The following is a 54,668-nucleotide window of genomic DNA, read 5'->3' on the forward strand; positions in this document are numbered from 1 at the left end:
CTCGGCCGATCGCAAGACCGAGGTACGGGCCGACGATCACCTGAATATCGGCCAGAACCGGCATATGCGACTCGGCCACGGTTATCTGCTCCAGGCCGCCGAGGAGATCCACCTCAAAAGTGGTGCCCGGGTGGTAGTCGAGGCCGGTAGCGAACTGACCCTCAAGGTCGGCGGCAGCTTTATCAGGATTGATGGCAGCGGCATCACCCTGAGCCCGGAACCGAACGCTGATGCCGGGGCGGTGCCGGGTGTCGGCACTCGGGTTGCCACCTTGCTGCCCGGTCTGTTCCAGGCCATTGACCGCCCTCTCCCCACGGCGCCTTTGTCCATGGCGCAACTGACCACCCTGCTGCGTGGCGCGGCGTTCTGCGAAGAGTGCGAGAAGTGCAAGGCAGGTGTCTGTGAGCTCTGACCTCCTGACACCCGAGCGCTGGCTGGCCCAGGTCCCGCTTACCCCTCACGAACGGCTCTATCTGATACTCGGCGACGCCAGCGAGGCCAAGCCGCTGGCGGCCTTGCGCAAGATCGGCAGCCCGCTGGCCCCCCTGCCGGTCTGGAGGGACACACCTTATGCCGATTGGTTTGAGGTGATGCCTTATGTCCTCGAACTCACGGCGCAAAGCCCGTTTCTGTCGTGGATAGCCGACACCGGCTACCAGGATTGGGGCTGGCTTGCGGTGTCGTCGAATACCCCGGAACAGCTCGTGGCGCACCTGCGCGGGCTGACCCAGGTGAAGCTGCCGACGGGCAACCCGGTGTTCTTCCGCTTCTGGGACGGCCGCCAATGGTTGCCGACCCTCGACTTTCTCGGCGCCGAGGCCGGTGAGCTGCTGCCGGGCGTGAGTCGCTATCTCATCAACGGCCAGGCGCGAACGCTCGCCACCGCGGTCAGGCGCGAAGCCAGGACCTTTCCCTGGTGGGAGGTTCCGCCGTTGCTGCTGGAACACCTGTCCGGGGCGAGCCCCGAAACCCTGATCGACAACAGCCTGCAGTGGCTGAGCGAAGACCATCCGGCGCTGTATGACGCCGCGCCCATCCCCCACCTGCGACACAAGATCGCCCGTTTCCTGGAGCGTTCGGCGCCCGGCCCGAACCGGCAGGACGCCCTGCTCGCCTACCTCACCCGGGAACTGGCGACCGGAGGGTTTCTGGCCAGGGAGGCCAACCGATGAACCGCATCGACTACATCGAAACACAACTCGACGATTTCAAGGACAGTCTGACGCTCTATCACCAGCAGACCCACAGTTGGTACGCCCAAGCACTGGATCAAGTCAGCCATGCCGCGGATTTACCGTCACTGCTGGGCATGGACCGGGTCATCCGCTTCGGCGACAGCCGCAAGGTCGTCGATCTTCAGGACCGCGATTTCCTGTCCAACGTTGCGCAGTGCCCCGCCAGCGGCGTGCTGAACATCGAAAGTCTGTTCGAGTCGGTCCACGAGATTCCACTGGGCGATCTGCTAGTCGACGTCATCCCCGTCGACGGTGGTCCTGCGACCCCGATCCTGCTTGATGCCCAGGGCAAAGGCAGCTTCCAGGGCCAGCCGGGTCAGTTTTATCGGGTACGGGTGCAAGGCGGCGTCACGTCCGAGCAGGTCGACGCCCTGTTCGCCGCCTACGCGGACCTGACCCGGGACCTGGAAGCCTGGTTGCGCCGCGAATGGAGCGGCTTCAAACCGCAATGGTCGTCACAGACCGCCTCGACGGCACTGCTGGCCGTCGGTGAAGGCCTGGCCAGCGGCAGTTGGGAAGCGATCAAGGGGGTATGGGAAGGGCTCGAGCTGGTGCTCGACATCCTCAAGGATCCCCTCGCCTATGTTGATCGCCTGGGCAGTGGTGCCCAGGAGCTGGCCGACCTCGCTCGACGGGCACCCGCCGTGATGGAGAAGGCCCTGTTGCTGGCCAGCGATGAAGCCGCGCTCTTTCTGTTGTTGCGCACCGCCGCGATCTGGCTGGCGTCGCTGCCGCCAAGCCAGCTCGCCGGAGACACCGCGCATGTTGTGGCGAGCACCCTGGTCTCCGTGCTGATCGACTTGCTTCTGGGGTTGGTGCTCACCGTCGCGGCGGCGGGAGCCGGTGTCGCCTATCTGGCCCTGCGCCTGAAGAAGTACGGCAGCCAGATGGTGGAAGCCGGCACCCGTTTTATCCAGGGCCTGTTCAACCTGCTCGATGGATTCATGGGTTATGTCGGTCGTTACAAGGCCGTGGCGGCTCGGGGTGTCGCGGGCGCACAAAAAAAGGGTGTCCTGCAGATGCGCTGGGACGGGCGCAAGAACGCCACGCTGCGCCAGACCGAACACCTCGACGACGTTCCGCGACAAGCCGGCAATCCCAACGGCCACAGCGCCGAGCGCGCGGACAAGACCCAGACCCAGGGTTGCCCGGTGTCGATGGTTACCGGGGAGGAACTGCTGACCCTGGTCGACGGCGAGCTGGACGGCCCCTTGCCGTTTTCCTGGAGCCGACTGTATCGCACCAGTGCCGTTGAAACCCGCCAGGGCCTCGGTCCGGGCTGGAGCCATGGACTGGCCCACAGCCTGAGGTTCGACGGCGACGAGGTTATCTGGACCGACCAGGAAAACCGCTCCATCCACTTCCCTCGTCCCAGTACCCAACGGCCGGCCATCCACAACAGCCTGAGCGAAGCGGCGATCTACCTGGGCGATACGCCCGATGAACTGATCCTGACCCAGGCCGGTAGCACGCTCTGGTTCTATCACTTCAAGTGCGACCGGTACGGCGCCCGACTGTTTTCCCTGAGTGACCGGCATGGCAATCGACTGAGTATCAGCCATGACCTCGAGGGCCGCATCCAACGCCTGGACAACGGCCTCGGACGCGCCCTGCTGTTGCGTTACGACCGTAGCCGTATCGTCGCGGTCGAGTATCAGCAGGAACAGCCCGGCGCTTATCTCTCCGAGGGCTGGCAGACCTTGCGCACGCTGGTGCGCTATCGCTACGACGACCAGGGCCGCCTGATCGAAGCCGCCAATGCCGTCGACGAGTGCGAGCGCTACGCCTATGACGAACATCACGTCATTCGTGAGCGCCAGTTGGCCGGCGGTGCCGCGTTCTACTGGGAGTGGCAAGGCGTGGGCAAGCGGGCCCGCTGCGTACGCCACTGGGCCAGTTTTGCGCAGATGGACAGCCGCTACATCTGGGACGACGACGGCAGCGTTACCGCCCTGCATCTCGACGGCAGCGAAGAAGTCTTTGTCCACGATGAGCGGGCGCGGCTGATCCGCAAGGTCGATGCCGATGGCGCCGAGCAACACAAGGACTACGACGCCCAAGGCCGGCTGATTGCCGAAAAGGATGCCCTGGGCGCCATTACCGAATACCGCTACAGCGAAGCCGGCCGGCTGCTGGCCGTTATTCCGCCGGAAGACGAACCGACCTTCTACGAGTATCACAACGGCCATCTGTGCAGCGTGCAACGTGGCCAGGCACGCTGGAAATATGCCCGTAACCCACAGGGTGATATCACCCGCACGACCGACCCCGCGGGCCAGGTCACCGAGTATGAATACGAACGCCGGGGCCTGCTGAGCGAGATCCGTCATCCGGATGGCAGCCGGCACAGCCTCAGTTGGGACCGACTCGGGCATCTCTTGGAAGAACGCCTCCCCGACGGCAGCCTGCTGAAATACGGCTACGACGAACAAGGTCGGCAAACCAGCCGACAGGCAGCGGACGGGGCCGTCACCCGCTACACGTGGGACGCCATTGGCCGCCTGACCCAGGTTGAAATGCCCGGCGGGGCCAAGCGCCGCTTCAGCTACAACGCCTACGGCAAGATCACCGCCGAAACCGATGAACTGGGGCGGGTGACCCGTTATGAATACGCGGACGACTTGCACCAGGTCAGTCGTCGCCACAACCCCGACGGCAGCCAGCTGCGCTATCGCTACGACAACGCCCGGCTGCTGCTCAGCGAAATCGAGAACGAATGTGGCGAGCATTACCGCCTCGACTATTACCCCAACGGCCTGATCCGCGAGGAAACCGGCTTCGATGGCCGGCGCACAGCCTACGCCTACGACCTCAACGGCCATCTGCTGGAGAAAAAGGAGTTCGGCGACGATGGCAGCGAGCTCGTCACCGGCTACCAACGCGACAGTACTGGACGCTTGCGGCTCAAGAGCCTCGCCGATGGCCAGAAGATCCACTATCACTACGATGGGCTGGGCCGTCTGGTCAGCGTCGATGACGGGCACTGGCCGCTGACCTATGGCTATGACAACCAGGATCGCCTGACCAGCGAGCACCAGGGCTGGGCCACCCAGCGTTATCGCTACGATGCCGTGGGACAGTTGATTCACTGCCGTTTGCCGGACGGCAACCTGATCGATTATCGCTACCTGCCGGGCGGGAGACTGATCGGTGTCGACCTCAACGGCCGGCACCTGACCCGCCACCGCTTCGAGGCCGGACGCGAGCGCCTGCGCCAACAGGGTCAGTTGCTCAGCCATTACCGTTACGACGAACAAGGTCGGCTGCTGAAACACCGCCTCAGCCAGGACAATAGCGGGTGTTACCAGCGTTTCTACGCCTATGAAGCCAACGGCAATCTGGCGAGTATCGACGACAGCCGCCACGGACTGCGCCGTTACCAGTACGACCCGCTGGATCGACTGAGTGAAGTCCGTGGCGATCCCTGCGAACGTTTTGTCCACGATCCCGCCGGCAACCTGCTGGGCGACAGTCCACGCATGGCGCGAACCCGCGGCAACCGTCTGCTGTTCCGTGGTCATAGCCATTTCGACTATGACGCCTTTGGCAATCTGGTCCGTGAACGCAATGGGAGCGAGCCACAGCTCGTTACCGAATACCGCTATGACTGCCAGCACCGACTGACCGGCGTCAGCCTGCCGGATGGCAGCACGGTCAGCTACCGCTACGACGCCTTTGGCCGCCGTATTGCCAAGACCTGCGCGGGCCGGACCACCGAATACCTCTGGCAAGGCGACCGGCTGATTGCCGAAAGCGGCCCGGCACATTACCGCAGTTACCTGTACGAGCCGGACAGTTTCCGGCCCCTGGCCCTGCTCAACGGCGAGGGACCGGAGCAGGTCGAAGCCTTTCATTACCAACTCGACCACCTGGGTACACCGCAGGAACTGACGGACGAAGCCGGCAATATTCGCTGGGCGGCGCGCTACTACGCCTATGGCCGGGTAGCCCACCTCGACCGCGCGGATATCGACAACCCGCTGCGTTTCCAGGGCCAGTATTTCGATACAGAAACCGGCTTACACTACAACCGGCATCGCTACTACAATCCCGAAACCGGCCGCTACCTCACTCCCGACCCGATCAAACTGGCCGGCGGGCTGAACAGCTACCAGTACGCGCCCAACCCTACGGGGTGGGTGGATCCGTTGGGGTTGAGCCGGAATTGTCCGGGGAATAAGGCAACCCAGGACACAGGTAAAAAATGTGAACCTGACCCGCCTGAGGTGTCTCGGAACGGGGCTTTTCGAGAGGCTAAATCTGATGCTGGAATTCCGAGAAGCCAACATCCAAACCAAACATACGACCCCGAAACAGGTCAATATGCACAATACAAATATAAAAGAATGACTGACTCAGCAAACAACCCAATCCTGGACGACAAAGGAAAACCAATAATGTCTAGAGAATATGAGTTTACGCGCGCTGACGGGTCTAAAATTATAATCCAAGACCACTCTGCGGGGCATAATTTTGGCGCGCCAGATGGGGTAGGAGATCAAAAAGCACATCTGAATGTCCGCCCATACGAGTTCAGCAGAACAGGAAAAGTCGAAGGAACAAAACCTCACTACAACTTCAAGGCCAAAAAATGAAATACTGGAACGATTTAGACGGAAGCACATTCTTCAACAAAGTCTTCAATACAAAAATACAAATCGGAAGCATCTCTCTTTATTCATTACGCATAGACAATGACAGACCAGAAATTACATTTGGCTTTGATATAGATGAGTTACCAGACACACCACCTGAAAAGTGGAAAAAAACCGAATTCAATACATGCCGACTGGGACTAAATTGCGGATCACCAGCCGACCTGATAATAAAAAATATACCGACAGCAGAAAAATTATATCTCACAATAGAAAACCATGACGATTACTACTTAATACGAGCAAAATCTGAGCACTCACTAATCGAATTCAAAACAAAATGGCCTTTACTCTGCGGCCCGACGGTATATTTAAATGACCCAGACTCAGCCTATTCCTAAAATTCAATCAGCCCGACAAAAAATCAATTTTCTTTTCGAGTTCCCCGACGAGATCTTATTTTTCAGTCACGAAAACAGAAAAATAACTGCTAATTTTTTACCAGGAAAACCTCCTTCGCAAAAAAACCGATGCCTGCCTGCATCTGGTCTCTCGTGACTTCGGCACCCAGGTGGCCAATACCATGGCCCGGCGACTGGTGATGTCGCCTCAACGCACAGGTGGCCAGGCGCAATTTATTCCGGCACCGGTCGGTCGTACGCCACACAATGATCTGTCACGGGTCATGCAATAGGCCCGGGAACGCCTGCATGAACCGCTGGAAGTCCGCCAGCTCGCCAGCCAGGCCGCGATGAGCGAGCGAACCTTCCTGCGACGCTTCAGCGAGGCAATCGGCATCACGCCCAAAGCCTGGCTGCAGCACGAACGACTGGCCAGAGCCCGAGAATTACTGGAAAGTGGCAATGAAAGCAGCGACCGTATCGCCGAACAATGCGGCTATCGCTCCGTCGAAAGCTTCGGGGTTGCGTTTCGCAGCCTGGTCGGTTTGCCACCTTCGGTTTATCGCGAACGCTTCGGACAGGCACAACGAGATTAAACAACACTGAGGCACGTACCCCATGGATACCCAGAACCTGATGTATGCCGGTCCCTTGATCTCCCTCGCCCTTCTCTGGGCTGTTGCCGTAGTCACGCCAGGCCCCAATTTCTTCACCACCGCCCAGCTCGCCGCCGGTAATTCGCGCAAGCATGGTGTGGTCTGCGCACTGGGTGTCGCCACGGGTACCATCCTCTGGGGCCTGGCCGGTGGGCTGGGGATCAAGTCGCTGTTCACCGCCGCGCCATCGCTGTACCTGGTGCTGAAGATTGCCGGTGGCGCTTACCTGATCTACCTCGGCATCAAGCTGTTCCTGCGCAAACAACCCGCCAATCCCGGCCAGCAACCCACGCTCCACGAACCCAAACGCAGCCTGCTCTCCGCCTATAGCCGGGGTTTGCTGGGCAATATGACCAATCCCAAGTCGGCGCTGTTCGTCGCGACCATCTTCGCCACCACCATGCCCAGCTCCCCGCCCGCGCCGCTGCTGGCCATGGCCGTCGCGATCATGAGCAGCCTGTCCTTCTGCTGGTACTCCAGCGTGGCCCTGTTGTTTGCCAGTACGCGGATGTCAGCCTTCTACAGCCGCTGCCGCAAAGGCCTGGATCGTTTCGCCGGGACTTGCTACCTGCTGTTCGGCGCCCATCTGATGGCCAGCCGCTGAGTCAGGGCCGCAGAATCTCACCATCCACCGCGTCGCCGATTTTCAGGAAATGCCCGCCGGCGACGTGGTGCAAGGTACGCAACGCGTCATGCCCCTCAAAATGCCAGCGCCCCTCGCTGAACACCCGCGAATCAGCCTGGGCTGAAATCACTTCGGCCAGGAACAGGTCGTACTGTTCGTGGTTGCGCGGCTCCGGCAGCAAGCGGCACTCCAGCCAGGCGACACAGCCCTCCAGCATCGGCGCATCGATCTTCTCAGCCTTGAAGGTTTCCAGGCCGTAGGCATCGAACTTGTCGCGGCTATGACTCTGGGTCAGCTCCAGGCCGGAAGTCGTACCGACGGTTTGCACGACATCGGCTTGGGCAACGCACGGCACGTTGATCACAAAAGTCCCCGAGGCCTCCAGCAGACGCCGCGTCCAGGTGGACTTGTCGATCACCACCGCGACCTTCGGTGGCTCGAAGTCCAACGGCATGGCCCAGGCGGCCGCCATGATATTGCGCTGGCCATCGTGGGCAGCGCTGACCAGCACCGTAGGACCGTGATTGAGCAGGCGATAGGCTTTGGACAAAGGCACGGCGAGACGATGATGGGCGGACATGAGCAATGTTTCCTGGCAAAAATACAGAATGGACATCCTAGGGGAGCACGCCAGGGAAACACAGCCCCTCTAGGGCAAAGAAACTGCATCGTTCCATGTCTGCCGCTACCCGGAAAATTCAACCGCAAGAGTCGGAGTGTTTGGCCCCAGCGGCCTTTCTAGACTGCAAGCCTCACCGGATTTGCCCCGAGGCAAGCTCATGCACACCCGAATACAATCACTGGATTGGCCGGCGATCCGCCGCGACCTGGACCAGCAAGGCAACGCCCTGTTGCCCAACCTCCTCAGCCCCGAAGAATGTCTGGAACTGGCCGCCCTGTACCCGCGCAAAGAGACTTTCCGCTCCCGGGTCGTCATGGCCCGCCACGGTTTTGGCCAGGGCGAATACCAATACTTCGCCTACCCGCTTCCGCCACTGGTCCAGCAGCTTCGCACCACGCTCTACCCGCCTCTGGCAACGATTGCCAATGACTGGAACGAACGCATGCAAATAGCCGGATCGTTTCCCGAAACACACCAGGCCCTGCTCCAACGTTGTCATGACGCCGGCCAGCAACGCCCCACCCCATTACTGCTGCAATATGCAGCCGGAGACTACAACTGCCTGCACCAGGACCTCTACGGCGAACAGGTGTTTCCGCTGCAAGTCGCCATTCTGCTGTCCCAACCGGAAGAAGATTTTACCGGCGGCGAGTTCGTCCTCACCGAGCAGCGCCCACGCATGCAGAGCCGTCCCCAGGTGGTCCCGCTGAAACAGGGCGACGCCGTGATCTTTGCCGTGTCCCAGCGCCCGGTTCACGGCACGCGGGGGTTCTATCGCGTAAATATGCGCCATGGCGTCAGCCGCGTGAATGCAGGCCAGCGGCATACCCTGGGCATCATCTTTCACGACGCAACCTGACATCCCGCTCGCAGTCGGTAGAATTCAACCGCAAGACTCGGAGTTTTCCTGTCTCGCAGCGCCCCTAAGCTGAGCGAGAACTGAATCTTCCGACAGGAGAACACCATGAATACCTCGACCCAAGGAAACTCCATGGAACAGGATCCGCGCTGGCAAGCGGTACTGACACGGGACGCCAGCGCCGACGGCAGCTTCGTCTACGGCGTCAGAACCACGGGCGTGTATTGCCGCCCGAGCAGTGGCGCGCGTCGGCCCAATCCGGAAAATGTCGAGTTCTTCGATACCCCCGAGCAGGCCGAAGCTGCCGGCTACCGGCCAAGCCGGCGTGCCGCCGCCGACCAGACGTCGATCAACGAGCAACACGTGGCCCTGGTGACCCGGGCCTGCCAACTCATTGAAACGTCCGACACCCCGCCCTCACTCAATCCCCTGGCCGAACAGCTGGGCCTGAGCCCTTTTCACTTCCATCGGGTCTTCAAGTCGGTCACCGGCCTGACACCCAAGGCCTACGCCACCGCTCATCGCGCCGGCAAACTACGGGCACAGTTGGCCCGGGGCGGCTCGGTCACCGAGGCCTTGTACGAAGCCGGCTTCAACGCCAGCAGCCGGTTCTACGAATCGTCCAATGGCGTGCTGGGCATGAAACCCAGCGACTATCGCGCTGGCGGTGCCAACACCGATATTCGTTTTGCCATCGGCGAGTGTTCGCTTGGGGCAATCCTGGTGGCACAGAGTGATCGAGGTGTCTGCGCGATCCTCCTCGGTGACGATCCGGATGCGCTGGCCAAGGACTTGCAGGACAAGTTCCCGCAGGCGCATTTCATTGGCGGCGACGCCGCCTTCGAGCAACTGATCGCCAAGGTGGTGGGCTTTATCGAAGCACCGGCCATTGGCCTGGATCTACCCCTGGACCTGCGTGGTACAGCTTTTCAGGAACGGGTCTGGCAGGCACTGCGCAACATTCCAGTGGGCAGTACCGCAAGTTATGCCGAGATCGCACAGATGATCGGTGCGCCGAAATCCTTCCGCGCCGTGGCCCAGGCCTGTGGCGCCAACAGCCTGGCCGTGGCGATTCCCTGCCATCGGGTGGTGCGCAGCGACGGCAACCTGTCCGGTTATCGCTGGGGCGTGGAACGCAAACGGCAGTTGCTGGATCGGGAAGCGCAATAGGTGCCACAACACAGGGTGTGCGGCGCACCAACGCCGCCTCACCCAGGCAGCGAATCCCTCGCCCCGAGAATAAAGATTGCAGGCTAACGATCTCCGCCTTTACCCTTCCCCACCCGCCTACCACCAAGGCTTCAGCTTCAATAATGTCCTCCGTACTAAGCGTCCTGCTGCCCATCTTTGCCCTGATCCTGGTCGGCTTCATCTGCCGTCGAACCAATCGCCTGGGGCCCAACGCGGCTTCCGAGATCAACCGCATGGTGGTCTGGCTGTGCCTGCCGGCGCTGCTATTCAAGGCCACGGCGACCGCGACCTGGGAACAGATCTGGCACCCGGGATTTGTCCTGGCGTTTACCCTCAGTACCTTGGCGATGTTTGTCCTGACCTTGTTGCTACGCTGGCGCAAGTCCGGGCATTTTGCCGACGCGAGCATCGATGCCCTCAGCGCGTCCTACGCCAATACCGGGTATATCGGGATTCCACTGTGCGTGATGGTGCTCGGCCAGAACGGCCTGGAGCCGGCGTTGATCGCCTCTTTGCTGGTGGTCTGCGTGCTCTTCGGACTGGCCCTGGTGTGTATCGAGATCGGCTTGCAGACCGAACGCCAGGTGCACCGGATCGTCTTCAAGGTGCTGCTGGCCCTGGCGAAAAATCCGCTGGTGGTTTCACCCTTGCTCGGCGCACTCTGGGCCTGGGGTGGAGCACCGTTGCCGGCGCCTTTCGAGAAGTTTCTCAGCCTGCTGGGCGCCGCAACCATTCCTTGCGCGCTGATCTCCCTGGGGCTGTTCCTCGCCCACAAGCAACAAGGCCCACGCCAGGGCGCGACAATGCTGGTGCTGATCAAGCTGATCGCCCACCCGCTGCTGACCTGGTTCCTGGCCTTCAAGGTATTTCATCTGCCGCCGCTTTGGGCCAATTCGGCGCTGCTCTTGAGCGCACTGCCCACCGGCACCGGACCTTTTATGCTGGCGGAGTACTACAAGCGCGAAGCCTCGGTGGTGTCGAGCACCATCCTGATTTCCACCCTGGGATCACTGGTGACACTGTCGATCTGTCTGTATGTGATCGGCAACTGAGGTCCTAAGCCTCAGACGCCACCTCTTGCGTCAGTAACCACTCCCGCGTGTCGCTGAGCACCTGGTCGGCCAACTGCGGGTCATCACAGACCCGCGCCAACACCATGGCGCCGACCATCGCGGCCCAGCTTCCAGTAGCGGCACGGCGTTTTTCCTCGACCGTGGCACCCGCCATGGCCTGGCTCAAACTCTCGATCTGACGGCGAATACTCCCGGTCATCTGCGCCCGCGCCTCGGGGGCCTGACGGCTGGTCTCCGATGCCAGCCCGGCCATCGGACAGCCACCGGCACAGTCCTTCAAATGTGCGGAACTCAAATACTGCGTGACATAACCCGCCACGTCAGCGCCCGCCGGCACCGCCGTCGAAAACACATGGGCCAGGGACTGGGCCACCAGATCGTCCTTCGAGGCGAAATACCCGTAGAAACCGCCATGGGTCAGCCCCGCCGCCTTCATCACCTCCGACACGGTGACCGCCTCATAACCCTTGGCGCGAAACAGCCGACTGGCGGCTTCGAGGATATTGCGCCGGTTCTCTGCCACCTGCTCGCGACTGACCTTCATTGGAAACCTCCGGTAATAGGCTTGACAGTATACATGACAGCCATCATATTTACTAAACATGACAATGGTCATGAATAAATCAACCCGCTGAGGATTACCGTCATGACAGTCAAACCCGCCGTTCTGATCACCGGCGCTTCCACCGGTATCGGTGCCGTGTATGCCGACCGCTTTGCCAAGCGCGGCCACGACCTGGTGCTGGTGGCTCGGGACAAGGCCCGCATGGACAGCCTGGCCGAGCGGCTGCGGCAGGAAACCGGAGTTTCGGTGGATGTGGTCCAGGCCGACCTGACCGATGCCGGCGATCTGGCCCGTATCGAAGCTCGGGTTCGCGACGACGCCAAGATAGGCATTCTGATCAATAACGCCGGGATGGCCGGAGCCGGGACTTTCCTGGAGCAGGCGCCTGATGCGGTGAGCCAGGTCATCAACCTCAACATCACCGCCCTCGCCCGCCTGACCAGTGCAATCACCCCGCGCCTGGTCCAGGCCGGCACGGGGTCGATCATCAACGTCGCGTCGGTGGTCGGCCTGGCGCCGGAACTGCAGATGACGGTCTATGGGGCGACCAAGGCCTTTGTACTGTTCTTCAGCCAGGGGCTGAATATCGAACTCGGTGGCAAGGGCTTGTATGTGCAGGCCGTCCTGCCGGCCGCCACCCGCACCGAAATCTGGGAACGCTCGGGCAAGCGGATCGAGGACCTGTCGGCGGTCATGGAAGTCGATGATCTGGTGGATGCGGCGCTGGTGGGCTTTGATCGCCGTGAAACCGTGACCATTCCACCGCTGCCCGATGAAGGCCAGTGGCAAGCCCTGGAAGCCGCTCGGCTGGCGATGCTGCCAAACTTCCTGCAGGTCCTGCCGGCGGCGCGTTATCGCAATGGCGCCTGAGGCCAACGTTTCGGCGCAATAGAAAGCGTTCTGACCCTGGACTCAGCACTGCGGTCAGCGCAATACCTGTAGGAGCCGGCTTGCTGGCGATGACGTCCGCAAGATCAATGCAAGGCTTGCTGGCCTCATCGCCAGCAAGCCGGCTCCCACAAAATCCGCAGCCTGTGACCGACGGCTTCTACCCCCTCAGCGCACAAGCACCCGCTTGAAGCCGAGCGTCCAGCCCTGTTGCATCCCCGCCGCCGCCAGCAGAATGGCAATCACCCCGACCCACTGCACCAGCACCAACTGGTGACCGAAAGCGAACCAGTCGACGAAGATCGCCGCAATCGGGTAGATAAAGGACAACGCCCCGGTCATGGCCGTCGGCAACTTCTGGATCGCGCCATACAACAGCACATACATCACGCCCGTGTGCACCACCCCCAGGGTCAGCAAGCTGCCCCAGGCACTTGCCTGCTGCGGGAACGCCGAAATATGCGCCCAGGGCGCCAGCAACAGTACCCCGGTGCAGACCTGGACCAGCGCGATCAGGTGCGGTGGTGTCCCCTTCAAACGCTTGATGATCAGCGCCGCAATGGCATACAACAGCGCCGCCGCCAACGCCAGGCCGATGCCCAGCAGATACTCGCCACCGCTCTCTCCCGGCTGCCCGTGGGCACTGACAATCGCCAGCATCCCGACAAAAGCCAAACCCAGCCAGAACAATTTCTGTGCGGTGATCTTCTCACCGAGAAACAACGCCGCCAGGCCCACCAGCATAAACGGCTGGACGTTGTAGACGGCCGTGCCGATGGCAATCGAGGCCCGGGAATAGGAGGCGAACAGCAGCACCCAGTTACCGACGATCGCCACGCCGCTGAGTACCGCCAGCAGGAAGGTAGTGCGGGTCAGGATGCCCGGACGCAGAAAACCCATCACGGCGCAGATCACCAGTAAGGTCAGTGCACCGAACAGGCAGCGCCAGAACACCACGTCCAGCACCGGCTGGCCGGACACCAGCACGAACCAGCCGATGGTCCCCGAGATCAACATGGCCGCGACCATTTCCAGCGAGCCACGATGCAGTGATGTGTTCATGAATGAGTTCCTCTGAGTCAGCCTTGGACAGATGGCAAAAGTATGCCGATTCCTCCAGCCGCTTCTCCAGCGCCAGAAATAGGCTAGACTTTGCTTCTGCCTTTCTTATCAAGGCATTTTTAGCGATTGACCTAACGAGGCCGCCATGACTGACGAAATCGACCACTTATTGATCAGCGCCCTGATGAGCGACTCACGGCGTTCGCTCAAGGCTCTTGCGCAGGTCAGCGGGCTGTCCTCGCCCAGCGTCGCGGAACGCTTGCGCCGGTTGGAAGAACGCGGCGTGATCAAGGGCTACACCGTCGATGTGGAACCCAAATCCTTCGGCTACCTGTTGCAGGCCATCGTGCGTATTCGCCCCCTGCCCGGCCAGTTGCAGGAAGTGGAACGACAGATCCAGGCGATTCCCCAGTTCACCGAATGCGACAAGGTCACCGGCGACGATTGTTTTATCGCCCGTTTACATGTCCGCGATATGGAGCAGCTCGATACGCTGCTGGACCGACTCAACCATCATGCCGAAACCAATACCGCCATCGTCAAGAAGACACCGATCAAGCGCCGCTTGCCGCCGATGACCTGAGATAATCCGTTCAACCCCGCGCCTCTGCGCAAAAACACAACGCGTCGTCGGGAAATACGCCATCAAACAGGTCGCCATACGGACTTGAAATGGCGGAGGTACACACTCGGCACGCTATAAGAAATCGCCCACGCCCCGATAGGCCGAAACCTTCAACACACGTGGGGGCCCAACGGCTGGCGAAGGCCCACCGCTGGGTTATCATTCACCCATCACCCCTTATCCATCGGATACCCTCCCATGCCCACTCTTACCCAAGCCGCCCCCGCCCGAGGCTGGTCGCTCTGGTGGAAACCATTGCTGTTTCTCGCCGTCGCCGCCATCGGCCTGTACTACGTCAAATGGTCGCCCTATTACGCCAAGGCCTTCGTCGCCGCCGACAGCCACAGCATCGGCGCCTCGATCATCAACGACAACCCGGCCTCGCCGGTCGCCGCCGCGCTGGCCTACGCCCAGGTGTACTTCCTGGCGATCTGGAAAGCCGCGGTACTGGCAGTGATCCTCGGCTCGCTGCTGCAAGTGCTGATTCCCCGCGACTGGCTGTTGCGCCTGTTCGGGCGCGCCGGTTTCGCTTCGACCCTGCGCGGCGGGCTGTTCGCCCTGCCCGGCATGATGTGTTCGTGCTGCGCGGCACCGGTAGCGGCCGGGATGCGTCGACAGAACGTCTCGGTGGGCGCGGCGCTGGCGTTCTGGATCGCCAACCCGGTGCTCAACCCGGCGACCCTGGTGTTCATGGGCTTCGTGCTGGGCTGGGGCTTTACCGCGATTCGCCTGGTGGCGGGCCTGGTGCTGGTACTGGGGGTTTCGCTGGTGGCACAACGGGTCGCCCGTCCGGAAACCTTGCCGGAAGCGGCGGTGGAAGCCGTGGTCGATGCCAGCAGCCCGGACCAGAGCAGCTTTATGGCACGCTGGGGCAAGACCCTGTGGCAACTGTTCTGGACCACCATCCCGATCTATATCCTGGCGGTGCTGTTGCTCGGTGCGGCGCGGGTCTGGCTGTTTCCCCATGTGGATGGCGCCATGGGCAACAGCCTGCTGTGGCTGGTACCGCTGGCGATTATCGGAACCTTGTTCGTGATCCCGACGGCGGCCGAGATTCCCATCGTGCAGACCATGATGACCCTGGGCCTGGGCACCGCGCCGGCCGTGGCACTGCTGCTGACCCTGCCGAGCATCAGCCTGCCGTCGCTGCTGATGCTGCGCAAGGAGTTCGACGCCAAGGTGCTGGTGACCGTGGCGGTGCTGACGATGCTGGTGGGTGTGGTCAGCGGGCTGGTGGCCATGCTGGTCTTGTAAGACGCACTACCCACTCAACGCCTTTGGCGGCGGTTCCTGAGATACTCCAGCACCGCCGCCTGCTCCCCGGCAAACTCGATCCGCTCGCCTTTGCTTTCACGCTGGAAGGCGTACATCGGGTCGTAATATTCGTTCAGCAAACCTTCGATCCAGCCCCGGTGCAGCTCCACCGCACCGCTGCGTTCCTGCTCCTCCAGCGCAGCCTGCATCAAGGCCTTCATCCGCTGGTGTCGCTCGCCACCAAGGCGCTTGTGGATGTTGTCCAGACTGCCCAGCAGTCGCTCGGCAAACAACCGGAACCCCTGATCGGCATACACCGCGACGAATTCCGCGCAGAGATCAACCACATAGTCCCGCATGATGCGCTCGACCCGGCTCTCCAGGCTGTCTTCAAGCCAGACCATGGGAAACCGTTGCATCCCCTGGAACAGCGTCAGTGGCAAGGCACAACGCCCGACCATGCGGCTCTCATCCTCCAGCACGAAGGATTCGATGCCCCGGTCCTGCTTCTTCAGCAGGTCCACGGCCAGACGGTTTTCAAAGTCGATATTCGACGGCTGGCCGGTAGCGCGCTTGCCGAAGCTGGAACCGCGATGGTTGGCGTGCCCCTCCAGGTCCAGGCTGTTTTCCAGTTGAACGATCACATCGGTCTTGCCGGTGCCCGTCATGCCCCCCAGCAAGACAAAGTCCGCCTGGGCCACGGCCAGCTCAACGGTCTGCATCAGAAAGCTGCGCATCGCCTTGTAGCCACCAGCGACGCGCGGAAAGTCGATCCCCGCGTCGCGAAGCCACTGCTGGACAATCTGCGAACGCAGCCCGCCACGAAAGCAATACAGCACGCCGTCGGGATGGGCGCGGGTGAAATCGGCCCAGGCCTGGAGCCGGGCCGCCTTGACCTCGCCGCCCACCAGTTGGTGACCGAGGACAATCGCGGCCTGCTGGCCGTGCTGCTTGTAACAGGTGCCCACTCGTTGCCGCTCGAGGTCGGTCATCAACGGCAGGTTGACCACCCCGGGAAAGGCGCCCTTGTTGAATTCGACAGGCGCCCGGGTATCCATCATCGGTGTGTCATTGAGAAACAAACTGCGGTAGTCGGTGATATCACGGGACATCAATACACCTCTACCGCGTGGCTCTGTCGCTCCACCAGTTGGCCGATGGGCTCAAGCTCCAGGCCCAGTTCGGCAGCCACGGCGAGGAACTCGGCCTCGCCTTCGGTGGTGACCGCCACCAGCAGTCCACCGCTGGTCTGCGGGTCGCAGAGCACGCGCTTGTGCAATTCGCGCAGAGGCCCGACCTTGCTGGCGTAGCTGTCGTAATTGCGCAGGGTACCGCCGGGCACGCAGCCCTGATCCAGGTAATACTCGACGGCCGGCAGGCGCGGCACCTGCTCATACACGATACGCGCGGTCAGGCCGCTGCCATCGGCCATTTCCACCAGGTGACCCAGCAGGCCGAAGCCGGTGACGTCGGTCATCGCGGTAACCCCCGCCAGCTTGCCGAAGCGACTGCCGGGTTTGTTCAGGGTACACATCCAGTCCCGGGCCACGCCGACGTCTTCGCTGCGCAACTTGCCTTTCTTTTCCGCGGTGGTCAGCACGCCGATCCCCAGGGGTTTGGTCAGGTACAGTTTGCAGTTGGCCGTCGCGGTGTCGTTGCGCTTCATATGGCGCTTTTCCAGCAGACCGGTCACCGCCAGGCCGAAAATCGGCTCGGGGGCGTCGATCGAGTGGCCGCCGGCCAACGGGATACCCGCCGCGTCGCACACCGCGCGCCCTCCACGAATCACTTCACGGGCGATTTCCGGGGCCAGCAGGTTCACCGGCCAGCCAAGAATGGCGATGGCCATGATCGGATCGCCACCCATGGCGTAGATGTCACTGATGGCGTTGGTGGCGGCAATCCGACCGAAATCGAAGGGATCGTCGACGATCGGCATGAAAAAGTCGGTGGTGGAGACCACGCCACGCTCTTCATCGATGGCATACACCGCGGCATCGTCACGCGAGGCATTGCCGACCCAGAGTTTCGGGTCGAGGTTCTGCGCGCCACTGCCGGCCAGGATCACTTCCAGCACCTGGGGCGAGATCTTGCAGCCACAGCCGGCGCCGTGGCTGTACTGGGTCAGACGAATCGCTTCGCTCATCGGTACACCTCAATCCGTTTCAAATTCCACCGAGTTTAACAGAGCCATCGACACCGGGCCCGGATCAGACATGGCCCAATCGTGAGCTTGCCCGGCCCGATTGGCGCTCATGCCCGGGGATTTGCGGCTCAACATCGAGCTGCCCCACCGGCGAGCCATTGCCCGCCTCCCCGGCCCCTGTATCGACCTCCAACAAAAACGGGAACCCTCCTACCATGAACAAGGCAAAACTGAGCCTCGCCTGGCAGATCGTCATCGGTCTGCTGCTGGGCATCGCCGTCGGCGCGCTCCTCAACCACTCCAGCGCGGACAAGGCCTGGTGGATCGGCACCGTCCTGCAACCGGCGGGCGATCTGTTTATCCGACTGATCAAGATGATCGTTATCCCGATCGTGATTTCCTCGTTGATCGTCGGTATCGCCGGGGTCGGCGACGGCAAGAAACTCGGACGCATCGGTTTCAAGACCTTGCTGTACTTCGAGATCATCACCACCGTGGCAATTATTGTCGGTCTGGTCCTGGCGAACCTGTTCCAGCCCGGCCATGGCATCGACATGAGCCTGCTGGGCACCACGGACATCTCCCAGTACGAGAAAACCACCAACGAGGTGCAGGCCAACCACGCCTTTATCACCACCCTGCTGAACCTGGTGCCGTCGAATATCTTCGCCGCCCTCGTACGCGGCGACATGCTGCCGATCATCTTCTTCTCGGTGATGTTCGGCCTCGGTCTGTCGAGCCTCAAGGACGAACTGCGCCTGCCCCTGGTCGGGGTGCTGGAGGGCGTCTCACAAAGCATGTTCAAGGTCACCCATATGATCATGCGCTACGCCCCGCTCGGGGTTTTCGCCCTGATTTCGGTGACTGTAGCCAACTTCGGCTTCGCCTCGCTGTGGCCGCTGGCGCGCCTGGTGACCCTGGTGTACGCCGCCATCGTGTTTTTCGGCGTGGTGGTGTTCGGGCTGGTGGCGCGGATCTGCGGCTTCTCGGTGTTCCGATTGATCCGTATCCTCAAGGCCGAACTGATCCTCGGTTTCTCCACCGCCAGTTCGGAAACCGTGCTGCCACGGATCATCGAAAAGATGGAGGCCTTCGGCGCGCCACGGGCCATCAGCCGTTTTGTGGTGCCCACCGGCTATTCCTTCAACCTCGACGGCTCGACCCTGTACCAGAGCATTGCGGCAGTGTTCATTGCCCAGTTGTACGGGATCGACCTGTCCCTCGGTCAGCAGATCACCCTGGTGCTGACCCTGATGGTGACGTCCAAGGGCATCGCCGGGGTGCCGGGAGTGTCATTCGTGGTGCTGCTGGCCACCTTGGGCAGCGTCGGCATTCCCCTCGAAGGCCTGGCGTTCATTGCCGGCGTGGACCGCATCATGGACATGGCCCGCACCGCGCTGAATATCGTCGGCAATGCCCTGGCGGTGGTGGTCGTGGCGCGCTGGGAAGGCCTGTACGATGACGCGGCGGGCGAGCGTTACTGGCAATCGCTGTCGCGGCCGCAAGCGGACGACGAGCAGGCGTTTGTCCCGGCGCGTTAACGGATAGACTGACGCGAGACATCTGAATAATCACGCTGGAGGTCGATCCCATGGCGCATTTATCGCCCAAGCTCAGCAGCATGTCCCCCGACGTGTTCCGCTTCGAGATCAGCGAAAGCACAGGTTATGCCCAGGACTGGCACGCCCACGACTGTCATATGCTGCTGTTACCGCGCCAGGGTGGATTGTTTCTGTCGACCGAAAGCCACACCAATGCGCTCCATGTCTCGCGCCAGGCCTTTTCCCTGGTGCCAGCGGATTTCGCCCACTCGACCCAGGCCGCCCCGGGTCGGGAGAAACACGTGGTGCTCTACGTCGACTCGCACTACATCAATCACCAGGGTCGGCTCGACGGCTACCAGGCCTTTGCCGAACAGGCTGATCGTTCGGGGATCTGGCAAGGCAGCGAGACCCTCGACAGCATCCTGCGCCTGCACGACCAGCTGGCGTCGGGATGCTCGGCCGAAGCCTTCCAACGCCAGGTCCCGCACCTCAACCACCTGCTGTTCGAAGAATGCGCCCGACTGATTGCCCGCCAGCAACCGCCGACGCAGCACAGCGATAGCCAGCGCAATGCCCTGCTGGTCCGCGATATCCAGCGCTACGTGCGCGAACACCTGCAGGACGAGCTGAATGTCGACCTTATCGGCTATCAGTTCCACCTGTCGCGGCGCCACCTCACCCGCCTGTTCAAGGCCTGCACCGATGAAACCCTGGTGGATTTTACCAATCGCACCCGGGTCGAAACCGCCGCCCAACTGATCTCCAGCAGTTCCCTGTCGATCCTCGAGGTCAGCCTGGCCGTGGGCATCGATTCGCCTTCCTACCTGGCGCGCCTGTTCAAGCGCTACCTGGGCCTGGTGCCCAGCGACCTGCGCAAGCCACATTGAGGTCATGGCCCAAACGTTCGCTTGCAGGACCCGATCCACCTAGAACCTGTCGCTGTCCGTTGCCAGAATCGACCTTATCCACCGTGTCGTGAGGTCAGGTATGAGTGATGTACAGGTTGTAGAAGTCTTCAAATCGAAACAGGGCGGCGGCAACCCCGCCCCCATCGCCGTCGCGGCCGACGGCCTGAGCGCCGAGCAGATGACCGCTATCGCCCGCGCCTACGGCCATGAAAGCGGCTTTGCCTTCACCCCGCAGGATCAGGCCAGCCACGACTACCATTTCCGTTTCTTCGTCCCCCTGCATGAAATGAGCATGTGCGGCCACGCCACCATCGGCACCGTCTGGCTGCTGCAACAACTGGGCAAGCTCGACCGCCAGCAGCTGTTCATCCAGACCCAAAGTGGCACCGTGACCGCGCATATCCAGGGCAAGCCGGGTGATGACGCCTTTATCGAGATTTCCCAGCCGGCGGGCGTGGTGAGCAAGGTCGAGGATGCCGAGATACGGGCACGGATCATCGAGGCCATCGGCCTGCAAGCGGACGACATCCTCGACCTGCCGTTCCTGAACGCCGCCACCAGCCGCATCAAGACCCTGGTTCCGGTCAAGACCCCGGCCCTGCTGGATGCCGCGCGTCCCGACTCACCGCGCATCAAGGACCTGTGCGAGCAGATCGACTCCACCGGGCTCTATCTGTTCTGCCCGCGCCCGGATATCGCCCGGCAGTTCGACAGCCGGCAATTCCCCAAGGCCTCGGGCTATCCCGAAGACGCCGCCACCGGCATTGCCGCCACGGCCCTGGCGTTCGGCCTGCTGGAGTACGGCATGATCGAGGCCAATGAACAGCCAATCCTGGTGCATCAGGGCCGGGCCATGGGTCGACCCTCCGATATCTATGTGCGCCTGGACCTGGACGCAGGCAGTGCGCAGCCGGTCGGTTGTTATGTCGGTGGCTACAGCGCCTTTGCCGCCGAGCAGCAACCGGCGGGAGAGCGGCATGAGCGCTGAAATCCGCCAATGGCTGCCGTTCTCCGAGGTCCGACAACCGTTCCAGGCATTGCTCTGGGCGGTTTACCACGAGGCGCCGCACAGCTTCGTGGTCCCGACACACTTCAAATTGAGCGTGCGTGACGGCAACCTGCTGTGGGTATCGGGCCAGGTGCCGCGCTTCAACCATGAGATTCGCCACACCGGGATCGTCGGCCAGGATATTTCCCTGGAGCAGGCGCGGGAAGCGGCGCGGCTGTGCACGGCGAACTTCCTGTCGATTGTCGCCGCCGCCTGCGATGGCGACCTGGAACGTGTCGAGCAGATCGTTCGCATCACCGGTTATGTACGGGCCCCCTCGGATTTCGGCGCGCAATCCGAGGTGATCAACGCGGCCTCCGAAGTCCTGGTCCAGGTCTTCGGCGACCGTGGCCAACATGCGCGCTCGGCCATCGGCGTGCAGTCCCTGCCAGGTGGCGCGGCGGTGGAGATAGAAGGTGTGGTTCGATTGAAGGATTAAACGGCGTTTTCCTTTACCATTCGCTTACTTCGGACGGTAAAGGGAGCACCAGGCCACATGGATCAGCACGCAGCAGCTACCGACTGGGTCCGACGAGCACCACAATCAAGCCCACTGGAACGCATCGAGGCGTTCTTTTCCGGGCATGGCTTCGACCCTCATCGCCACGACACCTACGCCATCGGCTGCACCTTGTCCGGCGTGCAGAGTTTCAAATATCGCGGCAGCCAGCGCCATAGCCTGCCCGGCGGTACCCTGGTACTGCACCCGGACGAGGTGCACGACGGCGAGGCCGGGACGCGGGATGGCTTCAAGTACCGCATGGTCTACGTGCAACCCTCCTTGATCCAATCGGCACTGGGCGGGCAGCCCCTGCCCTTTGTTCCAGGCGGTATCAGTCACGATCCGCGCCTGCGCCGGGCCACCGAAGCCCTGCTGCGGGGCATGGACAACGTCCTTGATCCACTGGAGGAGGAAGACGCGCTGTTCGACCTGGCCCAGACCCTGAATGCGCTCTGTGGCGCACCACGCCAGCCGCGAAGCTTCGATTACCAGGCGGCGGAACGGGCTCGAGCGTACATTCACAGCGCCCTGGATCGCACGGTTACCCTCGATGAGCTGGCCGAACACAGCGGGCGTGATCGCTGGAATCTGTCACGTGATTTTCGAATGCTGTTCGGCACCAGCCCTTATCGCTACCTGAGCATGCGCCGCCTGGACCTCGTCCGGTCATTGCTGGTTCAGGGTCGATCACTGGCCGAGGCGGCGTTGATCGCCGGCTTTACCGACCAGAGTCATATGACCCGCCAGTTCGGCAAGACCTTCGGTCAGTCGCCGGGACGCTGGCTGAACATGCAGCGCCTGCACAATCGTACAAGCGGTCGACACTGAAATGCAGCTAGGCTGGGTCTTAGTCATCCGCTCAGAGGTCCAGCCCATGAATACCCCGCAAGCCCTTTCACCCATCAATTTCGCGCAGAAACTCGCCCTGTTCGATGACAAGTGGAAACCCCGGGTCATTGCCGAAATGAACGACTATCAGTTCAAGGTGGTGAAGATCGAAGGCGATTTCGTCTGGCACTCCCATGCCGATACCGACGAGACATTCATCATCCTCGAAGGCGTGCTGCGTATCGACTTTCGTGACCGCCAGGTGCATCTGGCAGCCGGCGAAATGCTGGTGGTGCCCAAGGGTGTCGAGCACAAGCCGTATGCCGAGAAGGAGGTCAGGATGCTGCTGATCGAACCACGGGGGGTGGTCAATACCGGAGACGAAGGCGGGGAAATGACAGCCAGTAACGACGTCTGGGTTTGAGGTGTCCTGTGGGAACTGGCTTGCCAGCTCCCACGGAAATCGCGTTTCAGGTCAGGCCGACAACGAATAGATCAACGCCGAAATCGCCACCAAGCCCACCAGCGTGACGAATACGTTGGACATCTGCCCCGAATACTGACGCATCGCCGGCACCCGGCGGATCGCGTACATCGGCATCAGGAACAGCAGCGCCGCGATGATCGGCCCGCCGAGGGTCTCGATCATGCCGAGAATGCTCGGGTTCAAGGTCGCCACCAACCAGCACACCACCAGCATGAACGCCGCCGTCATCCGGTCCAGGGCCTTGGCGCCCGGCTTGCGACCGCTCTTGGCGACCAGGCCCTTGAGGCCTTCGCTGGCCCCGATGTAGTGCCCCAGGAACGACTTGGAAATCGCCACGAAGGCAATCAACGGCGCCGCGAAGGCAATGGTCGGGTTGCTGAAGTGGTTGGCCAGGTACGACAGGATCGACAGATTCTGCGCCTTGGCTTCGGCCAGCTGCGCCGGCGACAGGGTCAGCACGCAACTGAAGACGAAGAACAGCACCATCACCACCATCAGCAGGTGCGCCCGCGACAGGATCTGCGAGCTGCGCTCTTCGGCATGGGTGCCATAACGACGCTTCTGGTCAACCGCAAAGGCCGAGATGATCGGCGAATGGTTGAAGGAGAACACCATCACCGGAATCGCCAGCCACAAGGTGTGCAGCAAGGCCGACGGCTCGGGCGGGCTGCCGGCCGTGGCGAGGATGCCGCCGTTCCAGTGCGGCACCAGGTACACCGCCAGGAACAGCAAGGCGACAATAAACGGATAGACCATCAGGCTCATGGCCTTGACGATCACCTGCTCGCCGCAACGGACCACCACCAGCAGGCCGAGAATCAGCATCAGCGACAACAGCGCCCGCGGTGGCGGCACCAGGTGCAGTTGATGTTCGAGGAAACTGCCGACGGTATTGGTCAAAGCCACGCTGTAGATCAGCAGGATCGGGAAGATCGCGAAGAAATACAGCAAGGTGATCAGCGCCCCGGCCTTGATGCCGAAATGCTCTTCCACCACTTCGGTGATGTCCGCGCCATCGCGCCCGGAGAGCACGAAACGGGTCAGGCCACGGTGGGCGTAGAAGGTCATGGGGAACGCCAGCACCGCCAGGACCAGCAACGGCCAGAAGCCGCCGAGCCCCGCGTTGATCGGCAGGAACAAGGTGCCCGCGCCGATGGCCGTGCCGAACAGGCCCAGCATCCAGGTGGTGTCTTGGCGGCTCCAACTGCTCAGTACAGCGGGTGCCGATTCATAGCGTTCGTCGACGCTGTTGGCCTGGTCATTCATCCGGTCGAATCTCCGTTAGCCGGTCATTACCACGCGACCGGGGCGGATAAAAAGCATGTCACTGGCAGCGCCCCGGCCATAAGAGGGGCGCGATTGTCCGGGATTAAGCTTGAGAAGCAAAGGGTTAGCTGAGTAACGGTCTATTGCTGGGGCAGTTTTATCAGCCATGACACGTGGAGTATTGATACACTGTAACAATCAACTTCAGCCTCTCGATCAGTGCCCTCCCATGACCCCCGTGCAATGTCGTGCCTGTTTTACCGCCCTTGTCCTGTTGCTGGGCTGCTCCTCGGCCCTGGCTGACGACCTGATCATCACCTGGCCCGGCGACTGGGAAGTACAGACCCTGCCTCCGGCCCAGAACGCTGCGGGCGAAGCGATCAGTGGCCTGCGCCAGCGCGCGGTGAAGAATGATGCCAACGGCGACCCGCTGATGGTCATGGAGTTGACCGAGTCGGGACTCAACCCCGACCATGCAGTCAACCTCCCCGGGGTATTGCTGGAGATGCGCAAGGCGGTGCAGAAGAACTTCGTCGAGCGCGGTTTCATGAGTGTCTGCAATCGCATTCACGACAGCACCCTGGGCGGCATGGCGGCGGTAGAGACTACCTGCACCATCACCCAGAACGGCGGGCACGTGATGACCCAGACCCTGGTGGCCGCAGCCCGCGACGGCAAGGCGTATTCCTTGCTTTATGCCGGGTCGGCGGACGGTTACAAGAGCGTGGAGCCGGTGGTCAATGGAATCCGCGCAAGTCTGCACCTGCAGCCCTGATTCCCCAGCTACCCGGCCAGGAACCCCCGGGCCATGCCGCTGGCGGCAATCACCATCAGCATGATCAACAAGGCTTCGATATGGCTGATCCGCGCGAATAGCCGGGCGCGGCCGATATCGATGACCGAGCCCTTCTTCCGGGCGATACGCCATTTGATCAAGGTGATCATCGGCGCCAGTTCCAGCAGCAGGATAATCACGAACAAGGTCAACTTGAGGTGGAACAGCGGCTGGTGCAGGTAGTAATCCGTGCCCTTCTCGAAACCGCCGAAAGCGCGCAGGCCACCGGTGATCAACAGGACACCGGCGCTGATACCCCAGAGATTGTCCCAGACAAACACCTGCCGCAGCTCGGCCGGACTGGTGCCGGTGAGACGACGCAAGGCCCCGCCGCGTGCGAGGACCGCCGCCAGGGCGATACCGAACGCCAGAAGGTGAAGCGCTGCCAGGGACCAGTGAGCAAACATTGAGTCGTCTCCTTGAATGAGCAAGACAGTTGTAGCTCAAGCCGCCGATATTTGCGCAGGTCCCCGGCTCGACTCAGGGTCTCAAGGCAACAGGATCACCTTGTCACTACCGCCCTGATTGACCTCGGCATAACGCGCCAGGCCCTCGGACAGCGGCGACTCCAGCAACCCCGTCGGCAGCTCCAGCAAGCCCTCGTCAAAGAAGCGCCCGAACTGATCGAGCATTCGCGCACAGGCCTCGGTGCCATAGAGCAACGAGTTGATCCCGACCACCGAACCGCCCTTGCGGTACAAAGCCAGTGCCGGCAATTGCACATGGCCGTCCACCGGCGCGGCGATGATCGCGATCCGACCGAAAGGCGCCAGGGCCGTCACGGCCGGCGGCAGCCAGAAGCCGGTGGTGTCGAAGATCACATCGGCGCCACCGGGGAATACACCATTGACCGACGCCGCGAGGTCTTCCGGCTTGTCCAGTTGAATGGCATCAAAGCCCTTGTCCTGAAGCGCCTTGACCTGCTCCGCACGGCGCACCGCGCCCAGCACCCGGGCCCCGCGAATCTTCGCCAGGGCCAGCGCGGCGCTGCCGACGGCACCATTGGCACCGATCACCAGCAAACGCGTGTCGGCCTTCACCAGGCTGCGTTCCAGGGCATCCCAGGCGGTGGTGAACGGCACGCCGAGGCTGGCGGCCTGGGCGAAGCTCAGGTGCGTCGGCTTGATCGCCACACCGCTGGCGGGCAGGGTCAGGTATTGGGCATGGGAGCCGTCCCCGGTAAAGCCCAGTTCCTTGCCGGTGCCCCAGACTTCCTGGCCCAGCAGCGATTGCGGCCCTTCGATCACCACCCCGGCGAAGTCCCGGCCGGGAATCCGTGGCAGCGTGGTGTAGGAGAAACGCCCCAGCACGTTTTTCACATCGCTGGGGTTCAGGCCGGCCGCCTTGATCTGCACCAGGACTTCTCCGGCAGCAGGCACAGGGGTGGGCACGTCGACCAGTTGCAGGGCCGAGAGATCGCCGGTTTTCGCAAATTGCAGGGCTTTCATAAAGTACGTATCCAGTCAGAGAAAAATGCGGGATTCAGGACAGCCAGCCGGCGACCAATTGCTTGCCCAGGGGCCAGGCCTTTTCACCCAGTTGCATGCCCAAAAGGCCAACCAGTGCCACGGCGGGCGGTGCCGGGGAACGGAAGTCGAGCCCGCCGTAAAGCAGGCCGACAGCTATGCCGATGACGAGAGAAACAAGGTAGCTCATGACGAACTCCAGGCTCGGTGAGGGAATGCCCAGAGTCTATGACCGGCAAAGCGGGGGCGTCGGTCAAAGGCTTCTGTTTTTCGGCCAAAGCACCCTCCTCTGCAGGAACAGTGCTCGTCAGCCCGCCGGATAGTGGGACGGGGCAACGCCCAGGGCGCGCCGGAACATATCGCTGAAGCTGCTGGGCGAATAACCCAGCTCCCGGGCGATACGACTGACCGGCACGCCCTGGATCAACTCCGCCACGGCCGTCGCCAATTGCACCTGGCGCCGCCATTCGGCGAAGCCCATACCCAGCTCGCCCTGGAACAAACGCGCCAGGGTTCGTACGCTGGCCCCAGCCGATTGCGCGTGCTGCTCAAAAGAGATGTCCAACGACGGCGCACTCATGACCGCCTGGCACAGGTTCATCAGCCGGCGGTCACTGTCCGAGGGCATGGGAATCTTCAGAAATGCGCGGCGTGCCCGCTTGAGTTCCAGCAGCGCCAGGTTGACCAACGCTTCGTAATAGTCGCCCCGGGGATCCTCGGCCTGCTCCACCAGATGCACGATCAGCTCGCGCAGCAAGCCGCCGACCTCGATCACCTGGACCGTGTCTTCAAGGGTTTCGGCCAACGCCGGGCGCAGGTAGATATTGCGCATCTGCAGGTCCGATACCACCCGGATCCCGTGGGGAACACCGGGCGGCAGCCAAACCGCGCGCTGCGGCGGGACCGCCAGGGCTTCGTGGGGCGTCTCGACCCACATCACCCCCGACATCGCATAGAGCAACTGGCCCCAGACATGGGCATGGGGCTCGATAAACAAGCCCCGCGGGTAAGTCCGGGCCAGGGGTTGTACCGGCCTGTCGGTGTCGCTCAGGTCCGGCGGTGCGGCCAAGGCCATGGTTCAGCCGGCAACCGGCGTGCGCATGGTGACGAACTCTTCGGCCGCCGTCGGGTGCACGCCGATGGTTTCGTCGAAATGCTGCTTGGTGGCGCCGGCTTTCAAGGCAATGGCCAGCCCCTGGACGATTTCCCCGGCATCCGGCCCGACCATGTGACAACCCAGCACCTTGTCGGTCTTGGCATCCACCACCAGCTTCATCAGGGTCCGTTCCTGGCACTCGGTCAGGGTCAGTTTCATCGGCCGGAAGCGGCTTTCGAAGATCTGCACTTCATGGCCCTGCTCCCGCGCCTGCTCTTCGCTCAGGCCGACGGTGCCGATATTCGGCAGGCTGAACACCGCCGTCGGAATCATCGCGTAGTCCACCGGACGATACTGCTCAGGCTTGAACAGACGACGGGCCACCGCCATGCCTTCGGCCAGGGCCACCGGGGTCAACTGCACACGACCGATGACATCACCCAGGGCGAGGATCGACGGTTCGTCGGTCTGGTATTGCTCGTCGACCTGGATAAAGCCGTTCTTGTCCAGCTTCACCCCGGTGTTTTCCAGGCCCAGATTGTCCAGCATCGGCCGCCGGCCGGTGGCGTAGAAGATGCAGTCCGCTTCCAGCTCGCGACCGTCCTTGAGGGTAGCCTTGAGGCTACCGTCGGCCTGCTTGTCGATCCGCTCGATATCGGCGTTGAAGTTCAGGCCCAGCCCGCGCTTGGTCAACTCTTCCTTCAGATGACGGCGCACCGAACCGTCAAAACCGCGCAGGAACAGGTCACCGCGATACAGCAACTGGGTATCGGCGCCCAGGCCGTGGAAGATCCCGGCGAATTCAACGGCAATGTAGCCGCCGCCGACCACCAGGATGCGCTTGGGCAGTTCCTTGAGGAAAAACGCTTCATTGGAACTGATGGCGTGCTCGCTGCCAGGGATATCGGGAATCTGCGGCCAGCCGCCGGTGGCGATCAGGATGTGTTTGGCACTGTAGCGTTGGCCGTTGACTTCGACCTGATGCGGGTCCACCAGCTTGCCGTGGCCTTCGAGCAGGGTCACGCCGCTGTTGACCAGCAAGCTGCGGTAGATGTCATTGAGGCGGTGAATTTCCTTGTCCTTGTTGGCGATCAGGGTCGCCCAGTCGAAGCCCGCTTCGCCCAGCGACCAGCCAAAACCCTGGGCCTGTTCGAAGTCCTCGGCGAAATGCGCGCCATACACCAGCAGTTTTTTCGGCACACAGCCGACGTTGACGCAGGTCCCGCCCAGGTAGCGGCTTTCGACCACCGCCACCTTGGCACCAAAACCCGCGGCAAACCGCGCCGCACGCACACCGCCGGAACCGGCGCCAATCACAAACAGGTCAAAATCGTAGGCCATTTCAATCTCCTCGGCAGGCGCACAGCATACCCGCTGTAGCCTTCTGGGTCTGCGTCAGGCCTACATGAGGGCGCACTAACGAAAAAGCCACCCGGGTGGGTGGCTTTCTTTCTACGCAGTGCTTTCTGCAACAGCAGGCTTGATCAGTAAGCCTTGCCGGTCTTGTAGAAGTGCTCAAAGCAGAAGTTGGTCGCTTCGATGTAGCCTTCGGCGCCGCCGCAGTCGAAACGCTTGCCTTTGAACTTATAGGCAATCACGCAGCCGTCCTGGGCCTGTTTCATCAGGGCGTCGGTGATCTGGATCTCGCCACCCTTGCCTGGCTCGGTCTGCTCGATCAGGGCGAAGATGTCCGGGGTCAGGATGTAACGACCGATGATCGCCAGGTTCGACGGCGCATCTTCCGGCTTCGGCTTCTCAACCATGTTGCGTACGCGGTACAGGTCGTCACCGATCAGGTCGCCGGCAATCACGCCGTACTTGTTGGTTTCCTGCGGATCGACTTCCTGGATCGCGACGATGGTGCAGCGATACTGCTTGTACAGCTTGACCATCTGGGTCAGGACGCCGTCGCCTTCGAGGTTGACGCACAGGTCGTCCGCCAGTACCACGGCGAAGGGTTCGTCACCGATCAATGGACGGCCGGTCAGGATCGCGTGACCCAGGCCTTTCATTTCGGTCTGACGGGTGTAGGAGAACGAGCACTCGTCCAGCAGTTTGCGGATACCGACCAGGTACTTTTCCTTGTCGGTGCCCTTGATCTGGTTTTCCAGCTCGTAGCTGATGTCGAAGTGGTCTTCCAGCGCGCGCTTGCCGCGACCGGTGACGATCGAGATCTCGGTCAAGCCGGCATCCAGCGCTTCCTCGACGCCGTACTGGATCAGTGGCTTGTTCACCACCGGCAGCATTTCCTTGGGCATGGCTTTAGTCGCTGGGAGGAAGCGAGTACCGTAACCGGCTGCTGGGAACAAGCATTTCTTGATCATATAAGTCCTTGAAAGGGCGGTGTGTACAAGTTTCGGCGCAGTCTAATCAGGCAGCGGCCACCTTACAATGCCCTGCTGATAGCAGACTGACGTCAATCTAGAGAAACCTGGCGGCAGATAGTTCCGGGATTGTGTCAAATTTTGCTACATCCGGCGCTCACAGGCCCGGTCAAGCCTCGACCTTTACGCTTCGGCCAGCAACTCTAGCCGCTATTGACGGTTTATGCCTTGATCTGAGCTATCATCAGCACCTTTCATCAGCCCATGAGACAGATCGATGTCGGCAGCAAAGAACGTGAACGGTTACCTGATCAATCAAGCAAAAGATGGCCAATGGTGGCTGACCGGTGTCGATGGCGAACCTGTTGCCGGCCCGTTCCCGAGCGAAGCCCTGGCCATTGAAGTGGCCTCGGTGTTCGAAGATACACCCGCCCCCGCCGCCCGGCGTCGTGGCAACAAGGACTGAAGCCGGCATGAACAAATTCCTGGCATTGATCGCTCTACTGGCCCTTGGCGGCTGCGCCACGGCGTCCAAAACCTACCTGAACAACGGCCAGCAGGGCCTGGCTATCGACTGTTCGGGCGAGGCGATGTCCTGGGCCAAGTGCTACGAGAAGGCCGATGCCTCCTGTGCCGGTACCGGCTACACCATCGTCGGCACCGACGGCACCCCGTCGCCCAAGGAAAGCGACAAGACCCTGGGCGTCGACGTGGGCAACTTCAAAAGCCGTACGGTGATCGTCAAGTGCAAATAGCCGCAGGCCCCGTCGGGGCCTGCGCGCTGGCAACTTCAGCCTGAAATGCAATGCTCCGCGGCATTGAGCACGGCCTTGGAGCGCAAGGGGAAATTCGACATGCTCTCGAAGACCTTGATGCTGCTGCCGCTGGAGCGCTCTTCAATAATCAGTACCGCCGACGGATGGGTGGAGAATTGGTCACGTACGACCACCTTGACCCCGTCCTTGTGATACGGTTCGATCAACGAAGGCCCGCGATCCTTGCTCAACCGCGTATCGAAACACTGAGCATAAGCCATGGGCTTCTTGCCTGAGATCACGCTCATTGTCGGCGGTGACTGCTCGATGTCCGATACACTCGCACACCCGCTCATGGCCAGAGCAACCAATGCCCACACACCCCACTTCATAAGCAAATCTCCAGTAAAGACGGTAGGACAGCGCTCAAGGGATTTTTCTCCCGAGTTCAAGGATTTAATCCAACTTTTATGGCGACAAGCCTACACAATCCGTCAAACTGGCGCCCGTGCCGGTTGAATAAATCCGCCAGCGCGCTAAAAACGCCCTGCGCCACATGCTATCTTTTTGATTTTGTAGAAAAAGCCTTCTGGAGACGCCCTTGAAATTCATCCACCAGCGCGAGCACCTCAACGAAGACGACATCGTCGTGATCGAATGCTCCCAGACGTGCAACATCCGCCTGATGAACGACGCCAACTTTCGCAGTTTCAAGAATGGCGGCCGACACACCTACCACGGCGGCGCCTTTGATACCTTTCCGGCGAAGATCACCATCCCGAGCACCGGTTTCTGGAACATCACCATTGATACCGTGGTGACCAAGCGCGCCATCAGCGTTACCCGCAAGCCGAACCTGACACACTCGATTCGCATCATCCGACGCTCCAGCTCGAAATTGCGCTGAATCGCCACCGCTGTCCATCTTCTCGTTACTGGAATCGCCGTGAACACCACACCCACCACCAAGTACGTCATCAAATACAAGCTCAACGGTGAGCGTCGCTTCGAATTCGCCCAACTGGAAAACGGCAGCGACGAGCAAGCCCTGGCCGCGCTGAAAGCCATTCATGGTGAAAGTGACGATGTCATCAGCGATGTGAAAGCGAGCAAGGCCCTGTAAACCTCGCCACCCGCAGCCTGCCATGACCCTCGATCTATTTGCCGACGCCGACCTGCAGCAACCCGAACGCTTCGAAGCCATCGGCGCGCAATCCTGCGTGCTGCGCGGCTTCGCCCTGCCCTGGGTCGAGCGCCTGTTGCCGGCCCTGGCCGAAGTTCTGGTAGAGGCGCCGTTTCGGCAGATGGTCACCCCGGGTGGGTTCACCATGTCCGCCAGCCTGAGCAGTTGTGGCGAACTGGGCTGGACCACCGATCGCGACGGCTACCGCTATACCCGCATCGACCCGCAAAGCGGTCGACCCTGGCCGGAAATGCCCGAGGTGCTCCGGCAACTGGCGGTGGAGGCGGCCGAGGCGGCGGGGTTTACCCACTTCAGTCCCGATGCTTGCCTGATCAATCGCTACCTGCCGGGGGCGAAGATGTCCCTGCACCAGGACCGCAACGAACGCGATTTCAGCGCGCCCGTGGTCTCGGTCTCCCTGGGGCTGCCGGCGATCTTCCTGTTCGGCGGCCACGAACGCAGCGACAAGACCCGGCGCATCCCGTTGTTTCACGGCGATATCGTGGTGTGGGGCGGCGTCGACCGGCTGCGTTTCCATGGTGTCCTGCCGATCAAGGAAGGCCATCACCCACAGTTGGGGGCCGAGCGCCTCAACTTCACCTTGCGCAGCGCCGGTTAGCCGCCTGTGGCTTAGCGGTTGACGTCCACCACCACCCGACCGCGCACCTGCCCGGCGAGCAATCGCGGTGCTAGTTCAAGCGCCTCGCTCAGACTGATTTCCTGGCTGATCAGCGCCAGCAGCCCACGGTCGAGATCTTTTGCCAGGCGCTCCCAGGCGAGGATTCGTTGCGCCTTGGGTTGCGTCACGCTGTTGATCCCGGCCAGGGTCACGCCGCGCAGAATAAAGGGAGCCACCGAGGCCGGAAAGTCCATGCCCTGGGCCAGGCCGCAAGCGGCCACCGTGCCGTTGGCGCGGATACCGGCGCAGACGTTGGCCAGGGTGTGACTGCCCACCGAATCGATGGCGGCCGCCCAGCGCTCTTTCGCCAGTGGTTTGCCCGGCTGCGACAGGGTCTCGCGATCGATGATCTCGGCCGCGCCCAGTTGCTGCAGGTAGGCATGCTCGGCGGTACGTCCGGTCGAGGCCACCACCCGATAGCCCAGCCGCGCGAGCAAGGCCACGGCAAAACTGCCGACGCCGCCGTTAGCCCCGGTCACCAGTACATCGCCCTGATCCGGCGTCAGGCCATTGCGCTCCAGGGCCAGGATGCTGAGCATCGCGGTGAAACCCGCGGTGCCGATGGCCATGGTCTGCGCCGGGGTGAAGCCCGCTGGCATCGGGATCAACCAGTCACCGTTGAGCCGGGCTTTCTGCGCCAGGCCACCCCAATGCCCTTCGCCGACACCCCAGCCATTAAGCAGCACCCCATCGCCGACCCGATAATCGGCGTGGCTGCTCTGCTCCACCGTTCCCACCAGATCGATGCCCGGCACCATCGGAAACTGTCGCACCACCGGGCTTGCACCGGTGATCGCCAAGGCATCCTTGAAATTCAGGGTGCTGTAGGCCACCCGCACCGTCACATCGCCTTCCGGCAACTGCGCCTCGCTGATGGACGCCAGGTTGGCCCGATAACCGTCCGCGTCCTTTTCGATCAAGATGCCACTGAACATGCTTGCCTCCAATTTAGACCGATCGCCTAGAAATAAACCCAAAAAAATCAACCTGCCAGACTGCGTACAAATCCCTGCATGAAAATTTCCAACGGTGCATCGCTACGCACCAGCCGGGCGCGCAATACCGCACCTTCCCAGCCGATCCAGAAAAAACTCGCCAAGGCCTCGCAATCCGCATCCGCCGCCAACTCGCCCGCGGCTTGCGCCGCTTGCAGACAGCGTGACAGACGCAACTCCCAACTGCGAAACACCGCCTCCAGCTGCTCGCGGTAACTGTCCGGCAACAGCGTCACTTCCTGCCCGAGATTGCCCACCAGGCAACCGCGACGAAATTCATGCCGGGCCATGCCGGCCTTGGCCTCGTCGACAAAACCGCGCAGGCGCCGCAAAGGCGCCAGGGACGCGTCCAGCAGCCAGCGGTCGAGCTTGCGGGCAAAATACCCGGCGTAACTCTCAAGCACTGCCTGGCCAAACGCTTCCTTGCTGTCGAAGTAATGGTAGAAGGAGCCCTTGGGCACCCCCACCCGCTTGAGCACGGTATCGATCCCCGTGGCCATGAAACCTCGCTCGGTGAGGATCTCGGTGCCGCAACGAATCAGCATCTCGCGGGTTTGCAGGTTCTCCCGGGGGATTTTCGGCGGACGGCCAGGCTTGCGCGGTGCGGGGTTTATCGGAGTCATGGGCACAATATAGACCGATCGGCTACAAAATACATACGACCAAAGAGGTAGTCCCGGCTCAATCGACGACGCCGATATACACCGCCACGCTGTCGGGCCCGGTATAGGCTTCGAAATCCGTGGCAAAACGACGCTGCCCGGGATGCTGCTCGAAGTAGGACCAGATCCGCCCCCAGGTGTCGATCACGGTTTGCGGCATGGCGCCACGGCCCTCGAAGACCAGGTAGGGACCCGCCTGTACCTGCAGCGTCTCATAGCCAGGCGCGGGCGCGCTGACCGCCACCGCAGCCGTCACATCGAAATAGCCGCTGGCATCGGACTCGTAACCGGAATAGACGCCATACACCAGCGAGTCGGGCTGCCGGGTACTGATGCGCTCGGCCAATCCCTCGGCGAAAAAGCTGCCCCACAGCCCGCCGATCCTTGCCGTCCGAGGTTGCTGTTCATCCAGATTGCGGGTGCGGACCTGCGGGCCGCAGACCTGGAAAGCGGCCACTTCCACGCGTTTCACGTCCATCTGATTTGTGCTCCTGAGCGGGTGTTTTGAAGTACGAAAACTTTAGGTGGATTTTCCGAGGCCGTCACCGGGGAGCACTTTTTTTGCGTGTGCAAATAAGACAGCGACTGGCCTTACGGTCCTCATTCCTGATACAAACCAGCCCTGTTCTCGTCGTTATCCTTTTATCTGCCCCGGAGAAAAGTCGTCATGAGCACCTGGCCCGACAACCGCATTCTTGACCTGTTCGGCATCGAACTCCCGATCATCCAGGGGCCACTGGCCGGGGCAACCACGTCCGCCATGATGATCGGCGTTGCCCGGGCCGGCGGCCTTGCTTCCCTGCCCTGCGCGATGCTGACCCCGGAGCAGATTCGTCAGGAGGTGCAGCTCTTTCGCAGCGCGACCCAGGCGCCATTGAACATCAACTTCTTCTGCCACCAACCGCCGGCCGCGGACCCGGAGCGGGAAAAACGCTGGAAAGAACGCCTGGCCCCCTACTACCGTGAACTGGGCGTGGATTTCAATGCACCAACGCCGGTGTCCAGCCGTGCCCCCTTCGATGAAACCAGTTGCCAACTGGTGGAAGAGCTGCGCCCGGAGATCGTCAGTTTCCACTTCGGCCTGCCGCCCGAAACCCTGCTCAACCGGGTGAAAGCCACCGGCGCGACCATCGTCGGTTGCGCCACCACTGTGGATGAGGCGCGCTGGCTGGAAGAGCGTGGCTGCCACGCGATCATCGCCATGGGCAACGAAGCCGGCGGCCATCGCGGTATCTTCCTGAGCAGCGACCTCAACACCCAGGTCGGCACCATCGCCCTGGTGCCACAGATCGCCGATGCGGTGGATGTGCCGGTGATTGCCGCCGGCGGTATCGGCGACGGCCGTGGCATCGCGGCGGCCTTTATGCTCGGGGCCTCGGCGGTACAGTTGGGGACCGCTTACCTGTTCACCCCGGAGGCCAAGGTCTCGGCGTCCCATCACCAGGCACTGCGCACGGCGAAGGAAAGCGAGACGGCGCTGACCAACCTGTTCACCGGCCGGCCGGCACGGGGCATCATGAACCGGGTGATGCGCGAGCTGGGGCCGATCAGCGACATGGCCCCGGCGTTTCCCCTGGCCGGCGGTGCGCTGCTGCCGCTGCGGGCCAAGGGCGAGGCGGACTTCAGCAATCTCTGGTCGGGCCAGGCATTGCGGCTGAGCGTGGAGCTGCCGGCCGAGGCGTTGACCCGGCAGCTGGCGGAACAGGCCCAGGCGATATTGACCAGACGCTGAGCAGGAGCCGGCCCCCTCGCCAGGGCCATCAAATCGCTATATATTTATTTATATAGCGATTTACCCTCTCAGCGCCGCACACTTCCTATAACAAGCGGCGCATTTGCCTGTCCCTTTCCTTTGAACGGAGCCGCTTCATGACCATTCGTGCCTCACGCTTTGCCCCGACTTGCCTGGCCACCCTCCTCGGCGTGCTCGCTTTCAGCTCGGCCCAGGCTGACGAAGTCCAGGTCGCCGTCGCGGCCAACTTCACCGCGCCGATCCAGGCCATCGCCGCCGACTTCGAAAAAGACACCGGCCACAAGCTGGTCGCGGCCTATGGGGCCACCGGCCAGTTCTACACCCAGATCAAGAACGGTGCACCGTTCGAAGTCTTCCTCGCCGCCGACGACAGCACCCCCGCCAAGCTGGAAACAGAAGGCGATATCGTTGCCGGCTCGCGCTTCACCTATGCCACCGGCACCCTGGCCCTGTGGTCGGCCAAGGACGGTTATGTCGATGCCAAGGGCCAGGTGCTCAAGGACAACCAGTACCAGCACCTGTCCATCGCCGACCCGAAAGCCGCGCCTTACGGCCTGGCCGCCACCCAGGTCCTGGCTAGACTCGGCCTGACCGACAAGGTCAAGAACAAGCTGGTCACCGGCCAGAACATCACCCAGGCCTACCAGTTCGTCTCCACCGGCAATGCGGAGTTGGGTTTTGTCGCCCTGTCGCAAATCTACAAGGACGGCAAGGTCACCAGCGGTTCGGCATGGATCGTTCCGGCCGACATGCATGAGGCGATCAAGCAGGACGCGGTGATCCTGACCAAGGGCAAGGACAACGCCGCCGCCAAGGCCCTGGTCGAATACCTGAAGGGCCCGAAAGCCGCCGCCATCATCAAGTCCTACGGTTACCAGCTCTAAATGCCGCTCACGAGTGCTGACTTCGCCGCCATCTGGCTGACCCTGAAACTGGCGTCCCTGGTCACGCTTATCCTGTTGCTGATCGGCACTCCGATTGCGCTCTGGCTGGCCCGCACCCGCTCCTGGCTGCGCGGACCGGTCGGCGCGGTGGTGGCGCTGCCGCTGGTGCTGCCGCCGACGGTAATCGGCTTCTACTTGCTGATCGCCTTCGGCCCCCACGGCTATATCGGCCAGTTCACCCAGTCCATCGGACTGGGCACCCTCACCTTCAGCTTCACCGGGTTGGTGATCGGCTCGGTGATCTACTCGATGCCCTTTGTGGTGCAACCACTGCAGAACGCGTTCAGTGCCATCGGCACGCGCCCGCTGGAGGTGGCGGCGACCTTGCGCGCCAACCCCTGGGACACTTTTTTCAGCGTGGTCCTGCCCCTGGCACGACCCGGTTTTATCACCGCCGCGATCCTCGGCTTTGCCCATACCGTCGGCGAGTTCGGCGTGGTGTTGATGATCGGCGGCAATATCCCGGAAAAGACCCGGGTGGTCTCGGTGCAGATCTACGACCATGTCGAGGCCATGGAATACCTCCAGGCCCACTGGCTGGCCGGCGCCATGCTGGTGTTTTCCTTTATCGTGTTGCTGGCGCTTTACTCGAGCCGCAAGACCAAAATGGGCTGGAGTTGAGCCATGGCTTCTTCGATACAGGTTCGCCTGCACCTGGATTATCCGGACTTTGCCCTGGACCTCGACCTGCAACTGCCCGGCCGTGGCGTCACCGCCCTGTACGGGCACTCGGGCTCGGGCAAGACCACCTGCCTGCGCTGCATCGCCGGCCTGGAAAAAGCCCCCGAGGCCTTTATCCGGATCAACGACCAGGTCTGGCAGGACAGCGCCCGTAAACTCTTCGTCCCGCCCCACAAGCGCGCCCTGGGCTATGTGTTCCAGGAGGCCAGCCTGTTTGCGCACCTGTCGGTGCGGGCCAACCTGGAGTTCGGCCTGCGCCGCATTCCCCGCGCACAACGCCGGGTCGACATGGCCCACGCCACCCACTTGCTGGGCATCGGGCATCTACTCGACCGCCACCCACAGCACCTGTCCGGCGGCGAGCGCCAGCGCATCGGCATCGCCCGGGCACTGCTCACCAGCCCGCAACTGCTGCTGATGGACGAACCGCTGGCGGCGCTCGACAGCCAGCGCAAGAACGAGATCCTGCCATACCTCGAACGTCTGCATGACGAACTGGATATCCCGGTGCTCTACGTCAGTCACTCCCAGGACGAAGTGGCGCGCCTGGCCGACCATATCGTCCTGCTCAGCGCGGGCAAGGCTCTGGCCAGCGGTCCCATCGGTGAAACCCTGGCCCGGCTCGACCTGCCCATGGCCCTGGGCGATGACGCCGGGGTGGTGATCGAGGGCACGGTCAGCGCCTATGACGACCAGTATCAACTGCTGACCCTGCAATTGCCCGGCAGCCTGCTGAACGTGCGAGTGGCCCACGCACCGCTGGCCACGGGCAAGCGCCTGCGCGTCAAGATCCAGGCCCGGGACGTCAGCCTCAGCCGGCAACCGGGCGAACACAGCAGCATCCTCAATCTGTTGCCGGTGACCCTCATCGGGGAAATCCCCGCCGACAACAACGCCCATGTGCTGATCCGCCTGGAGGCCGCGGGTACCCCGTTGCTGGCGCGGATCACCCGTTACTCCCGTGACCAGCTCAAGCTGGCTCCGGGACAGACCCTCTGGGCACAGATCAAGTCGGTGGCGGTGCTCGCCTGACGGCACTCGATTCCCGCAAGACCGTCGCCGCGTTCTACACTGCTGCTCACTCCCCGAGCGACGGAAGACCCGATGACGGCCAAACCAACAGCGACGCTTCTCGACACCCTTGAAGGCCAGCGCCTGGCCGGTGAGGATGCCACCCGCTGGCGCGAATGGGGGCCGTACCTGAGTGAACGGCAATGGGGCACGGTACGCGAGGACTACAGCACCGACGGCGATGCCTGGGCCTATTTTCCCCACGAGCACGCCCGTAGTCGGGCCTATCGCTGGGGCGAGGAAGGTCTTGCGGGGTTTTCCGACAAGTCCCAGCACTGGTGCCTCGGACTGGCCCTCTGGAACGAGCGCGACCCGATTCTCAAGGAGCGCCTGTTCGGCCTGAACAATGCCGAAGGCAACCACGGCGAAGACGTCAAGGAGCTGTACTTCTACCTCGACGGCGTGCCCAGCCATGCCTATATGCGCATGCTCTACAAATACCCGCAGGCGGCCTTCCCCTACAACGACCTGATCACCGAAAACGCCCGGCGCGGCCTGGCCGATGCCGAGTACGAGATCCTCGATACCGGGGTGTTCGAGGACAACCGCTATTTCGATATCACGGTCGAGTACGCCAAGCAGGGCCCGAACGATATCGTCATGCGGGTCAGTGTGCATAACCGCTTTCACCAACCTGCCCGCCTGCGCGTGCTGCCCCATCTCTGGGCGCGCAATGACTGGAGCTGGAGCGACCACGCCCGACGGCCGCGCCTGGTCCTGGAAGGTGACAAAATCAGCGCCCAGCACGCCGGCTGCGACCCCATGCAAGCCAGCGCCTGGGGCGATGACGGCTTTGAGTGGCTGTTCTGCGAAAACGAAACCAACACTCGGCGACTGTATGGCTCGCAAGACCGCGGACCGTTCAAGGATGGTATCAACGACCATGTGGTGAACGGTGCCGATAGCATTCGCCGGGATACCGGGACACGGGTGGCAGCGCACTTTTCCCTGGCGCTGCAAGGGGATGAAACCCGCACGGTCTACCTGCGTTTCGCGCCACCCGATGCCGCAAAAATCAATGCCCGCCACCTGTTCGAAAAGCGCCGCCAGGAAGCCGATGACTTCTATGCCGCCCTGCAGGACGGTCTCGAAGACGCCGACGCGCGCAATGTCCAGCGCCAGGCCCTGGCCGGCCTGCTGTGGTCCAAGCAGCTCTATTACTTCGATGTGAACCAGTGGCTCGACGGCGACCCGACCCAACCGCAACCGCCGGCCGAACGCCTGCATATCCGCAATACCCACTGGCGGCACCTGTCGAACTTCGACATCGTCTCCATGCCGGACAAATGGGAATACCCCTGGTACGCCTCCTGGGACCTGGGTTTCCAGGCGGTGGCCTTCGCCCTGATCGATCCGGGCTTCGCCAAGCACCAGTTGCTGCTTCTGGTCAAAGACCGCTTCATGCACCCCAACGGCCAGTTACCCGCCTATGAGTGGCGTTTCGACGACGCCAACCCACCGGTGCATGCCTGGGCGTCATGGCGGGTCTACCAACGGGAAAAACAGCTGACCGGCAGCGGTGACCTGGATTTCCTCGAGCGGATCTTCCACAAACTGCTGCTGAACTTCTCCTGGTGGGTCAACCGCAAGGATGCCGAAGGCCGCAACCTGTTCCAGGGCGGCTTCCTGGGCCTGGACAATATCGCCCTGTTCAACCGCTCCGACGACATCCCGCCCGGCTACACCCTCGACCAGGCCGACGGCACCGCCTGGGTCGCCGCCTATGCCCTGGACATGATGCGCATCGCCCTGGAACTGGCCAAGCGCAACCCGGTGTATGTCGATATCGCGGTGAAATTCTTCGAGCACTTCCTCTATATCGCCGGGGCGATCAATCGGGTCGACGACAGCGCCGAAGGCCTCTGGGACAACCAGGACGAATTTTTCTACGACGTGCTGCAACACCCGGACGGCCAAAGCGAACCGGTGCGCCTGCGCTCCATCGTCGGCTTGATGCCGCTGTTCGCCGTGCTGGTGCTGGAGCAGCGCGAACACGAAGGCCTGCCCGGCCTGCGCGAGCGGTTGCTGGGGTTCATGCACCATCGGCCCGACCTCGCGGCACTGGTCTCACGCTGGAACGAACCTGGCGACGGCAATCGCCTGCTGCTGGCCCTGCTGCGTGGCGAACGCACCAAGAACCTGCTCAAGCGCATGCTCGATGAAGCCGAGTTCCTCTCCGACTTCGGCATCCGCTCACTGTCCAAGGTGTTTGCCGAACAGCCGCTGGCGATGCAGCTCGACGGCAAGACCCTGAGCGCCCGCTACCAACCGGCGGAGTCCGACTCGCGCCTGTACGGCGGCAACTCCAACTGGCGCGGGCCGTTGTGGATGCCGGTCAACTACCTGCTGATCGAATCGCTGCGCGAATTCCACCGCTACTACGACGATCACTTTTCCGTGGAATACCCCAGCGGCTCGGGCTATCTGTCGTCCCTGGACGAAGTCGCCGACAGCCTGGGCCAACGCCTGACCTCACTGTTCCTGCTCGACGAGAACGGATGTCGCCCAGCCATGGCGGCCTACACGCAATTGCAGGCCGATCCGGCGAGTCGCGACCTGGTGCTGTTTCATGAATATTTCCATGGCGACAGCGGACGCGGCCTGGGGGCCTCCCATCAGACCGGCTGGAGCGCGTTGGTGGCCTTGCTGCTGCAACCGAGGCGCTGATCCGCGATAAAAAAGTCCGGTCATAAAATTAAGTGGATATGTACTCGAGCGCCACGGCGATACATATTCACCTCATTGAAACAAACAACTTCAGAACTCAATACCCGAAGACTATCTCCTTCACTTCAGCTTATATTCAGGTTACTCCAGCAAAACGCTGCATTTGATATTGACTTCAAGCACCCCGTTGAGTAAATTCCCCCTGCCTGCTGCTCAGGCCTTTTTTCAACTCACAAAAGAACCCAATGGACACAGTATCTAGACGCTGTCCGGTTCCCGCGAATGCGGCTCACCGGGCGCTTAACCCAGAAAATGACGGGACTCGACGTACAGGTCGGGTGAGCTGCGCCAGGGCTTGATGCTCTTTCCGTAACTCGCCTCTGCCGGCGCCAGTCCGGTCGCGAGGTGTGTTATGACTTTCAAAACCTACGTAATGCCAGGCGTTCGCGCCTTTGCTTCGAACATGCGCGTCAAATTGTCCCGTGAGCCGGTGAAGTCGGCCCGCGGCAACGCCCTGTTCGCCGCCCCCTCCTCCAAGGCTTCGGCACGCGCTTGCGTCTGCTGGCGTATCTGCCCGGCCACCGGCCAGCTGCAACAACGCTGGAATTTCGATGACAGCCAGGACCCGCAGAGTCCCGGGCTTGCGCAGCTGTTCCAGCGCGCCGGCCTGACCCTGAACCTGTATGTCGAGGCCCGCGCCGCTTAATTATCCGGCACTGACACTGACAACTACCGCCCCTGCACTTCCCACTTGGAAGTGCACGGCATAGTTATGCCTTTAATTATTAAAACTTGAGTATTTCATTATGGACGAAGCCAGTAGACGGTTCGCTGCTCGTCATTATTTGGTGAACGGGCAGCGAACGTTAAAACCTTATACACACTCTTACTCGAATCACTCGCATCCGCGTGACTCGGCCTGTATTCGTTCGCCTGTTGAATAGGTGAGTCGTCTATATGCCCGGTCACGAAGACGTGACAGAGGCATCGCTATGAACGCAGTCAAAGACCCTATCCGGCCCACCGGAAACCGTGCGACGCAAGACACCAAACTGTCGATGCGCGCCGCTCGCGAATCGCAACACACCCTGGCCACCACCCTGAGCAACGTCAACGCCAGCCGTGACGGCCTGACCGAACTGGATGCCGCCGGCCGCCTGCAACGCGAAGGCTTCAACGAAGTCGCCCACGACAAGCCGCCACACGTCCTGATCCAGTTCCTCCAGGCGCTGAACAACCCCTTCATCTACGTGCTGCTGATCCTGGCCGGCATCAGCTTCTTCACCGACTTCTGGCTGGCCGAGCGCGCCGGTGAAGAAGGCGACCTGACCAAGGTCATCATCATCATGACCATGGTGACCCTGAGCAGCACCCTGCGCTTCTGGCAGGAACACCGCTCGGCCAAGTCCGCCGAAGCCCTCAAGGCCATGGTCCGGACCACCGCCACGGTGCTGCGCCGCGAGCAGTTGGGCAACAAGCCAGTACTGCGCGAAGTGCCGATGCGCGAACTGGTGGCCGGCGATATCGTGCAGTTGTCGGCCGGCGACATGATTCCGGCGGATATCCGCCTGATCGAATCCCGCGACCTGTTTATCAGCCAGGCGGTGCTCACCGGTGAAGCCTTGCCGGTGGAGAAGTACGACACCCTCGGCGATGTCGCGGCCAAATCCGCCTCCACCGGCACCGACCAGAGCAATCTGCTGGACCTGCAGAACATCTGCTTCATGGGCACCAACGTGGTCAGCGGCACCGCCAAGGCCGTGGTGGTCGCCACCGGTGCGCGTACCTACTTCGGCTCGCTGGCCAAGGCGATTGTCGGCTCGCGGGTGCAGACCGCCTTCGATCGCGGGGTGAACAGCGTCAGCTGGCTGCTGATCCGCTTCATGCTGGTGATGGTGCCGATCGTGTTCCTGCTCAACGGCTTCTCCAAAGGCGACTGGAGCGATGCCCTGCTCTTCGCCCTGGCGGTCGCCGTCGGCCTGACCCCGGAAATGCTGCCGATGATCGTCAGCGCCAACCTCGCCAAGGGTGCCATGGCCATGGCCCGGCGCAAGGTGGTGGTCAAGCGCCTGAATGCCATCCAGAACTTCGGCTCCATGGACGTACTGTGCACCGACAAGACCGGCACCCTGACCCAGGACAAGATCATCCTCGAGCACCACGTCGACGCAGCCGGCCAGCGCGATGACGCGGTGCTGGGCCTGGCCTGGCTCAACAGCTACCACCAGAGCGGCATGAAGAACCTGATGGACCAGGCGGTGCTGCAATTCTCCCGGGAGAACCCCAACTTCCAGGAGCCGTTCGCCTACAGCAAGGTCGATGAACTGCCCTTCGACTTCGTCCGTCGGCGCCTGTCGATCATCGTCCAGGACAGCCGCAACGATCACCTGCTGGTGTGCAAGGGCGCGGTCGAGGAAATGCTCGCCATCTCCAGCCACGTCATGGAAGGCAACGAAGTCGTAACCCTGGACGAGCAGCGTCGCAAGACCCTGCTGGCCCTGGCCAACGATTACAACAAGGACGGCTTCCGCGTCCTGCTGCTGGCCACCCGCGACATTCCCAAACCGCAGACCAAGGGGCAATACAAGACAGCCGACGAGCGTGACCTGGTCATCCGCGGCTTCCTGACATTCCTCGATCCGCCGAAGGAAACCGCCGGGCCGGCGATTGCCGCCCTGCGTGAGATCGGCGTCACGGTCAAGGTGCTGACTGGCGACAACGCCGTGGTCACCTGCAAGATCTGCCGTGAAGTCGGCCTGGAGCCAGGCCTGCCGCTGCTGGGCCAGGACATCGAGCATATGGACGACGCGACCCTCAAGCTGCGGGTCGAGGAGCGCACGGTCTTTGCCAAGCTGACCCCGTTGCAGAAATCCCGGGTGCTCAAGGCCCTGCAATCCAACGGCCATACCGTCGGTTTCCTCGGCGACGGCATCAACGACGCCCCGGCCCTGCGGGATGCCGACGTCGGGATCTCGGTGGACAGCGGCACGGACATCGCCAAGGAATCGGCCGACATCATCCTGCTGGAAAAGAGCCTGATGGTGCTGGAAGAAGGCGTGCTCAAGGGCCGCGAAACCTTCGGCAATATCATGAAGTACCTGAACATGACCGCCAGCTCCAACTTCGGCAACGTGTTCTCGGTGCTGGTGGCCAGTGCGTTCATCCCGTTCCTGCCGATGCTGTCGATCCACCTGCTGCTGCAGAACCTGATCTACGACATCTCCCAGCTGGCCCTGCCGTGGGACAAGATGGACAAGGAATACCTGCGCAAGCCACGCAAGTGGGACGCGAAGAACATCGGGCGTTTCATGCTGTGGATCGGGCCGACCTCGTCGATCTTCGACATGACCACCTTTGCCCTGATGTGGTACGTGTTCGCCGCCAACAGCGTGGAAGCCCAGGCATTGTTCCAGTCCGGCTGGTTTATCGAAGGCCTGCTGTCGCAGACCTTGGTGGTGCACATGCTGCGGACCCAGAAGATCCCGTTCTTCCAGAGCACTGCGTCACTGCCGATCATCGTCATGACCTGTCTGGCGGTGTCCATCGGCATCTACCTGCCGTTCTCGCAACTGGGCACGCTGGTGGGCCTGGTGCCGTTGCCGATGGCGTACTTCCCATGGCTGGTGGGCACCCTGCTGGCCTACTGCGTGGTGGCCCAGAGCATGAAGATGTTCTATATCCGCCGCTTCAAGCAGTGGTTCTGATGCGGTTCGTCAGATAACACCGAACCTTGTAGGAGCAGGGCTTGTCCGCGAAGGGGACCTCGAGACCGCTAAAAGCTTCGCGGGCAAGCCCTGCTCCTACAGGTGCGTGGTGTTCATACGATTGTATTCGCGCATTGGCACCTATAACCCGGCCATCCCCCGGAGCCCACCATGGAACCACTCAGCCAGTTCCTCGCCGTTCTCGACTACAGCTATCGGGCGCTGTCGGTCCTGTTCCTGACCAAAGCGGCAAAAGTGGTCAGGCGGGTCACCGTGAAGCTCTATGTTCGCGGGACGCTGACCGCTATCGAAATGCGCTACCTGCTGGCGTTCTCCAGCACCATCAGTCGTGTCTCGGTGAGGTTGCTGCGCCCACCCAGAAAGTAAAAAACCAGTACGTGGAGAATCCTCATGTCTGGAACCGCTCTGTTGATCCACCTCGCCGGCGCCATCGCCTTGTTGCTCTGGGGCACCCATATGATTTCAACCGCCCTGCTGCGTGGCTTCGGCACCCAGCTGCGCAATGGCCTGGGCCGCAATCTCGATAAACGCTGGAAGGCCCTGCTCTGTGGCATCGGCATCACCACCGTGCTGCAAAGCAGTACCGCGGTAAGCCTGATGGCCAGCTCTTTCACCGCCGCCGGCACCCTCAGTCTCGCTCCGGCGCTGGCGGTGATGTTGGGGGCCAATATCGGCTCGACCCTGGTTGTGCAACTCCTCAGCTTCGACACCTCGATCGCCATCCCCCTGGTACTGCTGGCGGGCTTCGTGGTGTTCCGCCTGCGCGACGACTCGCGTTATGAAAGCGTCGGCTGCGCCCTGATCGGCCTCGGCCTGATGCTGCTCGCCCTGAGCCTGCTGAGTGCCGCCCTCGGGCAGATGGAAAGCACGCCGTTGTTCCATGTGGTCATGCAAGGCCTTGACGGCGACCTGTTGATCGCCTTGCTGGTGGCGCTGCTGCTGACCTGGATGTGCCATTCCAGTGTCGCGGTGATCCTGTTGATCGCCTCCCTGGCCAGCACCGGGCTGATGTCGCCGGTGACCACTCTAGCCCTGGTGCTCGGGGTTAATATCGGCGGCGCCTTGCCGTCGGTGATGAACGCTGGCACTCCGGTCGCTCGACGCCTGCCCCTGGGCAATCTGCTGGTAAGGCTGTTCGGCGCACTGTTGGTGCTGCCGTTCGCCTCGCTGCTGGGCAAGAGCCTGGCCGCTACCGCCATCGCCCCCGCGCACTTGGTGGTCTACCTGCATATCGCCTTCAACCTGCTTCTGGGCCTGGGCTTTATCGGTTTGGTGGATTGGCTTGCCAAGGGCCTGACCCGACTGCTGCCGACACCGGAGCAGGCCGCCGACCCGGGCATGCCGCAGTACCTCGACGAAGCCGGCCTGGAAGTGGCCAATATCGGTCTCTCGAACGCCGTGCGCGAAGCCCTGCGCATCGCCGACATGCTCTCGGTGATGCTCGATCGGGTACTGCAACTGTTCCAGAAACCCGGCGAGGTGTCGGCCGAGGCTATCCGCCAGCTCGACCAGTCCCTGGACCTGCTCAGCGCGGCGATCCGCGCCTACCTCGCGGATATCGGCCAGGACGGCCTGAGCGACGAGGATGCCGACCGCGCCCAGGAAATCCTGATGTTCGTGATCAACCTGGAGCATGCCGGCGACATTCTCTCGACCAACCTCGCCCAATTGGCGGCGCGCCGTCGGCGCCGTGGCGAACGCTTCTCGGAGTTCGAACTGGGGCACATCTATCCGTTGCACGAAGAGCTGCGCGAAAGCCTGAGCCTGGCGGTCACCGTGTTCCTGCGCGAAGACGTCGTCACGGCCCATCGGCTGGTGGAGCGCAAGGAGGTGATTCGCCGCCTGGAAGCCGGCGCCAGCCGCGAACACTTTCGTAAACTCAGTGCCGACAAGAGCACCTGGGCCGAATCGGGGGATATTTTCCAGCGGGTGCTGCGCGATTACCGCCGCGTGCACCACCACATCGCGGCACTCGCCTATCCAGTGCTCGAACGCTCGGGAGAACGCGTCCTGGAAACTCAGTCCCCGGGCGCGAACGAGCCCGCACCCGGGCCTGTACACGCCCTTGAACTCAACGACGAGCCCCGGCTCGACAAGGATAACTACCCATGCGCGTCCTGATCTGCGCCGGGCGCTATTACCTGAACGCGGCGATGTGCCGCAAGGTGCTGGAGGCTTATCACCAGACCCGCAAGATCAGTGTCCTGATTCATGGCGGCAACCAGTTCCTGGGCAGTGAGATCGAGGATTGGGCCCGGGAAAACGGTACGCACCTGGTGCGCTATCCGTCCAATTGGCAGCTCTATGGCAAGCAGGCCGAACGCCGGCGCAACCAGTTCATGCTGATGGACAGCGAACCGCAGCTGGTGATTGCCTTTCCCGGCGGCCACGACACTGAAGAGCTGGTGGCCCAGGCCAGGGCCATGGAGATCGATGTCCTGTCCCTGGAGGACTGAGCGTCTGTTCACCCCTTATCAAGCAACACCCTGCCCGGCCTTTTACCTAGGTAGAGGTCAGGCCATTGCCTGCACGCGGTCACTGACCGCCCACCCCGAAGGAGCATCAAGCATGAATGAAGAACCCGGTTGTAACGCGTACCACCACGACCTCCATACCCCTTTGCCCGTTTCACGACGACGCGCATCCGACGCGCGCGCCCGTGAGCATCTGATCACCGAGGCCTGCCATGAAAAAATCCACTTCTCGCCACACCAAGCGAACGACCACCGCCCGGCCGACGCCGACGGTTTCCAGCTCCCTGCTTAAACACCTGCCCCCGGCCCAGCGCCGCGCCCTGCAACGCACGGTGGTGCTTGTCGGTGCCACCTTCGGCACCTTCCTGCTGCTTTCGCTCTACTCCAAGGCCCACGCGGCCGGCGGCTCGTACGTCGTCGATGATGGCGGGATCAACGACCCCGGCCAATGCAATATCGACACCTGGTACAAGAGTGGCCGGCACAACGCCGCCAGCGGCGAAACCGTGCTTTCGGCGGACTGCACACCGACCAGTCTGCCCGCCGTGCAACTGGGTGCCGACATCAACCGCAGTCGTGACGACGGCGAGCACACCACGATGCTGAGTCCGCACCTGAAGGCCTCGATTTTCACTCGGGAAGATCTGGGGCTCGAAGCCGCGGTAGTGGCCCAGGCCCACGTTGCCACGGATCGCCGGCATGCCTTCGACGGCGCCGACCTCGCAGTGCCGCTGACCTACACGCCTTTCACACCCTTGCGCCTGACCGTCAGTGCCGGCTGGTATCACGCCCATAACGACGGCGCGCCCAGCGAGGGCCGGACCTGGGGCGGTGGTGTGGAATACGATGTGCTGAAGTCGCTGACCCTGGTGGCCGAACGTTTCGGCCAACAAAATGGCGACCAGGGCTGGCAGGCCGGACCGCGCCTGCATATTGGCAAAAATCTCGACATCGACCTGGTGGCCGGTCAGCACCTGTCGGGCGATCGCGATCGTTGGTTCACCACCGGCGCGACGGTGCGCTTCTAAGCCACCGGCAACGAACCTGGCGCTTGCACGCCAGGTTCATCAGTCTTACTGCCCAGGCACCTCATCCAGCAGCAGGACCTGGCGCTCACTCAACAAATCACCGATCGCCGCGGCCATCGCCTTGTAGTGCGCGGTGCCGCGGTGGTGTTCGATGGCGGCCTGATCGATCCAGCGCTCGACGAAGATGAAACGCTCGGGGTCGGCCTGATCGACATGCAGGATATATTCACGGCAACCAGGTTCGGCGCGGGACGGGACCACGCAAGCCCTGAGATGGGATTCCAGCTCTGCTGCCTTGCCCGGTTTGGCATGAAGACTGGCAACGACACGAATTTCATGGTTCATGGAATTTCCTGGAAAAGGGAGATGAAGTCGTCAGCGATCATGAGCCCTTGCTCCGACGCCTTCAAGTCAAAGGAGTGCATTCGCCACAGGCGCGATATTGATTGGGACCGGGTTTTCAACGGCAGACGAACAACACAGCCCGGCTTTGCACCGGGCTGTGTATCTCAAGGTTTGAGCGGCAGTTCTTCATCAAGCTCAGAAAGGCTTTTGCCATCGTCGGGGTGTTTCCAGGTTTGCGGCACCTGGTGATCGTCTTCGTTGCCGGGGGTCTCACTGAGCGGTTCTTGATCCTCATCCGGGATCGGCACCTTGCGCCAGGGCATGGCCTGGACACCCGGGTACGCAAACGCCGTGAACGGGGAAGCAGGTTGAGTATCCATACGCACCTCGCATCAGCAGCCCGGACCATCCGGGCTGTCAGTTTCAGTGTAGGCCTAGCCTGCCGCCCCCTCCACCTTGTGGCCGTCGACTGCGACTATTTGGCCTCCAGCGCGTGTTTCGCCGCCTGCTCGATCAGCGCCGCCACTTCCTTGGGGTGGGACTCGTAGACCGCATGGCTGGCGCCGGCGATTTCAATGGTGTGGCTGTTGGCGCGCTTGGCGTACATGCGCTCCAGGTCCGGGTTGATGATGCGGTCGGACTTAGCCACGGCGTACCAACTCGGCTTGGTTTTCCAGGCGGCCGAGGTGGCGGCGGTGGTAAACAGCGAGGCGGAAGTCAGGGACTGGGCATTGGCTTCGAATTCAGCCTGGGCCTTGGGCAGGTCGCCAGCGAAATCAGCAGGATAGAACGCCGGATCCAGGTAGAGGAACCCATCCGGGGTTTTCTTCACGGCCTTGGTCGCGTTCGGATAAAGCTTGCCGTTGGCGGCTTCGGTTTCACCGATATCCAGGGCATGGGCGGCGATATAGACCAGACCCACCACATGGTCATCGGTACCGGCATCGGAAATCACCGCGCCGCCGTAGCTGTGGCCGACGAGAATGGTCGGGCCGTCCTGCATCGCCAGGATCCGCTTGACCGCCGTCACGTCATCGCTGAAAGCGGTCAGCGGATGCTGCGCCACCGAGACGTGGTAACCGTCCTTGACCAGGATGTCGTAGACCGGCTTCCAGCCCGCGCCATTCACAAAGGCGCCGTGGACCAGAACGATATTGTGCACGGGGGCCGCTGCCGGAGCCGGGGCCGCCGTTGCGCTGCCGGCCATCGCCAGGGTCATGCAGGCCAGGGAAACGGCCGCCAACAGGGAAGGTACTTTCGCAAATTTCATGGGAATTCGTCTCGCTCGGGATTCGGGTGATCGCCCGGCCTTGTCGGCCATTGCGCCAGTACAAAGTGGCTTGCCCTAGTCCGACGCGCACCACGTCGAGTTATTCCACGACCCGCTGAAAAATATTCGAAAAGCCCGTACCGGCATGCTGCTTACACGCCGTCGGACAGCGGCCGTCACCAGGGTGAGGTCAGAGAAAATGGCAGGCGCAGGGGCTCGATGGGACCGTCACGCATACCGCACATCTCGTCATGGACGACGTGTTGCACCAGCACACAGGGTAGCGACGGCAACTCGCGCAACAACTCACGCACATGACTCGTGGAACGCAGCCGCAGCACTTCACCGCGCGCGTCCAGCAAGGTACGCATGCCCTGCTCCAGTCGAGCTCGCAGCAGGTAGAAGCCGCCCTCCAGCGATAGCAGCTCCAATTCCTGGACACGCCCTTCGGCGGCCCATTCGCTCAAAGTCTGAAGGTTCATTGCGACACCACCGGCTGCCGGCGGAAAAACAGGGTCACCTGACCCAGTTCGACGCCGAGCTTGCTCATGCTCGAACGATTGATCAAGGTGTCCTCATCCATCAGGTACATCCAGTCGTCGAGGCTCACCTCCCAGGTCGAACCGTCCACCGGCAGGTTCATCTGATAGCGCCAGCGCAGGGCATTGCCCGCTACTTCACCGCGCGCCTCGCCGACCACATCGGCGGCACGGCCGGTCCAGTGCCCGGTGGCCCCTGGGGTCAGGGTCCAGATCCGCTGCTGGCGGCTGCCGTCGCTATAGAGGAAATGTTCGTCGAGAATCAGCTGCTCACCTTCGCGACGACTGGCGATCTGCACATGGAATCTCTTGACCACCTCCCCCGAACGTTTCTGGAAGATCCCCCAGGCCTCCACCGGTTGCGAAAAGAAGCGCACCAGATCGAGCGAGGGACGTTCGGCGGCGTAGTGATCGACTTCGACGTTGCCGCAACTGCCCAGCAAGAAGCAACAAAGCGCCATCAGCAGGATTCGCATGCTCCAACACCTCGTAGACTCCGAAAAACTTCAGGAGAACACTCGAAATACTATACAGAAAATAATATTTGTAAAGGTTTTGCCCGGCCTGTATCAATTCGGCTCCTGTCGAGATATTTGCGAGTCAGAGTGGTAGGCAGAGCGACAGAAAAATCTTGCATCACAGCCGAAAACAACCTGTAGAGCGTGATTTTTCGGGCAGGACGACTCAAATGCAACACTGTGCATCGGCTCGATGCCGAGCCCAAGAGAACAGCGCTTACCTCCCCGGCATAAGCGATCAAAAAACGATAACCGCCAAAAACCGACACAGAATGAACAACTTATTCAATAAATTCCTATACAAAAACTCACAGCCGTACAGATACGTCCACCCACACCGAGATGAAATCAAAGCGCCATCATCCGCTCGCCTTGAACAGGACGGAAAAGGACTATGCTCTGGGAACCCGAAAATATTTCAGGCATTAGCACGAGTGAATCGCTATGAACACGACCCATGGTTCATCCGCAAGCTGTCTTGCTTGTAAAGAGGGCACCGCTCTCGAGTTCGATTTCAGCATGGCATTCCAGCCAATCGTGGACGTCCGCACACACCAGGTATTTGCCTACGAAGCCTTGGTCCGCGGACTTGATGGAAGTGGCGCCCAAAGTATTTTGAGCCAGGTTTCTGAAAGCAATCGTTATGCATTCGACCAGGCCTGTCGGGTAAAAGCAGTCGAATTGGCCGCTCGACTCGTAATACCTTGCTATCTCAGTATCAACTTCCTACCCAATGCGGTGTACCAGCCGGCGGCCTGCATCCGTGCCACGCTGGAAGCGGCAAGGCGCTTCAACTTCCCGACGAGTCGAATTATCTTCGAAGTCACCGAAAACGAGTACCTGGTTGATAAGCAGCATATCAAGCAAATTATGCTGGAATATAGAAAACAAGGCTTCAAGACCGCCATCGATGACTTTGGTGCAGGTTATTCCGGGCTCTGTTTTCTCGCCGAGTTTCAACCCGACATCATCAAGCTCGACATGGAGCTCATCCGAAATATCCATGATGACCGAGTCAGGCTGATCATCGTCGAAAGCGTGCTGAGCATGTGTCGATCTCTCGACATGCAGGTGATTGCCGAGGGCGTCGAAAGCAAAGAAGAATATCTCCAGCTCCGCCGCCTTGGCGTCGAACTCTTCCAGGGCTACCTGTTCGCCCGCCCCCAGTTCGAGGCACTGCCTGGCATCACATGGCCAACCGAACCTGCAGGCAACGGCCAGGACGCTTGAACAAGCCGTCGACCCGCTCCGCGCACCGGTAAAAACAAAAGAAAAGCCCGTGCTAGCATGCTGCCTTTGCCCTGCGACAAGGGCTGACAGTGGAGAACGGAGATGGTTGAAGGTCAGCGATTCGCGGCGTTTCTATTCGATATGGACGGAACCCTGCTCAATTCCATCGCCAGCGCCGAGCGCGTCTGGGCCCAATGGGCAGTGCGCCACGGCCTTGATGTAGAAGCCTTTCTGCAGACCATTCACGGTGTGCGCAGTATCGAGACCGTACGCCGCCAGAACCTCCCGGGCATCGATCCCGAGCGTGAAGCTGCAGTAATCACACAGGCCGAAATCGACGACGTCGAAGGCGTGATCGCCATCGAGGGCGCAAAAGCCTTTCTCGCCAGCCTGCCACCGGAGCGCTGGGCCATTGTCACTTCGGCACCGCGCGCCCTGGCCGAACGCCGGATGGCCGCTGCCGGCCTGGACTTTCCCCCCCTGGTGATCACTGCCGAAGATATCGCCCACGGCAAGCCTGCGCCCGACTGCTACCTGCTGGCAGCACAGCGCCTGGGCGTTCGCCCACAAGATTGCCTGGTGTTTGAAGATGCCCCGGCGGGTATTACCGCTGGAGAAGCGGCTGAGGCGCGGGTGGTGGTGATCAGTGCCACCCACGCCCACCCGATGGAAACCCCGCACCGGGTGCTGGCCGATTACCAGCAGGTCGCCGTCGATATCAACGATCTGGGCCTGGCGCTGGTCCAGGCCTGATCGAATCCGTCAGGCGTACTGTACGCCCAGCGACGCCAGGGCCTTCCAGTAATCCGGGTAGGTCTTGGCCACGCAATCGGGGTCCTGGATACGGATACCGGCGACTTTCAGGCCGGCCAGGGCGAAACACATGGCGATGCGATGGTCGGAGTGGGTGTCGATCAGGGCATCGCAGGTGGTGCCGGCCAGGGCCGGATCGGCGGCGACCAGCAGGTCGTCACCTTCCACGCTCGCCAGGCCCGGGCGAATGCCGTTGAGACCATCGAACAGCGCCTGGACCCGGTCGCATTCCTTGACCCGCAGGTTCGCCAGCTCGACAAAGCGCACCGGGGTTTTATTGAACGCCGCCAGTACCGCCAGGGTCGGGATCGCGTCCTGCATCTGGGAACCGTTGATCACGGCAGGCATGTGCGGGAACTGCTGGATCACCTCCAGCGCCTTGGCGTCCGGCTGGGTGAAGTCTTCGCCGGCCACGCCCAGGTCGATATGACCGTCGGTCAGGGCTTGCGCCGCCCACAGGTAGGTGGCCGCCGAAGCGTCCGGCTCGATCCGGTAGTCACAGGCCTGGTAGCCGGTGGCGGCAACGCGCCAGAGAGTCTCGTCCAGCACTTCGACCTGGGCACCGAAGGCCTGCATGCAGGCGATGGTCAGGTCGACGTAACCACGGGCACCGATGTCCTTACCGGTCAGTGCCACTTCGATCGGGGCCTCGCCACAGGCCGCCAGCATCAGCAAGGCCGATACGTACTGGCTGGACAAGCCGCCATCGATCTCGAAACGCTTGGCCTGCACGCCGCCACGACCGTTCACGATCACCGGCGGGCAACCGGTCTCGCTGGCTACGTCCAGGCCGCCGCGCTGCAGGGCCTCGAGCAACGGGCCGATCGGGCGCTTGCGCATATAGTGATCGCCATCCAACACCACTCGGCCATTCACCGTAGCCACTGCCGCAGTCAGGAAGCGCACCGCGGTCCCGGCATTACCGAGAAACAGGGGTTGCTCCGGCACGTGCAGCTTGCCGTTGCCGGTGACCACGAAGGTGGTCTCGTCCGGCTCGTCGATCTGCACGCCCATCTGCCGCAGGGCGGTGGACATATGGCGGGTGTCATCGCTTTTCAACGCACCGGACAGGCGGCTGGTGCCCTTGGCCAGGGCGGCGAGCAACAGGGCCCGGTTAGTGATCGACTTCGAACCGGGCGGCGTCACCTTTCCGTTCAGGGACGCGTTCGGCGGGATCACGGTGAGGGTTTGCTGCACAGCCATTCATCAACTCTCCAGGCTCGAAAGATAAGCGC

At 61.9% G+C, this 54,668-nt stretch carries 58 protein-coding genes and 1 pseudogene (1 of these 59 running past the window's edge); 37 read left to right on the forward strand and 22 right to left on the reverse strand.

The features are described 5' to 3' along the window. The 6 genes and pseudogenes from tssI to M5B42_RS13135 all read left to right on the forward strand — a co-directional run. Positions 1-412, forward strand: partial view of a type VI secretion system tip protein TssI/VgrG gene (tssI, locus tag M5B42_RS13110; protein ID WP_248746081.1) — the 3' portion only. 1,619 nt of this gene lie to the left of the window's left edge; only the last 412 of its 2,031 coding nucleotides appear in the window; the start codon falls outside the window, past its left edge; the stop codon is at positions 410-412. Continuing rightward, the gene (locus M5B42_RS13115) at positions 402-1,172 is read left to right on the forward strand and encodes a DUF4123 domain-containing protein (RefSeq protein ID WP_248746082.1); all 771 of its coding nucleotides are present in this window, start codon (positions 402-404) and stop codon (positions 1,170-1,172) included. The genes tssI and M5B42_RS13115 overlap by 11 nt, the downstream gene beginning before the upstream one ends. Beyond that, positions 1,169-5,830: an RHS repeat-associated core domain-containing protein gene (locus M5B42_RS13120; RefSeq protein WP_248746083.1), complete on the forward strand. Its 4,662-nt coding sequence runs from the start codon at positions 1,169-1,171 to the stop codon at positions 5,828-5,830. The genes M5B42_RS13115 and M5B42_RS13120 overlap by 4 nt, the downstream gene beginning before the upstream one ends. Then, on the forward strand, positions 5,827-6,231 hold the full coding sequence (locus M5B42_RS13125; RefSeq protein ID WP_248746084.1) for an Imm50 family immunity protein: 405 nt from the start codon (positions 5,827-5,829) through the stop codon (positions 6,229-6,231). Before M5B42_RS13120 ends, M5B42_RS13125 begins: the two co-directional genes overlap by 4 nt. Before the next feature lie 128 nt (positions 6,232-6,359). Further along, positions 6,360-6,827, forward strand: a pseudogene (locus M5B42_RS13130) (helix-turn-helix domain-containing protein); the annotation flags it as partial. 22 nt (positions 6,828-6,849) lie between these two features. Further along, positions 6,850-7,491 (forward strand): LysE family transporter, encoded by a 642-nt coding sequence (locus M5B42_RS13135; RefSeq protein WP_248746085.1) that lies wholly within the window; start codon positions 6,850-6,852, stop codon positions 7,489-7,491. 1 nt (position 7,492) lies between these two features. Here the strand turns inward: M5B42_RS13135 and M5B42_RS13140 are convergent, their stop codons facing one another. Continuing rightward, positions 7,493-8,092 (reverse strand): flavin reductase family protein, encoded by a 600-nt coding sequence (locus tag M5B42_RS13140; protein ID WP_103494680.1) that lies wholly within the window; start codon positions 8,090-8,092, stop codon positions 7,493-7,495. A 199-nt stretch (positions 8,093-8,291) separates the two neighbouring features. Between M5B42_RS13140 and M5B42_RS13145 the strand changes: the two genes are divergently transcribed. The 3 genes from M5B42_RS13145 to M5B42_RS13155 all read left to right on the forward strand — a co-directional run bounded on the left by M5B42_RS13145 (position 8,292) and on the right by M5B42_RS13155 (position 11,236). Further along, the gene (locus M5B42_RS13145; RefSeq protein WP_248746086.1) at positions 8,292-8,993 is read left to right on the forward strand and encodes a 2OG-Fe(II) oxygenase; all 702 of its coding nucleotides are present in this window, start codon (positions 8,292-8,294) and stop codon (positions 8,991-8,993) included. Between the two features lie 105 nt (positions 8,994-9,098). Beyond that, positions 9,099-10,163, forward strand: coding sequence for a bifunctional DNA-binding transcriptional regulator/O6-methylguanine-DNA methyltransferase Ada (ada, locus tag M5B42_RS13150; RefSeq protein ID WP_248746087.1), 1,065 nt, complete (start codon positions 9,099-9,101; stop codon positions 10,161-10,163). A 143-nt stretch (positions 10,164-10,306) separates the two neighbouring features. Further along, positions 10,307-11,236, forward strand: a complete 930-nt coding sequence (locus tag M5B42_RS13155; RefSeq protein WP_248746088.1) for an AEC family transporter — start codon at positions 10,307-10,309, stop codon at positions 11,234-11,236. A gap of 4 nt (positions 11,237-11,240) precedes the next feature. Here the strand turns inward: M5B42_RS13155 and M5B42_RS13160 are convergent, their stop codons facing one another. Beyond that, positions 11,241-11,801 carry a TetR/AcrR family transcriptional regulator gene (locus tag M5B42_RS13160; RefSeq protein ID WP_248746089.1) on the reverse strand — a complete coding sequence of 187 codons (561 nt, stop codon included), beginning with the start codon at positions 11,799-11,801 and terminating at the stop codon, positions 11,241-11,243. A gap of 102 nt (positions 11,802-11,903) precedes the next feature. Here M5B42_RS13160 and M5B42_RS13165 point away from each other — a divergent pair, with 102 nt between their 5' ends. Beyond that, positions 11,904-12,692 carry an SDR family oxidoreductase gene (locus M5B42_RS13165; protein WP_248746090.1) on the forward strand — a complete coding sequence of 263 codons (789 nt, stop codon included), beginning with the start codon at positions 11,904-11,906 and terminating at the stop codon, positions 12,690-12,692. Positions 12,693-12,878: 186 nt separating this feature from the next. On the opposite strand, the gene M5B42_RS13170 is transcribed toward M5B42_RS13165, so the two are convergent. Further along, the gene (locus M5B42_RS13170; protein ID WP_103494674.1) at positions 12,879-13,772 is read right to left on the reverse strand and encodes a DMT family transporter; all 894 of its coding nucleotides are present in this window, start codon (positions 13,770-13,772) and stop codon (positions 12,879-12,881) included. A gap of 145 nt (positions 13,773-13,917) precedes the next feature. On the opposite strand from M5B42_RS13170, the gene M5B42_RS13175 reads away from it, so the two are divergent. Together M5B42_RS13175 and M5B42_RS13180 are read left to right on the forward strand one after the other, a co-directional pair. Beyond that, a complete protein-coding gene (locus tag M5B42_RS13175; protein WP_100943811.1) occupies positions 13,918-14,355 on the forward strand; it encodes an Lrp/AsnC family transcriptional regulator in 438 nt (145 codons plus the stop codon). Positions 14,356-14,595: 240 nt separating this feature from the next. Further along, positions 14,596-15,651, forward strand: a complete 1,056-nt coding sequence (locus M5B42_RS13180) for a permease (protein WP_103494673.1) — start codon at positions 14,596-14,598, stop codon at positions 15,649-15,651. A gap of 14 nt (positions 15,652-15,665) precedes the next feature. Here the strand turns inward: M5B42_RS13180 and mnmH are convergent, their stop codons facing one another. Beyond that, positions 15,666-16,763: a tRNA 2-selenouridine(34) synthase MnmH gene (gene mnmH, locus M5B42_RS13185; RefSeq protein ID WP_248746091.1), complete on the reverse strand. Its 1,098-nt coding sequence runs from the start codon at positions 16,761-16,763 to the stop codon at positions 15,666-15,668. Beyond that, on the reverse strand, positions 16,763-17,797 hold the full coding sequence (selD, locus tag M5B42_RS13190; RefSeq protein WP_248746092.1) for a selenide, water dikinase SelD: 1,035 nt from the start codon (positions 17,795-17,797) through the stop codon (positions 16,763-16,765). The genes mnmH and selD overlap by 1 nt, the downstream gene beginning before the upstream one ends. A gap of 215 nt (positions 17,798-18,012) precedes the next feature. On the opposite strand from selD, the gene gltP reads away from it, so the two are divergent. The 6 genes from gltP (at position 18,013) to M5B42_RS13220 (ending at position 23,051) form a co-directional block, all read left to right on the forward strand. Further along, complete coding sequence (gene gltP, locus M5B42_RS13195) at positions 18,013-19,338, forward strand: glutamate/aspartate:proton symporter GltP (protein WP_248746093.1); 1,326 nt, start codon at positions 18,013-18,015, stop codon at positions 19,336-19,338. 50 nt (positions 19,339-19,388) lie between these two features. Then, a complete protein-coding gene (locus tag M5B42_RS13200; protein ID WP_103494669.1) occupies positions 19,389-20,228 on the forward strand; it encodes an AraC family transcriptional regulator in 840 nt (279 codons plus the stop codon). A 100-nt stretch (positions 20,229-20,328) separates the two neighbouring features. Further along, positions 20,329-21,237, forward strand: a complete 909-nt coding sequence (locus M5B42_RS13205; RefSeq protein ID WP_248746094.1) for a PhzF family phenazine biosynthesis protein — start codon at positions 20,329-20,331, stop codon at positions 21,235-21,237. Continuing rightward, complete coding sequence (locus M5B42_RS13210; protein ID WP_248746095.1) at positions 21,227-21,736, forward strand: RidA family protein; 510 nt, start codon at positions 21,227-21,229, stop codon at positions 21,734-21,736. Before M5B42_RS13205 ends, M5B42_RS13210 begins: the two co-directional genes overlap by 11 nt. A gap of 57 nt (positions 21,737-21,793) precedes the next feature. Beyond that, positions 21,794-22,627, forward strand: a complete 834-nt coding sequence (locus tag M5B42_RS13215; protein ID WP_248746096.1) for an AraC family transcriptional regulator — start codon at positions 21,794-21,796, stop codon at positions 22,625-22,627. Positions 22,628-22,673: 46 nt separating this feature from the next. After that, entirely contained in the window at positions 22,674-23,051 is a 378-nt protein-coding gene (locus M5B42_RS13220) for a cupin domain-containing protein (RefSeq protein ID WP_248746097.1), read from the forward strand. A gap of 51 nt (positions 23,052-23,102) precedes the next feature. Here M5B42_RS13220 and M5B42_RS13225 read toward each other — a convergent pair whose 3' ends face one another. Beyond that, positions 23,103-24,380: a serine/threonine transporter gene (locus M5B42_RS13225; protein ID WP_103494664.1), complete on the reverse strand. Its 1,278-nt coding sequence runs from the start codon at positions 24,378-24,380 to the stop codon at positions 23,103-23,105. A gap of 229 nt (positions 24,381-24,609) precedes the next feature. Between M5B42_RS13225 and M5B42_RS13230 the strand changes: the two genes are divergently transcribed. Beyond that, positions 24,610-25,155 carry a DUF4946 domain-containing protein gene (locus tag M5B42_RS13230; RefSeq protein WP_152739372.1) on the forward strand — a complete coding sequence of 182 codons (546 nt, stop codon included), beginning with the start codon at positions 24,610-24,612 and terminating at the stop codon, positions 25,153-25,155. A gap of 8 nt (positions 25,156-25,163) precedes the next feature. Here M5B42_RS13230 and M5B42_RS13235 read toward each other — a convergent pair whose 3' ends face one another. The 6 genes from M5B42_RS13235 to galU form a co-directional block, all read right to left on the reverse strand. Then, positions 25,164-25,622, reverse strand: coding sequence for a DUF2214 family protein (locus M5B42_RS13235; protein ID WP_152739375.1), 459 nt, complete (start codon positions 25,620-25,622; stop codon positions 25,164-25,166). 81 nt (positions 25,623-25,703) lie between these two features. Continuing rightward, entirely contained in the window at positions 25,704-26,663 is a 960-nt protein-coding gene (locus M5B42_RS13240; protein WP_103494661.1) for a zinc-binding alcohol dehydrogenase family protein, read from the reverse strand. A 34-nt stretch (positions 26,664-26,697) separates the two neighbouring features. Beyond that, positions 26,698-26,871: a DUF1427 family protein gene (locus M5B42_RS13245; RefSeq protein WP_103494660.1), complete on the reverse strand. Its 174-nt coding sequence runs from the start codon at positions 26,869-26,871 to the stop codon at positions 26,698-26,700. 117 nt (positions 26,872-26,988) lie between these two features. Continuing rightward, positions 26,989-27,756 carry a helix-turn-helix transcriptional regulator gene (locus tag M5B42_RS13250; RefSeq protein ID WP_248746098.1) on the reverse strand — a complete coding sequence of 256 codons (768 nt, stop codon included), beginning with the start codon at positions 27,754-27,756 and terminating at the stop codon, positions 26,989-26,991. A gap of 3 nt (positions 27,757-27,759) precedes the next feature. Then, positions 27,760-29,118, reverse strand: a complete 1,359-nt coding sequence (gorA, locus tag M5B42_RS13255; RefSeq protein WP_248746099.1) for a glutathione-disulfide reductase — start codon at positions 29,116-29,118, stop codon at positions 27,760-27,762. A 143-nt stretch (positions 29,119-29,261) separates the two neighbouring features. Then, the gene (gene galU, locus M5B42_RS13260; protein ID WP_100943795.1) at positions 29,262-30,101 is read right to left on the reverse strand and encodes a UTP--glucose-1-phosphate uridylyltransferase GalU; all 840 of its coding nucleotides are present in this window, start codon (positions 30,099-30,101) and stop codon (positions 29,262-29,264) included. Between the two features lie 277 nt (positions 30,102-30,378). On the opposite strand from galU, the gene M5B42_RS13265 reads away from it, so the two are divergent. Together M5B42_RS13265 and M5B42_RS13270 are read left to right on the forward strand one after the other, a co-directional pair. Continuing rightward, the gene (locus M5B42_RS13265) at positions 30,379-30,567 is read left to right on the forward strand and encodes a hypothetical protein (protein ID WP_103494657.1); all 189 of its coding nucleotides are present in this window, start codon (positions 30,379-30,381) and stop codon (positions 30,565-30,567) included. A 7-nt stretch (positions 30,568-30,574) separates the two neighbouring features. Next, entirely contained in the window at positions 30,575-30,856 is a 282-nt protein-coding gene (locus M5B42_RS13270) for a hypothetical protein (protein WP_103494656.1), read from the forward strand. Between the two features lie 35 nt (positions 30,857-30,891). On the opposite strand, the gene M5B42_RS13275 is transcribed toward M5B42_RS13270, so the two are convergent. Further along, the gene (locus tag M5B42_RS13275; RefSeq protein ID WP_248746100.1) at positions 30,892-31,248 is read right to left on the reverse strand and encodes a hypothetical protein; all 357 of its coding nucleotides are present in this window, start codon (positions 31,246-31,248) and stop codon (positions 30,892-30,894) included. A gap of 209 nt (positions 31,249-31,457) precedes the next feature. On the opposite strand from M5B42_RS13275, the gene M5B42_RS13280 reads away from it, so the two are divergent. From M5B42_RS13280 to alkB, 3 genes are read left to right on the forward strand one after another with little or no spacing between them, the layout of a single operon-like run. Beyond that, positions 31,458-31,763: a DUF1883 domain-containing protein gene (locus M5B42_RS13280; RefSeq protein ID WP_100943791.1), complete on the forward strand. Its 306-nt coding sequence runs from the start codon at positions 31,458-31,460 to the stop codon at positions 31,761-31,763. 39 nt (positions 31,764-31,802) lie between these two features. Further along, positions 31,803-31,979 (forward strand): hypothetical protein, encoded by a 177-nt coding sequence (locus tag M5B42_RS13285; RefSeq protein ID WP_177098710.1) that lies wholly within the window; start codon positions 31,803-31,805, stop codon positions 31,977-31,979. A 22-nt stretch (positions 31,980-32,001) separates the two neighbouring features. Then, positions 32,002-32,658: a DNA oxidative demethylase AlkB gene (gene alkB, locus M5B42_RS13290; protein ID WP_248746101.1), complete on the forward strand. Its 657-nt coding sequence runs from the start codon at positions 32,002-32,004 to the stop codon at positions 32,656-32,658. Positions 32,659-32,669: 11 nt separating this feature from the next. Here alkB and M5B42_RS13295 read toward each other — a convergent pair whose 3' ends face one another. Genes M5B42_RS13295 through M5B42_RS13305 form a run of 3 tightly spaced genes read right to left on the reverse strand, consistent with a single transcriptional unit; the run spans position 32,670 to position 34,853 of the window. After that, positions 32,670-33,653 (reverse strand): MDR family oxidoreductase, encoded by a 984-nt coding sequence (locus M5B42_RS13295; RefSeq protein ID WP_103494653.1) that lies wholly within the window; start codon positions 33,651-33,653, stop codon positions 32,670-32,672. Positions 33,654-33,700: 47 nt separating this feature from the next. Continuing rightward, positions 33,701-34,336, reverse strand: a complete 636-nt coding sequence (locus M5B42_RS13300) for a TetR/AcrR family transcriptional regulator (RefSeq protein ID WP_248746102.1) — start codon at positions 34,334-34,336, stop codon at positions 33,701-33,703. 58 nt (positions 34,337-34,394) lie between these two features. Next, on the reverse strand, positions 34,395-34,853 hold the full coding sequence (locus M5B42_RS13305) for a GyrI-like domain-containing protein (RefSeq protein WP_248746103.1): 459 nt from the start codon (positions 34,851-34,853) through the stop codon (positions 34,395-34,397). 189 nt (positions 34,854-35,042) lie between these two features. Here M5B42_RS13305 and M5B42_RS13310 point away from each other — a divergent pair, with 189 nt between their 5' ends. The 11 genes from M5B42_RS13310 (at position 35,043) to M5B42_RS13360 (ending at position 48,718) form a co-directional block, all read left to right on the forward strand. Further along, on the forward strand, positions 35,043-36,107 hold the full coding sequence (locus M5B42_RS13310; protein WP_248746104.1) for a nitronate monooxygenase family protein: 1,065 nt from the start codon (positions 35,043-35,045) through the stop codon (positions 36,105-36,107). 137 nt (positions 36,108-36,244) lie between these two features. Then, positions 36,245-37,012 carry a molybdate ABC transporter substrate-binding protein gene (gene modA / locus M5B42_RS13315; RefSeq protein WP_248746105.1) on the forward strand — a complete coding sequence of 256 codons (768 nt, stop codon included), beginning with the start codon at positions 36,245-36,247 and terminating at the stop codon, positions 37,010-37,012. Then, a complete protein-coding gene (modB, locus tag M5B42_RS13320; RefSeq protein WP_103494648.1) occupies positions 37,013-37,693 on the forward strand; it encodes a molybdate ABC transporter permease subunit in 681 nt (226 codons plus the stop codon). It abuts the gene before it with no gap. Positions 37,694-37,696: 3 nt separating this feature from the next. After that, positions 37,697-38,785 carry a molybdenum ABC transporter ATP-binding protein gene (gene modC, locus M5B42_RS13325; RefSeq protein WP_103494647.1) on the forward strand — a complete coding sequence of 363 codons (1,089 nt, stop codon included), beginning with the start codon at positions 37,697-37,699 and terminating at the stop codon, positions 38,783-38,785. Between the two features lie 72 nt (positions 38,786-38,857). Beyond that, positions 38,858-41,491 carry a glucosidase gene (locus M5B42_RS13330; RefSeq protein ID WP_248746106.1) on the forward strand — a complete coding sequence of 878 codons (2,634 nt, stop codon included), beginning with the start codon at positions 38,858-38,860 and terminating at the stop codon, positions 41,489-41,491. Between the two features lie 412 nt (positions 41,492-41,903). Further along, positions 41,904-42,197 (forward strand): hypothetical protein, encoded by a 294-nt coding sequence (locus tag M5B42_RS13335; RefSeq protein ID WP_103494645.1) that lies wholly within the window; start codon positions 41,904-41,906, stop codon positions 42,195-42,197. A gap of 286 nt (positions 42,198-42,483) precedes the next feature. Further along, positions 42,484-45,195, forward strand: coding sequence for a magnesium-translocating P-type ATPase (gene mgtA, locus M5B42_RS13340; protein WP_248746107.1), 2,712 nt, complete (start codon positions 42,484-42,486; stop codon positions 45,193-45,195). Between the two features lie 171 nt (positions 45,196-45,366). Next, positions 45,367-45,582, forward strand: coding sequence for a hypothetical protein (locus M5B42_RS13345; RefSeq protein WP_100943779.1), 216 nt, complete (start codon positions 45,367-45,369; stop codon positions 45,580-45,582). A 24-nt stretch (positions 45,583-45,606) separates the two neighbouring features. Beyond that, positions 45,607-47,337, forward strand: coding sequence for a Na/Pi cotransporter family protein (locus M5B42_RS13350; RefSeq protein WP_248746108.1), 1,731 nt, complete (start codon positions 45,607-45,609; stop codon positions 47,335-47,337). Further along, positions 47,325-47,672, forward strand: a complete 348-nt coding sequence (locus M5B42_RS13355; protein ID WP_248746109.1) for a DUF2493 domain-containing protein — start codon at positions 47,325-47,327, stop codon at positions 47,670-47,672. Before M5B42_RS13350 ends, M5B42_RS13355 begins: the two co-directional genes overlap by 13 nt. Before the next feature lie 230 nt (positions 47,673-47,902). Beyond that, positions 47,903-48,718: a hypothetical protein gene (locus tag M5B42_RS13360; protein ID WP_248746110.1), complete on the forward strand. Its 816-nt coding sequence runs from the start codon at positions 47,903-47,905 to the stop codon at positions 48,716-48,718. Positions 48,719-48,763: 45 nt separating this feature from the next. Here the strand turns inward: M5B42_RS13360 and M5B42_RS13365 are convergent, their stop codons facing one another. The 5 genes from M5B42_RS13365 to M5B42_RS13385 all read right to left on the reverse strand — a co-directional run bounded on the left by M5B42_RS13365 (position 48,764) and on the right by M5B42_RS13385 (position 51,348). Further along, on the reverse strand, positions 48,764-49,063 hold the full coding sequence (locus M5B42_RS13365; protein ID WP_152739418.1) for a putative quinol monooxygenase: 300 nt from the start codon (positions 49,061-49,063) through the stop codon (positions 48,764-48,766). A 164-nt stretch (positions 49,064-49,227) separates the two neighbouring features. Further along, the gene (locus tag M5B42_RS13370) at positions 49,228-49,443 is read right to left on the reverse strand and encodes a hypothetical protein (protein WP_248746247.1); all 216 of its coding nucleotides are present in this window, start codon (positions 49,441-49,443) and stop codon (positions 49,228-49,230) included. 95 nt (positions 49,444-49,538) lie between these two features. Beyond that, complete coding sequence (locus M5B42_RS13375; protein ID WP_248746111.1) at positions 49,539-50,333, reverse strand: alpha/beta hydrolase; 795 nt, start codon at positions 50,331-50,333, stop codon at positions 49,539-49,541. 176 nt (positions 50,334-50,509) lie between these two features. Continuing rightward, positions 50,510-50,815, reverse strand: coding sequence for a DUF6482 family protein (locus tag M5B42_RS13380; RefSeq protein WP_152739424.1), 306 nt, complete (start codon positions 50,813-50,815; stop codon positions 50,510-50,512). Then, positions 50,812-51,348: a DUF3833 domain-containing protein gene (locus M5B42_RS13385; RefSeq protein ID WP_152739426.1), complete on the reverse strand. Its 537-nt coding sequence runs from the start codon at positions 51,346-51,348 to the stop codon at positions 50,812-50,814. The genes M5B42_RS13380 and M5B42_RS13385 overlap by 4 nt, the downstream gene beginning before the upstream one ends. A 486-nt stretch (positions 51,349-51,834) precedes the next feature. Between M5B42_RS13385 and M5B42_RS13390 the strand changes: the two genes are divergently transcribed. Further along, positions 51,835-52,620, forward strand: coding sequence for an EAL domain-containing protein (locus M5B42_RS13390; protein ID WP_248746112.1), 786 nt, complete (start codon positions 51,835-51,837; stop codon positions 52,618-52,620). A gap of 102 nt (positions 52,621-52,722) precedes the next feature. Next, complete coding sequence (locus M5B42_RS13395) at positions 52,723-53,373, forward strand: HAD family hydrolase (RefSeq protein WP_248746113.1); 651 nt, start codon at positions 52,723-52,725, stop codon at positions 53,371-53,373. 9 nt (positions 53,374-53,382) lie between these two features. Here the strand turns inward: M5B42_RS13395 and M5B42_RS13400 are convergent, their stop codons facing one another. Beyond that, on the reverse strand, positions 53,383-54,636 hold the full coding sequence (locus tag M5B42_RS13400; protein ID WP_248746114.1) for a 3-phosphoshikimate 1-carboxyvinyltransferase: 1,254 nt from the start codon (positions 54,634-54,636) through the stop codon (positions 53,383-53,385). Positions 54,637-54,668: the final 32 nt, after the last annotated feature.

It is taken from the genome of Pseudomonas sp. MWU12-2037 (assembly GCF_023242345.1).
In the GTDB taxonomy this organism is placed as follows: Bacteria; Pseudomonadota; Gammaproteobacteria; order Pseudomonadales; family Pseudomonadaceae; genus Aquipseudomonas; species Aquipseudomonas gingeri_D.

What these genes read in the sequence shown, in the direction of transcription:
- ada (WP_248746087.1), top strand. Translation starts at nt 9,099, where the DNA reads ATGAATACCTCGACCCAAGGAAACTCCATGGAACAGGATCCGCGCTGG.
- galU (WP_100943795.1), bottom strand. Translation starts at nt 30,101, where the DNA reads ATGATCAAGAAATGCTTGTTCCCAGCAGCCGGTTACGGTACTCGCTTC.
- mgtA (WP_248746107.1), top strand. Translation starts at nt 42,484, where the DNA reads ATGAACGCAGTCAAAGACCCTATCCGGCCCACCGGAAACCGTGCGACG.
- M5B42_RS13220 (WP_248746097.1), top strand. Translation starts at nt 22,674, where the DNA reads ATGAATACCCCGCAAGCCCTTTCACCCATCAATTTCGCGCAGAAACTC.
- M5B42_RS13120 (WP_248746083.1), top strand. Translation starts at nt 1,169, where the DNA reads ATGAACCGCATCGACTACATCGAAACACAACTCGACGATTTCAAGGAC.
- M5B42_RS13155 (WP_248746088.1), top strand. Translation starts at nt 10,307, where the DNA reads ATGTCCTCCGTACTAAGCGTCCTGCTGCCCATCTTTGCCCTGATCCTG.
- M5B42_RS13360 (WP_248746110.1), top strand. Translation starts at nt 47,903, where the DNA reads ATGAAAAAATCCACTTCTCGCCACACCAAGCGAACGACCACCGCCCGG.
- M5B42_RS13125 (WP_248746084.1), top strand. Translation starts at nt 5,827, where the DNA reads ATGAAATACTGGAACGATTTAGACGGAAGCACATTCTTCAACAAAGTC.
- M5B42_RS13345 (WP_100943779.1), top strand. Translation starts at nt 45,367, where the DNA reads ATGGAACCACTCAGCCAGTTCCTCGCCGTTCTCGACTACAGCTATCGG.
- M5B42_RS13165 (WP_248746090.1), top strand. Translation starts at nt 11,904, where the DNA reads ATGACAGTCAAACCCGCCGTTCTGATCACCGGCGCTTCCACCGGTATC.
- M5B42_RS13215 (WP_248746096.1), top strand. Translation starts at nt 21,794, where the DNA reads ATGGATCAGCACGCAGCAGCTACCGACTGGGTCCGACGAGCACCACAA.
- M5B42_RS13395 (WP_248746113.1), top strand. Translation starts at nt 52,723, where the DNA reads ATGGTTGAAGGTCAGCGATTCGCGGCGTTTCTATTCGATATGGACGGA.
- M5B42_RS13295 (WP_103494653.1), bottom strand. Translation starts at nt 33,653, where the DNA reads ATGTTCAGTGGCATCTTGATCGAAAAGGACGCGGACGGTTATCGGGCC.
- M5B42_RS13240 (WP_103494661.1), bottom strand. Translation starts at nt 26,663, where the DNA reads ATGAAAGCCCTGCAATTTGCGAAAACCGGCGATCTCTCGGCCCTGCAA.
- M5B42_RS13140 (WP_103494680.1), bottom strand. Translation starts at nt 8,092, where the DNA reads ATGTCCGCCCATCATCGTCTCGCCGTGCCTTTGTCCAAAGCCTATCGC.
- M5B42_RS13270 (WP_103494656.1), top strand. Translation starts at nt 30,575, where the DNA reads ATGAACAAATTCCTGGCATTGATCGCTCTACTGGCCCTTGGCGGCTGC.
- M5B42_RS13300 (WP_248746102.1), bottom strand. Translation starts at nt 34,336, where the DNA reads ATGACTCCGATAAACCCCGCACCGCGCAAGCCTGGCCGTCCGCCGAAA.
- M5B42_RS13355 (WP_248746109.1), top strand. Translation starts at nt 47,325, where the DNA reads ATGCGCGTCCTGATCTGCGCCGGGCGCTATTACCTGAACGCGGCGATG.
- M5B42_RS13250 (WP_248746098.1), bottom strand. Translation starts at nt 27,756, where the DNA reads ATGGCCTTGGCCGCACCGCCGGACCTGAGCGACACCGACAGGCCGGTA.
- alkB (WP_248746101.1), top strand. Translation starts at nt 32,002, where the DNA reads ATGACCCTCGATCTATTTGCCGACGCCGACCTGCAGCAACCCGAACGC.
- M5B42_RS13145 (WP_248746086.1), top strand. Translation starts at nt 8,292, where the DNA reads ATGCACACCCGAATACAATCACTGGATTGGCCGGCGATCCGCCGCGAC.
- M5B42_RS13350 (WP_248746108.1), top strand. Translation starts at nt 45,607, where the DNA reads ATGTCTGGAACCGCTCTGTTGATCCACCTCGCCGGCGCCATCGCCTTG.
- M5B42_RS13305 (WP_248746103.1), bottom strand. Translation starts at nt 34,853, where the DNA reads ATGGACGTGAAACGCGTGGAAGTGGCCGCTTTCCAGGTCTGCGGCCCG.
- M5B42_RS13135 (WP_248746085.1), top strand. Translation starts at nt 6,850, where the DNA reads ATGGATACCCAGAACCTGATGTATGCCGGTCCCTTGATCTCCCTCGCC.
- modC (WP_103494647.1), top strand. Translation starts at nt 37,697, where the DNA reads ATGGCTTCTTCGATACAGGTTCGCCTGCACCTGGATTATCCGGACTTT.
- M5B42_RS13385 (WP_152739426.1), bottom strand. Translation starts at nt 51,348, where the DNA reads ATGCGAATCCTGCTGATGGCGCTTTGTTGCTTCTTGCTGGGCAGTTGC.
- M5B42_RS13330 (WP_248746106.1), top strand. Translation starts at nt 38,858, where the DNA reads ATGACGGCCAAACCAACAGCGACGCTTCTCGACACCCTTGAAGGCCAG.
- gltP (WP_248746093.1), top strand. Translation starts at nt 18,013, where the DNA reads ATGAACAAGGCAAAACTGAGCCTCGCCTGGCAGATCGTCATCGGTCTG.
- M5B42_RS13275 (WP_248746100.1), bottom strand. Translation starts at nt 31,248, where the DNA reads ATGAAGTGGGGTGTGTGGGCATTGGTTGCTCTGGCCATGAGCGGGTGT.
- M5B42_RS13375 (WP_248746111.1), bottom strand. Translation starts at nt 50,333, where the DNA reads ATGAAATTTGCGAAAGTACCTTCCCTGTTGGCGGCCGTTTCCCTGGCC.
- modB (WP_103494648.1), top strand. Translation starts at nt 37,013, where the DNA reads ATGCCGCTCACGAGTGCTGACTTCGCCGCCATCTGGCTGACCCTGAAA.
- M5B42_RS13230 (WP_152739372.1), top strand. Translation starts at nt 24,610, where the DNA reads ATGACCCCCGTGCAATGTCGTGCCTGTTTTACCGCCCTTGTCCTGTTG.
- M5B42_RS13180 (WP_103494673.1), top strand. Translation starts at nt 14,596, where the DNA reads ATGCCCACTCTTACCCAAGCCGCCCCCGCCCGAGGCTGGTCGCTCTGG.
- M5B42_RS13310 (WP_248746104.1), top strand. Translation starts at nt 35,043, where the DNA reads ATGAGCACCTGGCCCGACAACCGCATTCTTGACCTGTTCGGCATCGAA.
- M5B42_RS13210 (WP_248746095.1), top strand. Translation starts at nt 21,227, where the DNA reads ATGAGCGCTGAAATCCGCCAATGGCTGCCGTTCTCCGAGGTCCGACAA.
- M5B42_RS13225 (WP_103494664.1), bottom strand. Translation starts at nt 24,380, where the DNA reads ATGAATGACCAGGCCAACAGCGTCGACGAACGCTATGAATCGGCACCC.
- M5B42_RS13365 (WP_152739418.1), bottom strand. Translation starts at nt 49,063, where the DNA reads ATGAACCATGAAATTCGTGTCGTTGCCAGTCTTCATGCCAAACCGGGC.
- M5B42_RS13390 (WP_248746112.1), top strand. Translation starts at nt 51,835, where the DNA reads ATGAACACGACCCATGGTTCATCCGCAAGCTGTCTTGCTTGTAAAGAG.
- M5B42_RS13170 (WP_103494674.1), bottom strand. Translation starts at nt 13,772, where the DNA reads ATGAACACATCACTGCATCGTGGCTCGCTGGAAATGGTCGCGGCCATG.
- M5B42_RS13245 (WP_103494660.1), bottom strand. Translation starts at nt 26,871, where the DNA reads ATGAGCTACCTTGTTTCTCTCGTCATCGGCATAGCTGTCGGCCTGCTT.
- gorA (WP_248746099.1), bottom strand. Translation starts at nt 29,118, where the DNA reads ATGGCCTACGATTTTGACCTGTTTGTGATTGGCGCCGGTTCCGGCGGT.
- M5B42_RS13175 (WP_100943811.1), top strand. Translation starts at nt 13,918, where the DNA reads ATGACTGACGAAATCGACCACTTATTGATCAGCGCCCTGATGAGCGAC.
- M5B42_RS13265 (WP_103494657.1), top strand. Translation starts at nt 30,379, where the DNA reads ATGTCGGCAGCAAAGAACGTGAACGGTTACCTGATCAATCAAGCAAAA.
- M5B42_RS13205 (WP_248746094.1), top strand. Translation starts at nt 20,329, where the DNA reads ATGAGTGATGTACAGGTTGTAGAAGTCTTCAAATCGAAACAGGGCGGC.
- M5B42_RS13370 (WP_248746247.1), bottom strand. Translation starts at nt 49,443, where the DNA reads ATGGATACTCAACCTGCTTCCCCGTTCACGGCGTTTGCGTACCCGGGT.
- M5B42_RS13200 (WP_103494669.1), top strand. Translation starts at nt 19,389, where the DNA reads ATGGCGCATTTATCGCCCAAGCTCAGCAGCATGTCCCCCGACGTGTTC.
- M5B42_RS13235 (WP_152739375.1), bottom strand. Translation starts at nt 25,622, where the DNA reads ATGTTTGCTCACTGGTCCCTGGCAGCGCTTCACCTTCTGGCGTTCGGT.
- M5B42_RS13400 (WP_248746114.1), bottom strand. Translation starts at nt 54,636, where the DNA reads ATGGCTGTGCAGCAAACCCTCACCGTGATCCCGCCGAACGCGTCCCTG.
- modA (WP_248746105.1), top strand. Translation starts at nt 36,245, where the DNA reads ATGACCATTCGTGCCTCACGCTTTGCCCCGACTTGCCTGGCCACCCTC.
- M5B42_RS13160 (WP_248746089.1), bottom strand. Translation starts at nt 11,801, where the DNA reads ATGAAGGTCAGTCGCGAGCAGGTGGCAGAGAACCGGCGCAATATCCTC.
- M5B42_RS13380 (WP_152739424.1), bottom strand. Translation starts at nt 50,815, where the DNA reads ATGAACCTTCAGACTTTGAGCGAATGGGCCGCCGAAGGGCGTGTCCAG.
- mnmH (WP_248746091.1), bottom strand. Translation starts at nt 16,763, where the DNA reads ATGTCCCGTGATATCACCGACTACCGCAGTTTGTTTCTCAATGACACA.
- selD (WP_248746092.1), bottom strand. Translation starts at nt 17,797, where the DNA reads ATGAGCGAAGCGATTCGTCTGACCCAGTACAGCCACGGCGCCGGCTGT.
- M5B42_RS13335 (WP_103494645.1), top strand. Translation starts at nt 41,904, where the DNA reads ATGACTTTCAAAACCTACGTAATGCCAGGCGTTCGCGCCTTTGCTTCG.